Here is a 57,671-nt window from a genome sequence, read left to right on the forward strand (position 1 = left end):
CCGCGCAGGTCGGCCGCCACCACGGTGAAGTGCTCGGCCAATTGCTCGGCGACTTTGTGCCAGATGACGTGGGTTTGCGGGTGCCCGTGTAGCAGGAGCAGGCCGGGACCTGTACCGCCTTTGCGGTAGCTGATGTCCACGCCGTTGACGTGGCAGCTGTCTTTTTGGAATCCGGCGAACATGGAATGACTCCTTGTGATGATTGCCTGCATCCTGGAATCACGCGGCGTTCGGGGCAAGGGCGAAAACGTGGAGGGGTTGTTCATGAAGTGTGTAGGAGCCGGCGGGCCGGCTCCCGTCGATCAGCCTTGCTTGAACATGGCCTGGGCTCGTTCGCGGATCTGCGTTTCAGTCAGGTCTTCCTTGTGGGTGGCCAGGAACCACACATGGCCGAATGGATCCTTCAGCGTGCCGGAGCGATCGCCGTAGAACTGGTCCTTGGGTTCGGAGATCGGTGTGCCACCGGCTGCGATGGCTTGTTTGTATTGCGCGTCGACGTCATTGACATACACATGCAAACCGACGCTGGTGTGGCCATCACGGGGGCTGCCAAACGCACTTTCATCGCAGGGTGAGCCCAGCATGATCGGCGAGTCACCGATACGCAGCTCGGCGTGGCCGACTCTGCCGTCGGGCATGTCCAGGCGCATGGCCTCGATGGCGCCAAAGGCTTTCTTGTAGAACTCGATGGCTTCGGCCGCTTTTTCGACGCCCAGGTAGGGCGTGACACTGTGGAAGCCCTCGGGAATAGGCTTAACGCTCATTTCGTTCTCCTTGAGTGGTGGTTATGGAGGGACGGCCTTTTCACTATAGGCCACGTACGCCGGGGCCTGCGGGCAGCCGACGAGGTGTTTGCCAGGCAACAGTGAACCGGCAGTTTGCTGCGCCATAAGCGGGTAGGGGGCGCGTTTTTACGGCCAAACCACCGGTTTCCGGGCCCGGCACAGAAGCTGCAATACCTCTGGCAAACCATTCGCCCGAGAGCGTTGTATGTCTGTACTGCCTGTGTCTGCCGATTACCCGATCCACACGCCCCATGCCGCATTGATCCGCGATGCAGCCGAGGCGATTGCCGTCGCCCACCGCGTCGCCGCCGTTCTCCTGGAACAGGACGCCGAGCGCGACCGCAGCCGCCAGGTGCCCGCCGAGGTGGTGGACCTGTATTCCAACAGTGGCCTGTGGGGCATCAGTGTGCCGCGCGCGTTCGGCGGGGCGCAGGTGTCTTACGCGGTGCTGGCGCAGGTGATCGCGATTATTTCGGCGGCCGACCCGTCATTGGGGCAGATCCCGCAGAACCACTACTGCCTGCTGGAAGATATCCGCCTGCAGGGCACGCCCGAGCAACAGGCGCATTTCTTCTGCTTGGCCTTGCAGGGCCATCGCTTTGCCAATGCGCTGTCGGAAACCGGCGGCAAGCACGTGCAGGACATCCAGGCCACTATTCGCCGTGAAGGCGACGGATATGTGATCAACGGGCGCAAGGGCTATTGCACCGGTTCGCTGTACGCCCATTGGCTGGCAGTGCTGGCGCTGGATGAACAGCAAAATGCCCAGCTGGCCTTTGTGCCGCGTGGCACCGAAGGGCTGGTGGTGGTTGACGATTGGGACAGTATGGGCCAACGCACTACTTCCAGCGGGACGGTACTGGCTCAGGATTTGCGGGTGCCGGCGTTCAATCTGTTTCCTACGCACAAATCCTACGATTCCCCAACGTTGGCCGGACCTTTCGCACAACTGACCACTGCCGCCATCGACGCGGGCATTGCCCGTGCGGCGCTGCGCGACACCGTGCAGTTCGTCCAGCAATTCGCCCGGCCGTGGATCGATGCTGGGGTGGAGAAAGCCAGCGAGGATCCACTGACCATCATTCAGGTCGGTGCGCTGGATATTCGCCTGGAAGCCGCCGAAGCCTTGCTCGACCGCGCCGGCTTTGCCCTGGATGCCGCGCGCCCGGCCCCGGATGAAGACAACGTCGCCCACGCGTCCCTCGCCGTCGCGCGCGCCAAAGTGCTGACCACTGAAATCGCCATCGAAGCCAGCAACAAACTGTTCGAACTGGGGGGCACCCGGTCCACCTTGAAAAAGCACAACTTTGACCGCCACTGGCGCAACGCGCGGGTCCACACCCTGCACGACCCGGTGCGCTGGAAGTACCACGTGGTGGGCAATTGGCTGCTCAACGGCGCCAAGCCGCCGCGCCATGACTGGTCGTGATTCATGGCCGAACTGTTCAAGAACATCTATTGGGCCGACATCGGCCAGGCCTGCCTGGAAACCCTGAGCATGCTCGCCGCTGCGCTGGGTTTTACCGTGCTGCTGGGGCTGCCCCTGGGTGTGTTGCTGTTTCTCACCGGCAAGCGCCAGTTGCATGAGGCGCTGGTGGTGTATCGGTTGCTGTCGGTGGTGGTCAACGTGTTGCGTTCGCTGCCGTTCATCATCCTGCTGATCGTGTTGATCCCGCTGACCACCTTGCTGGTGGGCACCTCCCTCGGCGTACCGGGCACCATCCCGCCGCTGGTGGTGGGCTGTACGCCGTTCTTTGCACGGCTGGTGGAAACCGCGCTGCGTGAAGTGGATCGCGGCGTGGTCGAGGCCACCCAATCCATGGGCGCCAGCACCTGGCAGGTGATCCGTCACACCCTGTTGCCGGAGGCCCGAGGCGGGCTGCTGGCGGCAGTGACCGTGACCGCGATTGTGCTGGTGGACTACACCGCCATGGCCGGCGTGATCGGTGGCGGCGGCCTGGGTGACCTGGCGATTCGCTACGGCTACCAGCGTTTTCAGACCGACGTAATGGTGGTCACCGTGGTGCTGCTGTTGGTGCTGGTTCAGGCCCTGCAGATGACCGGTGACCGTTTGGTGGCGCGTTACAGCCGCCGTTGATTCCTATAACAACTGCTTTCGGAGCCTGTATGAAAAAGTCCCTGGCTATTTTGGCCGCTGTCCTGTCGTTGAATGCCTTTGCCAATGAAAAACTGGTGGTCGGTGCAACCCCTGTGCCCCATGCGGAAATTCTCGAGTTCGTCAAACCGGTGCTGGCCAAGGAGGGCGTGGACCTGCAGATCAAAGTCTTCACCGACTTTATCCAGCCCAACCAACAACTGTCGTTGAAGAACATCGACGCCAACTATTACCAGTACCGCCCGTTTCTCGACGACTACAACAAGACCCGTCACACCGACCTGGTACCGGTGGTGGGCGTGCATATCGAACCCTTTGGCGCTTACTCGACCAAGATCAAAAACATCTCGGAGCTCAAGGACGGCGCCACGGTGTCGATCCCCAACGACCCGGTCAACACTGGCCGCGCCCTGGTGCTGCTGGATGAGTCGGGCCTGATCAAACTCAAGGACCCGAGCAACACCCTGAGCACGCCGCGCGATATCGCGGAAAACCCCAAGCATTTGAAAATCCGCGAACTGGAAGGCGCCTTGTTGGCCCGCTCGGTGAGCCAGGTGGATTTGGCGTTTGTGTTTGCCAACTACGCGCTGGAAGCGGGGATCGATACCAACAGCGCGTTGATCGTGGAGAAGGGCAAGTCGCTGTACGTCGAGTACCTGGTGGCGCGGCCGGATAACATCAATGACCCACGTATCCAGAAACTGGCCAAGGCGTTGAATTCCGATGAAGTGCGTCAGTTCATCCTGACCCGTTACAAAGGTCAGATTGCCCCTGGTTTTTGATCCCGCGTTTATTCAGTGATGGCCGTCGGCTCAAGCAATTGAGCCCCCGGCCCACGCTCACCCAACTGGTCATCCTGATTCCGCAACGGGCACGCCTCCATCGACAGGCACCCGCAACCGATACAGCCATTGAGCTTATCTCGCAGCAACATCAGCTTATTGATGCGCTCATCCAGGTCTTCCCGCCACAGCGCCGACAGCCGCTCCCAATCCTGCGCCGTGGGCGTGCGCCCATCCGGCAAGGCCTGCAACGCCTCGCCAATCGTTGCCAGTGGTATGCCCAAACGCTGGGCGATCTTGATCACCACCACGCGCCGCAACACATCCCGTGGATAACGCCGCTGGTTGCCGGCATTGCGATTGCTCTTGATCAACCCCTTGGTTTCATAGAAATGCAGGGCTGTGACCGCCACACCGCTGCGGGCGGCCAGTTGGCCGACCGTGAGTTCCTTGTTGAGCATGAAAAAACTCCCAGGCAACGCTTGACCTTGACTTAACTAGAGGTTTTACCCTGCGTGGCATCGAATCGCAAGATTCTGCCTACAGAGGAAGGGGAGTGTTCATGCAGGTATCAGAGAAAAATCGCAGCTTCACTCAATTGATCGAATTTCAGATCGAGCCCCAGCAGCAAGTCGCCCTGGTGGCGGCCTTGACCACCCAAAGCGAACGCCTGGCCCAGGGCCACGGCGGCTTTATCAATGCCAGTGTGCAGGTCAGCGATGATGGACGGCGGGTGCTCAACTACCTGCAATGGCGCTCGCGTGAAGACGGCGAGGCGGCGTTCCAGTGCTTTGAGCATGGCGAGGAAGATTTCTGGACGCTGATTCGCGCCCATCAGGCCACGGCGGTGACCTTCGGCTCGTTCCAGGTGCTGCGCAGTTTCGAGCGCAGCCATGACAACGCGTTGCACTGCCGCCTAAATGGATAAATGCAGCATGCGCTCGCCTTGCACGTTTTCACCAGGGCGGCGCTTGTTCACCGCCAGCTCGCCGATCTTGATCAGGCGCGTGCGCGTGACGTTGCGGCTCAAGCCCAGCAGGTTGGCGGTGTGCACCTGGTTGTAATGGCTGAAACGATAGGCGGCGCGTAGCAGGGCATCTTCAACCTTTTCATGCAGGGCGCCGGCCTGTTCTTCGAAGAGCTTTTGGAAGGCGCGCGCGAGCAAGGCTTCGGCGCTGTTGTCGGTGCCGTGCGGGCTGTCGTCCTGGCGTTCGATGCGCATATTCGACAGGCGCAGGTCGTCTCGTTCGATCACGCCGTTACGGCAGATCAACAGGGTGTGGTGAATCACGTTCTCCAGCTCGCGGATATTGCCCGGCCAGCTGTAGCTCTTGAGCTTTTGCTCGGCCTCGCGGCTGATGGTGATCGGGCCGTAGCCCAGACGCTGGCTGTAGGCTTCGATGAAGTGTCGGGTCAGCGGCAGGATATCGCCTGGGCGCTCGCGCAACGGGCTGAGTTCCAGGCTGACCACGTCAAGACGGTAGTAGAGGTCTTCACGGAAATGCCCGGCGTTGATGGCTTTTTCCAGTTGCACGTTGGTCGCGGCCAATACGCGCACATCAATAGGAATGCTCTTACGCGAACCCAGGCGTACGACTTCACGTTCCTGTAGGACGCGCAACAGCTTCACTTGGATTGCCATCGGCAGATCGCCGATCTCATCGAGGAACAAGGTGCCGCCGTCTGCCTCTTCAAACCAGCCGGCCTTGGCACTGAGGGCGCCGGTAAAGGCGCCTTTTTCATGGCCGAACAGCTCGGCTTCCACCAGGGATTCGGAGAACGCCCCGCAATTCACCGCCACGAAAGGCCGGTTGCGCCGCGCGCTGAGGTTATGGATATGGCGCGCCACCAGCTCTTTACCGGTGCCGGTCTCGCCGATGATCAGCACGCTGGCTTCGCTGGGCGCCACTTGCTGGATATGGTCGAGCAGCGCCTGGGATTTCGGGTCTTCGAAGACCTGGGCCGTGGCGCGGATCGACGTCGCGAGGGCGGGCGAGGGCGGTAGGGTCAATAGCTGCATGGGCACCTCTCTTAGGAATAGAACGTAGGAATCGGCAGGGATTGGTTCAACGCCCAATCCCCCAGTTCGTGGAGTTTGTAGTCCACCGGATCGTGCAGGGTCTGTGTGCGCAGGTTGCGCCAGTGACGGTCCAGACGCAGCGAGGCGTGGGTGGAGCGCGCACCGGTCACTTCGAACAACCGGCTGCACAGGTCCAGGCCCTGGCGGGTGGCGGCGACTTTGGCGGTGGCGATGGCGATAGCCAATTGGCCGCGCTCGGATTCACTGAGGTTCGCACCCTTGGCCCAGGCTTGGTCGAGCAGCTCGGCGGCGCGTTCCACCAGCAGGCGAATACCTTCCAGGGCGACCCAGAACTCACCGTAGTGATGCAGCACGTAAGGGTCTTGGCGCACGTCTTCAGCCGAGGACTTATGCCAGGCGCGGGTTTCGGTCAGGGTGTAATTGCGGGCTTCTTCGAAGGCGCCTTCGGCAATCCCGAGAAACATATGCGTGAAGGTCAGCTGGGCAATCAGCGGACGCAGGCAGGCAAAAGGCGTGCTCAGTGGGCCGGGATCGAGCAGCAATTCGGACTCTTCGACGCGCACGCGTTCGAAGCTGGCGCTGCCGCTGTCGGTCTGACGCTGGCCGATATTGTTCCAGTCATTGTGCAAAGTGATGCCGCTGCGCCCGCTGGGGATTGCGGCGATCAGCAGCTTGCCGCCGGCCGTTTCATCGACTGCCGAGGCGATCAGCATTTCCGAGTCGCTGGCGCCGGAGCAGAAGCTCTTTTTGCCGGAGAACTCGCGCCAGCCGCCGAAATCCTTGACCACGGTGCGGGTGTCCAGCGGGTTGAGGGCATTGCCCCAAAACCAGTTTTTGCGTGCGGTCTGTTCGAACCAGGGTTGCCATTGGTCCGGGCGCGAAAACAGGCGCACGGTGGCGAGCATCAGGTGGTGGAAGCCGAAGACGTGGGCGATGGAACTGTCGACTTTGGCGAATTCGCGCACGATGCCCAGGGTTTCGCTCCAGCGTGCGCCGAGGCCGCCGTATTGGGTGGGGATGCTCAGGGCGAGCAGGCCACTGTGGCGCAGCGCGTCACGTTCGGCTTTGGGCGTGCCGCCGCGCTCGTCGCGCTCGACGGCGGTAAGGGCGAATTCGGCGGCCAGCAGTTTGGCGGTCTGCAAGGGGGAGGGCAGGACGCTGTGGGGTTTGGCTGTCACGGGGTTTCCTCTTTTATAGGCGGGAGCGGCCAGGGCCGTTCCCGCTGCTCAGCCCATCAGGCCTTGGCTGGCAGTACATCGTTGGCAATCATTTCGCCGAACGGGCCAGTGAGGTTGGTAACACCACGCCCGGCCAGGCTGGCGTAGGGTTCCGGCAGCAGCGGGAACACCAGCTCGGCAAAGCGATACGCCTCTTCCAGGTGCGGGTAGCCGGAGAAGATGAAACTCTCGATCCCCAAATCGGCGTATTCCTTGATGCGCTCGGCGACTTGCTGTGGGTTGCCCACCAGTGCTGTGCCGGCACCGCCGCGCACCAGGCCGACGCCGGCCCACAAGTTGGGGGCGATTTCCAGGTTGTCGCGGCGCCCGTCGTGCAGGGCGGCCATGCGGCGCTGGCCTTCGGAGTCGAAGCGCGAGAAGGATTTTTGCGCGGCGGCGATGGTTTCGTCGCTGATGTGTTCGATCAGTTTGTCGGCGGCTTTCCAGGCGTCCTCTTCGGTTTCACGCACGATCACATGCAGGCGAATGCCGAACTTCACGGTGCGCCCGTGACGTGCGGCGCGTTCACGCACATCCGCGAGTTTTTCCGCGACGGCGGCCGGCGGTTCGCCCCAGGTCAGGTACACATCGACCTGTTCGGCGGCGAGGTCGTGGGCGGCGTCGGAGGAACCACCAAAATACAGCGGTGGATAAGGCTTCTGCACCGGTGGGTACAGTGCCTTGGCGTTCTGCACTCGCAGGTGCTTGCCTTCAAAATCTACCGATTCGCCCTGCAATACACGGCGCCAGATCTGTAGGAATTCATCGGAGACTTCGTAACGTTCACTGTGGTCGAGGAAGCTGCCGTCGCCACGGTTTTCATCGGGGTCGCCGCCGGTCACCACGTTGATCAGCAAGCGGCCGTTGGACAGGCGATCCAAGGTCGCCGCCATGCGTGCCGAGACCGTGGGCGAAATGATCCCCGGACGAATCGCCACCAGATAACGCAGGCGTTCGGTCAGCGGCACCAGCGCCGAGGCGATGACCCAGGAGTCTTCGCACGAGCGCCCGGTAGGAATCAGTACGCCGTGGTAACCCAGGTTGTCAGCCGCTTGGGCGACTTGTTTCAGATAATTGAGGGTGACCGGCCGTGCGCCTTGGGTGGTGCCCAGGTAATGCCCGTCGCCATGTGTTGGCAGAAACCAGAAAACATCCATGACCAATCCTTAAGCGATTTTCAGCAGAGAGGAGGAGTGCGCTGCAAACAAAGGCGCAGCGCGTTCTGCCGCCAGTTGAATACGGGCTTTTAGTAGTTCACTGGTGATTTGGTAGTCGGTGAAGTCGGCTTCGGTGGCGTACACACCGATCGGCAAGGTCAATGCCTGGAAAAAGCTGAACAGGGGGCGCAGTTGGTGATCGAGCACCAGCGCATGACGTTCGCTGCCGCCAGTGGCGGCGAGCAGTACCGGCGTATTGATCAAGGCGTTGAGGCCGACCAGGTCGAACAGATGCTTGAGCAGGCCGGGGTAGGAGCCACGATAGACCGGTGCGGCGACGATCAGCAGGTCGGCCTGTTCGATGGCCAACAGTTGGGATTCGACATCTGCCGGCAGTTCGTCACGGGACAGTGCACCCCCCAGCGGCCGGGCAATCTCGCCCAGTTCGATCAGGGTGGTCTGGATCGGCAGCAACGTGGCCAGTTCGGCGAGCACTGCTTGGGTCAGCACGAGGGTGCGTGACGGGCGCCAGGTTCCGCCAGAGAGGGCAACGACATTCAGGGGACGGGTCATGAACAGTTCCTTTTTCAACAGTGGAGTGCAACCTGGTGAGCAAGAGCTATACCAACGGGCGCAGGCCTTGATTGGCGTGGGTTGCAAGCTCACTGCCGAAAAGTGTCGCTGTTGTCTGGCTGGTGATTTGTTGATTGGCTGTTGCGCTGGCAACAGTTGCGTGGGCAACAGTACTGACGCGATGTAGCGTCAGTTATAGAGGGTTGCATTTATTCCGTAAATGAACGTATTTCCATATTTATAGATCATAAAGAAATATACGAATACCGCTATCGCAGGTGCCTTGGCGGTTGATAGCGACTATCAAGGCAGGTGATTTTTCACCGTGCGGGGCCGGGAGTAGCCTGTGTTCATTGACTCGAAACCTCCTTTGCAGGGCCGCCGCCATGAACCGATTCCTCGTCATTTCCTTATTGATCGTCAGCTCAGTCCTTGCCGGATGTGCGACCCATCCTTCACCCGAATTGCGCCCCTACACGGCGGAAGAAACCAAACAGTTGGCCCTGGAAGCGTTGAGCCGTCGTGGTTTGTCGTTTGATGAATATCAACAGCAGCGCGCCGCACTGACCGGCCAGCCACAGAAGCCTTTCGGTTTTGATCGCCAGGGCGAAATGAACGCCGAACGCAGCGTGACCCTGCATGGTCGTCCCAGTTGATCCCGCGCCTGGCGGCAAAAAGCCCGAGGATTCCCCTAAGGAACCTCGGGCTTTTTGTTTTCCATGGTGCGACTTCAGCCTGTTAAGCTGAATTTCAGGAGCGTTCCTACGCACATTTACATAAAGTGGTCCTTCTTTAATGGCATGCGATCGGTTAAACCTGACAACCTCTGTCCCGGTCCGTGCCCCTGAGACGCTGCTCTCGGGAACCTGCTCTGCGAGTTTTTAACGTCATGAATAAACGTCCGCTGTATTTCGACTACGCCGCCACCACCCCGGTGGATGAGCGGGTCATCCAGGTGATGGTCGAGTGTCTGGGCTTCAATGCCAATTTCGGTAACCCCGCGTCCAGTTCCCATGCGTTCGGCCAGGCGGCCCGGCACACGGTCGAGCAGGCGCGTCGCCAGGTAGCCGAGTTGGTCGGTGCCAACCCTGAGCAAATCGTCTGGACCTCCGGCGCCACCGAATCCAACAACCTTGCAATCAAGGGCGTGGCCCAGGCGCGAGGCGTGACGGGTGGGCATATCATCACCAGCCAGATCGAACACAAGGCTACGTTGGATACCGCGCGGCAACTGCAGGAAGCCGGCGTGGCCGTCACCTACCTGGTGCCGGATGCCGATGGGTTGATCAGTGCCGATGCCGTCAGCGAAGCCTTGCGCGAAGACACGTTCCTGGTTTCGCTGATGCTGGTGAACAACGAACTGGGCACCCTCAACGACATCTCCGCCATCGGCGCGCGAGTGCGTGAACACGGCGCGTTGTTGCATGTGGATGCGGCGCAGGGCGCGGGCAAAGTGGCGATCGACCTGGCGCAGTGGCCAGTAGACTTGATGTCATTTTCGGCCCACAAGCTGTATGGCCCCAAAGGGATTGGCGCGTTGTATGTCGGCCCTCGGGCGCAGCAGAAGGTGTTGGCGCAGATCCACGGCGGTGGTCACGAAGGCGGCCTGCGCTCCGGCACCCTGGCGACCCATCAAATTGCCGGCATGGGCACCGCGTTTGCCTTGGCGGCGGCGTCTTTTGCTGAAGAAAAGGCGGTGATCGTCGCCTTGCGTCAGCGCTTGCTGGACCAGTTGGAATCGGTGGCCGGCGTGCGCCTCAATGGCAGCGCGACACAACGTATTCCACATACCCTGAGCCTCACGTTTGGCGAAGGCGAATTCAACGCCGCTGCGTTGAGTGCGGGGATCGCGTTTTCCGCGACCTCGGCCTGCAATTCGGCGAGTAACGCGCCGTCCCATGTGCTCCTGGCGTTGGGCCATGATGCACGCAGCGCCGGCCGTACCATTCGCTTGAGCCTGGGCCGGTTTACCACCGAGCAGGATATCGACCAGGCGGTGCAATTGATCAAGGCCGCCCTGGCCAGTGCACCGGCGTTCTGGGCGGTCTGATTCACATAATAATTATTCGTGGTTAGCAGGAGACACAATGAGTACGCAGCCTTTGACCCATGGAACGGTTCCCCAGCGCCTGGCGCACACCCGTGAACTGATGAGCCGCGAGGGCATTCACGCCCTGCTGGTGCCGTCGGCCGACCCGCACTTGTCCGAGTACCTGCCGGGTTACTGGCAGGGGCGGCAATGGTTGTCGGGGTTTCATGGTTCGGTGGGGACGCTGATTGTCACTGCGGATTTCGCCGGCGTGTGGGCCGATAGCCGTTACTGGGAACAGGCGACCAAGGAACTCAAGGGCAGCGGCATCGAATTGGTGAAACTGCAGCCAGGCCAACCCGGACCGCTGGAGTGGCTGGCCGAGCAAACGCCGGAAGGTGGCGTTGTCGCGGTGGACGGTGCGGTCATGGCCGTGGCCTCGGCGCGGACCCTGGGCGGCAAGTTGGCGGAGCGCGGTGCACAACTGCGTACTGATATCGACCTGTTGGATGAAGTCTGGCAAGACCGTCCGACACTGCCAAACCAGCCGATCTATCAGCACCTGCCGCCTCAGGCCACCGTCAGCCGGGGTGAGAAACTCGCCTCGCTGCGCGCTGTCCTGAAGGAGAAGGGCGCCGACTGGCACTTCATCGCCACCCTGGACGACATCGCCTGGCTGTTCAACCTGCGCGGCGGTGATGTTTCGTTCAACCCGGTGTTTGTGTCCTTTGCGCTGATCAATCAACAGCAGGCCACGTTGTTCGTGGCGCTGAGCAAAGTCGATGCCGCGTTGCGGGCGGTGCTGGAACAGGATGGCGTGACGCTGCGCGACTACAGCGAAGTGGCGGATGCCTTGCGTACGGTGCCGGCGGGCGCCAGTGTGCAGGTCGACCCGGCGCGCGTTACCGCGGGCTTGCTGGAAAACCTCGATGCCGGCGTCAAGCTGGTCGAAGGACTCAACCCGACCACCTTGGCCAAGTCGCGCAAGAGCCTGGCCGACGCGGAACACATCCGCCAGGCCATGGAGCAGGACGGCGCGGCGTTGTGCGAATTCTTCGCCTGGCTGGACAGTGCGCTGGGGCGCGAACGTATCACCGAACTGACCATCGACGAACACCTGACCGCTGCGCGCACCCGTCGCCCCGGTTATGTGTCGCTGAGTTTCAACACCATCGCGGCGTATAACGCCAATGGTGCGATGCCGCACTACCACGCCACTGAAGAAGAGCACGCAGTGATCGAAGGCGACGGGCTGCTGCTGATCGATTCGGGCGGGCAGTACCTCGGCGGCACAACGGATATCACGCGGATGGTGCCAATCGGTACGCCGAGCGAGGAACAGAAACGCGACTGCACCCGTGTACTCAAGGGCGTGATTGCCTTGTCCCGTGCGCATTTCCCGAAAGGCATCCTGTCCCCGCTGCTGGATGCCATTGCTCGCGCGCCGATCTGGGCTGAGGGCGTGGACTACGGCCACGGTACCGGGCACGGCGTAGGCTATTTCCTCAATGTGCATGAAGGCCCGCAAGTGATTGCCTATCAGGCGGCCACTGCGCCGCAAACGGCGATGCAGCCGGGGATGATCACCTCCATCGAACCGGGCACTTACCGTCCGGGACGCTGGGGCGTGCGTATCGAGAACCTGGTGCTGAACCGCGAAGCCGGCAAGACTGAGTTCGGCGAGTTCCTCAAATTCGAAACATTGACCCTGTGCCCGATCGACACGCGCTGTCTGGAACCGTCGCTGCTGACGGCAGACGAGCGTGAGTGGTTCAACGCTTACCATGCCGAGGTGCGTGAGCGTTTGAGTCCATTGCTCGGCGGTGCCGCACTTGAATGGTTGCAGGTGCGCACTGCGGCTATTTGATCGCCTGCAATTCGGGTGCCTGGGCCAGGGCGTCGGCCATATAGTCGACGAATGCCTTGACCCGGGCCGATTGGCGGCGGTTGGGTGCTGACACCGCATGGATCGGCAGTGGTTGCGGGGTGTAGTCCTGCAATAACGCAATCACGCGGCCGGCTTTCAAATCGTCATGGAACAACCACAGGGGCGACAGCGCAATGCCGAGCCCCGTCAACACCATCTCCCGCACCGCTTCGGAGTTGTTGCTCTGGGCGTTGCCGGTGATGCGCACGCTGTGTCGCGTGCCATCCTTTTCGTAAACCCACTGGTTCTGGCTGCTGAGCAGGTTGAACAGCAGGCAGTTGTGCTGGCTGAGATCCTGCGGGGTTTTCGGTGCGCGATGGTTGGCCAGGTAAGCCGGGCTGGCCAGGGTGACGCGGTGGGTGGTGCCGATCTGCCTGGCGATCAAGCCGCTGTCGCGCAGTTCACCGATTCGCAGGGTCACGTCCAGGCCTTCGCTGACCATGTCCTGCAGGTGATCGTTGAGTTGCAGGTCTATTTGTACGTCAGGGTATTTCTGCAGGAAATCGCTCAAACGTGAAGCAATCTGAAGGCGCCCGAAACTCACCGATGAGCCCACGCGCAGGGAGCCGGCGATCGCCTCTTTGCCGGTCTGGAAGCTGTGTTCGGCAGCATCCACAGCGGCGAGGATTTCGCGACAGTGGCTGTAGTACCGCTGACCTTCGTCGGTCAGGGACAGTTGGCGCGTACTGCGAGCAATCAGCTTGCCGCCCAGTTCGGTTTCCAGGGCGCGCAGGATTTTGCTGATGGTGGGTTGGGTGGTCTGCATTTCCCGGGCGACGGCGGAGAAGCTGCCGCGTTCGATCACGCGAACGAAAATCGCCATTGCGTTGAGTTTGTCCATGGGGCGTCCAATTCATTCTTCTTGCGCATAAGCACTATAGTCTTTTGGTGTCTTATCGGCATGAATTGGCTGGCGGATCATTGACTTCATTCTTCGATGACGCGAGACCGCCAACATGACTGATATGCATGCTTTGATTGTGGATGCCGTGGATGCACCGTTCCGGCTGACGACAATTCCTAAACCGGTAGCAGGCGCTGGCCAAGTGTTGGTCAGAATCAGCGCCAGTGGCCTTAATCCATTGGACGGGAAAATCCGCGCCGGCCAGGCTGCCCATGCCCGGCAGCCATTACCGGCGGTGCTCGGCATGGACCTGGCAGGCACCGTGGAAGCCGTCGGCCCAGAGGTCAGTGATTGGCACGTAGGCGATAAGGTCTATGGGTTGGCGACCGGCATCGGAGGCGCACAGGGCTCGTTGGCCGAATACGCAGCCGTCGATGCCCGTTTGCTGGCGAAGAAGCCCGAGGCCTTGAGCATGTGTGAAGCAGCGGTGTTGCCGCTGGTGCTGATCACCGCGTGGGAAGGCTTGGTGGACCGGGCGCATGTAGGCTCCGGGCACAAAGTACTGATCCAAGGCGGCGCGGGCGGTGTAGGGCATGTCGCAGTACAACTGGCGATTGCCCACGGAGCGCAGGTATACGCCACGGGATCCGCCAAGCATAGTGCGGTGATCGAGGCGCTGGGCGCGACGTTTATCGACTATAAGCTGCAGGCGGTCGAGGAGTACGTCGCGCAGTACACTGCGGGCGAAGGCTTCGACATTGTGTATGACACCGTCGGCGGCGAAACGCTGGATGCATCCTTTCGAGCCGCCAAGACCTATCAAGGTCATGTAGTGAGTTGCCTGGGTTGGGGGCAACACAGCCTGGCACCGCTGTCGTTTCGTGGGGCAACCTACTCGGGCGTGTTTACCTTATTGCCGTTGCTGACCGGCAAGGGGCGTGAGCACCACGGGCAGATTCTAGCCGAGGCGGCGCGGTTGATTGATGCAGGTAAACTCAAGCCGACCATGGATGGGCGTTCATTCGATTTGCACAGTGCGAACGCCGCCTACGATCTGCTCGCAAGCGGCGCGCAAGGGCGCTTGGCGATCGAGATCTAACTCAGGGCTTCGCGCACAAAATCCAGACGGTCCTGACCAAAGAACAGCTGGTTGCCTACAAACAGGCTGGGCGCACCGAACACGCCCCGTTGAACGGCTTGATCGGTGTTGTCCTTGAGGGCGGTCTTTACCGCTTCGTCGTTGGCCAGGGTCAGAACCTCTTCGGGACTAAAACCGTGTTCGGTCAGCACGGCAGCAACAACAGTGGTGTCTCCCAAATGACGGCCATCAACCCAGAGGGCGCGGAACAGGCAATCCACAAAGTCATCGAAGCGCTGGGGTTGGCGCAATTGAATGCCGGTGACGGCCCGCATCAACAGCAGGGTATTGATGGGAAAGTGCGGGTTGAACGTGAGCGGTACGTTGTAGCGACGTGCATAGCGCGCCAGGTCATCGAACATGTAGCGACCTTTGGCGGGCACGGTGATGGGAGAGGCGTTGCCCGTGGCCTTGAACACGCCGCCCAACAGCATGGGCTTATAAATCAGCTGCGTACCGGTTGAGGCGCACAGTGCGGGGAGCTGGGTGTAGGCCAGGTAGGTGGCGGGGCTGCCGAGGTCAAAGAAGAACTCCAGGGTTTTACTCATGGTCGATGCTCGCTGCTTATTATTGTGGGGCGTGCTTACCAGGGTTCATTCCAGGGGCGCAGGTCCAGTTCGAACGTCCAGGCGTCGCGTGGCTGGCTGTGCAGGTACCAATAGTTATCGGCGATATGCTCGGGGTTGAGGATGCCGTCATGGTCCTTGAGCGCGTATTTCTGCGGGAAATTGTCGCGAATGAAGTCGGTGTCGATGGCGCCGTCGACCACCACATGGGCAACGTGGATGTTTCTGGGCCCGAGTTCCCTGGCCATGCTTTGCGCGAGCGCCCGGATACCGTGTTTGGCGCCGGCGAAGGCGGCAAACCCTGCAGCGCCGCGCAATCCTGCGGTGGCACCCGTGAACAAAATGGTGCCTCGATTGCGCGTGACCATGCGTTTAGCGACTTCGCGGGCATTCAGGAAGCCGGAGAAGCAAGCCATCTCCCAGATCTTGAAATACTTGCGCGCGGTTTCTTCCAGGATGCTGCACGGCACGTTGGCGCCGATGTTGAACACGAAGGCTTCAATCGGACCCAGCTCGGTTTCGATCTGCTCGATCAGCGCAATGACGTCTTCTTCTTTACGTGCATCGCAGGCAAAGCCATGGGCTTCACCGCCTGCCGCGTGGATGCTGTCTACCAGCGGCTGCAATTTATCGGCGCTGCGGCGGGTGACACACGCCACGTAGCCTTCGCGGGCAAAGCGCTTGGCAATGGCGCCGCCCGTTGCATCACCGGCACCCACTACCAATACGATTTTCTTGTTGTGCGTCATGGGAACTCCCTTGGCTCAATGGTCGAGCAGGAGTCTAGTCGCAGCGCCGCAAAGGGCTGGTTTTATCGCTGGAATTTAATGAGAGCAGTCAGGGGATGACTGCTCGAGCGATTACTTGCAGATGACGATCATGCTTCGACTGGTGTAGCCGGCAGGGTTGAGGCCGAAGGGGTAGTCCCCAGGTTCCTCGGAATTGTCACCGGACTTTGCGATAACCCGATAGCCCTTGGCGCCGCAAGAGTTCGTTGCACTGGTGTAGCACTGGTCCCAGGAAGAAGACAGGCCGGAACAGTTGATATGCAGCCCTTTTTTGCCACGTTTCACTTCTGTTTTGGTGGTCGCGGCACAACCGGCAATCGCCATGACCATTAACAGTATCAAAATTCGCTTCATTCCTATCCTTAATAGCCGCCTCGCAATGCTAGAGGCTGGCTCTACTCGCTCTCGGGTGTAGCGTTCGCGCTGTCCTTGTCGAAATTCTCCATGAATGACATTCGTTTACGGCTTAAACATGGCCTAAATGAGCGCCAAATGCCAGAGCTACATTCAAACAGCCTTCAATCCGCTGGAACCAGCGGCTTTGACTCGCTGCGCATTGTCACGGTAGCGCCTACGGAGGCCAGGATGATGCACGTGATTGCCAGCCATTGCGCGAGTGACAGGTGTTCGTGCAGGAACAGCAGGCCGGAGAGGGCACCGAAAGCCGGTTCGATGCTCATCAGCGTGCCGAAGGTACGGGCGGGGAGGCGTGTCAGTGCGACCATTTCCAGGGTGTAGGGCAGGGCGGTGGACAGAATGGCGACACCGATGGCGACCGGGATCAGGGCGGGCGTCAGCAATGCGCTGCCCGCATGCACGATGCCGATAGGGGCAACAAACAAGGCGGCGATCATTACGCCGAGGGCGGCGGTCTGCACGCCGTTGTCATTACCGGCTTTCTGGCCATACAGAATGTAGAGCGCCCAGCAGACCCCGGCACCCAAGGCGTAGCCCGCACCCAGTAGATCGATACCGCTGCTCGCTTCTCCCATTGGGATAAGTAGGAGCAAGCCGATGATTGCCAGGGCAATCCACAGGAAATCGACCGCGCGCCGAGAGGCATAGATAGCCACGGCAAGCGGGCCGGTGAACTCCAGGGCCACCGCGATCCCCAGAGGTACGCTGCGCAAGGACATATAGAAGAGGAAGTTCATGCCGCCCAGGGCCATCCCATAAACGATGACGGTGCGCAGGGATTTGGCCGTCAACTTAGCACGCCATGGACGTAATAGAAGCAGCATGATCACGCTGGCAAAAATCAGGCGCAGTGCCGTGGTGCCTTGTGCGCCGACGATAGGAAACATGCTCTTGGCCAGCGAGGCGCCGGACTGGATGGAGGCCATGGCAATCAGCAGCAAGCCGACTGGGAACAATGTCGAGGCCAGGCTGCGGGGGGAGGTGGTCATTTGGGAGTGTTCGTCCGAAGTCATATTAAGAGATGCGTGGGCGCTATGATGCTTAACTGTTCGAGGTTGAGCAATATATTGCTCAATTATCCTTGGTAAGGGCTTATAACGGACGAATCTTGAGGTTTTCAGCTTCTTTGATAGAAAAACCAAATCAAGGGTTGACGGCAGATTTCATACGTCTATAATTCGCCCCACTTCCGGCGCAGTCGAAACGGAAAACTCCTTGGTAAACAATGAGTTATGTAGGTTTCGGCAGCAGGTTGCTTCAGTTCATCGAAGCCAAAAGGAAGTTGAAAAAGAGGTGTTGACAGCAGTGTGTAACGCTGTAGAATTCGCCTCCCGCTGACGAGAGATCGGAAGCGCAAGTGGTTGAAGTTGTTGAAGAAATCTTCGAAAGCTTCTGAAAATAATCACTTGACAGCAAATGAGGCTGCTGTAGAATGCGCGCCTCGGTTGAGACGAAAGATCTTAACCAGCCGCTCTTTAACAACTGAATCAAGCAATTCGTGTGGGTGCTTGTGGAGTCAGACTGATAGTCAACAAGATTATCAGCATCACAAGTTACTCCGCGAGAAATCAAAGATGTAACCAACGATTGCTGAGCCAAGTTTAGGGTTTCTTAAAAACCCAAAGATGTTTGAACTGAAGAGTTTGATCATGGCTCAGATTGAACGCTGGCGGCAGGCCTAACACATGCAAGTCGAGCGGTAGAGAGAAGCTTGCTTCTCTTGAGAGCGGCGGACGGGTGAGTAATGCCTAGGAATCTGCCTGGTGGTGGGGGATAACGTTCGGAAACGGACGCTAATACCGCATACGTCCTACGGGAGAAAGCAGGGGACCTTCGGGCCTTGCGCTATCAGATGAGCCTAGGTCGGATTAGCTAGTTGGTGAGGTAATGGCTCACCAAGGCGACGATCCGTAACTGGTCTGAGAGGATGATCAGTCACACTGGAACTGAGACACGGTCCAGACTCCTACGGGAGGCAGCAGTGGGGAATATTGGACAATGGGCGAAAGCCTGATCCAGCCATGCCGCGTGTGTGAAGAAGGTCTTCGGATTGTAAAGCACTTTAAGTTGGGAGGAAGGGTTGTAGATTAATACTCTGCAATTTTGACGTTACCGACAGAATAAGCACCGGCTAACTCTGTGCCAGCAGCCGCGGTAATACAGAGGGTGCAAGCGTTAATCGGAATTACTGGGCGTAAAGCGCGCGTAGGTGGTTTGTTAAGTTGGATGTGAAATCCCCGGGCTCAACCTGGGAACTGCATTCAAAACTGACTGACTAGAGTATGGTAGAGGGTGGTGGAATTTCCTGTGTAGCGGTGAAATGCGTAGATATAGGAAGGAACACCAGTGGCGAAGGCGACCACCTGGACTAATACTGACACTGAGGTGCGAAAGCGTGGGGAGCAAACAGGATTAGATACCCTGGTAGTCCACGCCGTAAACGATGTCAACTAGCCGTTGGAAGCCTTGAGCTTTTAGTGGCGCAGCTAACGCATTAAGTTGACCGCCTGGGGAGTACGGCCGCAAGGTTAAAACTCAAATGAATTGACGGGGGCCCGCACAAGCGGTGGAGCATGTGGTTTAATTCGAAGCAACGCGAAGAACCTTACCAGGCCTTGACATCCAATGAACTTTCTAGAGATAGATTGGTGCCTTCGGGAACATTGAGACAGGTGCTGCATGGCTGTCGTCAGCTCGTGTCGTGAGATGTTGGGTTAAGTCCCGTAACGAGCGCAACCCTTGTCCTTAGTTACCAGCACGTAATGGTGGGCACTCTAAGGAGACTGCCGGTGACAAACCGGAGGAAGGTGGGGATGACGTCAAGTCATCATGGCCCTTACGGCCTGGGCTACACACGTGCTACAATGGTCGGTACAGAGGGTTGCCAAGCCGCGAGGTGGAGCTAATCCCATAAAACCGATCGTAGTCCGGATCGCAGTCTGCAACTCGACTGCGTGAAGTCGGAATCGCTAGTAATCGCGAATCAGAATGTCGCGGTGAATACGTTCCCGGGCCTTGTACACACCGCCCGTCACACCATGGGAGTGGGTTGCACCAGAAGTAGCTAGTCTAACCTTCGGGAGGACGGTTACCACGGTGTGATTCATGACTGGGGTGAAGTCGTAACAAGGTAGCCGTAGGGGAACCTGCGGCTGGATCACCTCCTTAATCGACGACATCAGCTGCTCCATAAGTTCCCACACGAATTGCTTGATTCATTGAAGAAGACGATAAAGAAGCAGCCCGAAATTGGGTCTGTAGCTCAGTTGGTTAGAGCGCACCCCTGATAAGGGTGAGGTCGGCAGTTCGAATCTGCCCAGACCCACCAATTTTGTGTGGGAAACGCCTGTAGAAATACGGGGCCATAGCTCAGCTGGGAGAGCGCCTGCCTTGCACGCAGGAGGTCAACGGTTCGATCCCGTTTGGCTCCACCACTACTGCTTCTGAAGTTTGAAAGCTTAGAAATGAGCATTCCATCAAAATGATGGTGAATGTTGATTTCTAGTCTTTGATTAGATCGTTCTTTAAAAATTTGGGTATGTGATAGAAAGATAGACTGAACGTTACTTTCACTGGTAACGGATCAGGCTAAGGTAAAATTTGTGAGTTACTCAGTTTTGAGTATTATCGAATTTTCGGCGAATGTTGTCTTCACAGTATAACCAGATTGCTTGGGGTTATATGGTCAAGTGAAGAAGCGCATACGGTGGATGCCTTGGCAGTCAGAGGCGATGAAAGACGTGGTAGCCTGCGAAAAGCTTCGGGGAGTCGGCAAACAGACTTTGATCCGGAGATGTCTGAATGGGGGAACCCAGCCATCATAAGATGGTTATCTTACGCTGAATACATAGGCGTAAGAGGCGAACCAGGGGAACTGAAACATCTAAGTACCCTGAGGAAAAGAAATCAACCGAGATTCCCTTAGTAGTGGCGAGCGAACGGGGACTAGCCCTTAAGTGGCTTTGAGATTAGCGGAACGCTCTGGAAAGTGCGGCCATAGTGGGTGATAGCCCTGTACGCGAAAATCTCTTAGTCATGAAATCGAGTAGGACGGAGCACGAGAAACTTTGTCTGAATATGGGGGGACCATCCTCCAAGGCTAAATACTACTGACTGACCGATAGTGAACTAGTACCGTGAGGGAAAGGCGAAAAGAACCCCGGAGAGGGGAGTGAAATAGATCCTGAAACCGTATGCGTACAAGCAGTGGGAGCCCACTTTGTTGGGTGACTGCGTACCTTTTGTATAATGGGTCAGCGACTTATTTTCAGTGGCGAGCTTAACCGAATAGGGGAGGCGTAGCGAAAGCGAGTCTTAATAGGGCGTCTAGTCGCTGGGAATAGACCCGAAACCGGGCGATCTATCCATGGGCAGGTTGAAGGTTGGGTAACACTAACTGGAGGACCGAACCGACTACCGTTGAAAAGTTAGCGGATGACCTGTGGATCGGAGTGAAAGGCTAATCAAGCTCGGAGATAGCTGGTTCTCCTCGAAAGCTATTTAGGTAGCGCCTCATGTATCACTGTAGGGGGTAGAGCACTGTTTCGGCTAGGGGGTCATCCCGACTTACCAAACCGATGCAAACTCCGAATACCTACAAGTGCCGAGCATGGGAGACACACGGCGGGTGCTAACGTCCGTCGTGAAAAGGGAAACAACCCAGACCGTCAGCTAAGGTCCCAAAGTTATGGTTAAGTGGGAAACGATGTGGGAAGGCTTAGACAGCTAGGAGGTTGGCTTAGAAGCAGCCACCCTTTAAAGAAAGCGTAATAGCTCACTAGTCGAGTCGGCCTGCGCGGAAGATGTAACGGGGCTCAAACCATACACCGAAGCTACGGGTATCACGTAAGTGATGCGGTAGAGGAGCGTTCTGTAAGCCTGTGAAGGTGAGTTGAGAAGCTTGCTGGAGGTATCAGAAGTGCGAATGCTGACATGAGTAACGACAATGGGTGTGAAAAACACCCACGCCGAAAGACCAAGGTTTCCTGCGCAACGTTAATCGACGCAGGGTTAGTCGGTCCCTAAGGCGAGGCTGAAAAGCGTAGTCGATGGAAAACAGGTTAATATTCCTGTACTTCTGGTTATTGCGATGGAGGGACGGAGAAGGCTAGGCCAGCTTGGCGTTGGTTGTCCAAGTTTAAGGTGGTAGGCTGGAATCTTAGGTAAATCCGGGATTCTAAGGCCGAGAGCTGATGACGAGCTAACTTTTAGTTAGCGAAGTGGTTGATGCCATGCTTCCAAGAAAAGCTTCTAAGCTTCAGGTAACCAGGAACCGTACCCCAAACCGACACAGGTGGTTGGGTAGAGAATACCAAGGCGCTTGAGAGAACTCGGGTGAAGGAACTAGGCAAAATGGCACCGTAACTTCGGGAGAAGGTGCGCCGGTGAGGGTGAAGGACTTGCTCCGTAAGCTCATGCCGGTCGAAGATACCAGGCCGCTGCGACTGTTTATTAAAAACACAGCACTCTGCAAACACGAAAGTGGACGTATAGGGTGTGACGCCTGCCCGGTGCCGGAAGGTTAATTGATGGGGTTAGCTAACGCGAAGCTCTTGATCGAAGCCCCGGTAAACGGCGGCCGTAACTATAACGGTCCTAAGGTAGCGAAATTCCTTGTCGGGTAAGTTCCGACCTGCACGAATGGCGTAACGATGGCGGCGCTGTCTCCACCCGAGACTCAGTGAAATTGAAATCGCTGTGAAGATGCAGTGTATCCGCGGCTAGACGGAAAGACCCCGTGAACCTTTACTATAGCTTTGCACTGGACTTTGAATTTGCTTGTGTAGGATAGGTGGGAGGCTTTGAAGCGTGGACGCCAGTCTGCGTGGAGCCAACCTTGAAATACCACCCTGGCAACTTTGAGGTTCTAACTCAGGTCCGTTATCCGGATCGAGGACAGTGTATGGTGGGTAGTTTGACTGGGGCGGTCTCCTCCTAAAGAGTAACGGAGGAGTACGAAGGTGCGCTCAGACCGGTCGGAAATCGGTCGTAGAGTATAAAGGCAAAAGCGCGCTTGACTGCGAGACAGACACGTCGAGCAGGTACGAAAGTAGGTCTTAGTGATCCGGTGGTTCTGTATGGAAGGGCCATCGCTCAACGGATAAAAGGTACTCCGGGGATAACAGGCTGATACCGCCCAAGAGTTCATATCGACGGCGGTGTTTGGCACCTCGATGTCGGCTCATCACATCCTGGGGCTGAAGCCGGTCCCAAGGGTATGGCTGTTCGCCATTTAAAGTGGTACGCGAGCTGGGTTTAGAACGTCGTGAGACAGTTCGGTCCCTATCTGCCGTGGACGTTTGAGATTTGAGAGGGGCTGCTCCTAGTACGAGAGGACCGGAGTGGACGAACCTCTGGTGTTCCGGTTGTCACGCCAGTGGCATTGCCGGGTAGCTATGTTCGGAATAGATAACCGCTGAAAGCATCTAAGCGGGAAACTAGCCTCAAGATGAGATCTCACTGGAACCTTGAGTTCCCTGAAGGGCCGTCGAAGACTACGACGTTGATAGGTTGGGTGTGTAAGCGCTGTGAGGCGTTGAGCTAACCAATACTAATTGCCCGTGAGGCTTGACCATATAACACCCAAGCAATTTGACTACTCGAAAGAGCATCAGATTGCGGTGTGTGAAGACGATAGAACCGAAAGTTCGAATCTCACAAAACACCGAAAGCTGTCACATACCCAATTTGCTGAAGCGAGGCCTATGCCACGACTCAGTACCCGAATTTCTTGACGACCATAGAGCATTGGAACCACCTGATCCCATCCCGAACTCAGCAGTGAAACGATGCATCGCCGATGGTAGTGTGGGGTTTCCCCATGTGAGAGTAGGTCATCGTCAAGATTAAATTCCGAAACCCCATTTGCGAAAGCAGATGGGGTTTTGTTTTGGGCGGTCGAAAATCCAGCCACCATACATCAACCTCATAAACACCAAGCGTCCTCAGCGCAATTCCTCTCAAAAACGGCTCATTAGCATGCCGTTCGGGAATTCGATGCAAAGTGTTTCCGCATTTTTGGTATGGTGCAGCACATTTTCACAGGGATTGATCTTTTATCCGCAGGACGCGGCGTCGACCTTCTTCAACGAGATGCTGTAGAAATGCCTGAACCGATACCGATCAAAGATCACGAAAAAGAGAACCGCCTGGTCAACAAGCGCCTGCTCGCCTGTGCACTGTTGGTGATTGGCATCACCTGCGCGCTGGTAGGGCGCATGTACTTCCTGCAGGTCGTACAGTTTGACTACCACTCCACGATTTCCGAAAACAACCGTGTCCACGTGTTGCCGATCACCCCGACGCGTGGGTTGATCTACGACCGTAACGGCGTGGTACTGGCCGACAACCGCCCCAGCTACAACCTGACAATCACCCGTGAACGCACCACCGACCTCAAGGGCGAGCTGGACGCTATCGTCAGCCTGCTGCACCTGCCGGCCGAAGACCGCGCGGTCTTCGACAAAGCACTGAAGCAGGCACGCCATCCCTTCGTCCCTGTGACCTTGTTCTACGAACTGACCGAAGAGCAGATCGCGCTACTGGCCGTGAACGAGTTCCGCCTCCCTGGCGTAGACGTAGAACCGCAGTTCGTCCGCCATTACCCGTTGGGCGCTCACTTTGCGCACTCCATCGGTTACGTAGGCCGGATCAACGAGAAAGAATCCAAAGCTCTCGACTCCGTGGAGTACCGCGGCACGCAGTCCATCGGCAAGACCGGTATCGAGCGCTTTTACGAATCCGAGCTGCATGGCCACGTCGGCTATGAAGAAGTCGAGACCAATGCGCAGGGCCGCGTACTGCGCGTACTCAAGCACACCGACCCGATTCCCGGCAAAAACATCGTGCTGAGCCTTGACGTGCACCTCCAGGAAGCGGCGGAAGAAGCCTTGGGTGATCGCCGTGGCTCGGTGGTTGCACTGGACCCGCAAACCGGCGAAGTTCTCGCCATGGTCAGCAAGCCCAGTTTCGATCCGAACTTGTTTGTCACCGGTATCAGCTTCAAGGAATACGCTGCACTGCACGATTCTATCGACCGGCCGCTGTTCAACCGCGTGCTACGGGGTCTCTACGCGCCAGGCTCGACGATCAAACCGGAAGTCGCCATCGCCGGCCTGGACAGTGGCGTTGTCACTGCACAAACCCGCGTGTTCGATCCTGGCTACTACCAATTGCCGGACTTTGACCATAAATACCGCAACTGGAACCACAGCGGTGACGGCTGGGTAGACATGGACGCGGCCATCATGCGCTCCAATGACACCTACTTTTACGACCTGGCCCACAAGCTGGGCATCGATCGCCTGCACGACTATCTGGCTGAGTTCGGCCTGGGCCAGAAGGTCTCATTGGACATGTTCGAAGAGTCCGCCGGCCTGATGCCTTCCCAGGCCTGGAAGCGCGCCACGCGCCGGCAACCCTGGTTCCCGGGCGAAACCGTGATCCTCGGCATTGGTCAGGGCTACATGCAGGTCACGCCACTGCAACTGGCCCAGGCCACCGCACTGATTGCCAACAAAGGCGTGTGGAACCGACCGCACCTGGCCAAGACCATCAACGGCGTGCCGCCGGTGGATGAAAACCCGATGCCCAACGTGGTCCTCAAGGATCCACGTGATTGGGAACAGGTCAATCACGGCATGCAGTTGGTGATGCACGACCCACGCGGCATTGCACGTGCTGCCGCACAAGGCGCGCAATATCGCATTGCCGGCAAGAGTGGTACGGCGCAAGTGGTGGCGATCAAACAGGGCGAGCGTTACAACCGTGAGAAGACCCTCGAGCGCCATCGCGACAACGCCCTGTTCGTCGGCTTCGCGCCAGCGGAACACCCGAAGATCGTGATTTCGGTGATGATCGAAAACGGCGAGGCCGGCGGTCGCGTGGCGGGTCCGGTGGTTCGCCAGATCATGGACGCCTGGCTACTCGACCAGGAAGGCCACCTGAAACCGCAATATGCGACGCCGGCCAAAGCGCCCGGCGACCCCAAGGTTTGATTCAGGTCTTCCACTCATCCCACTGGTCTACGCCTTCGTAGGCCAGCCAAGGCACATCATGGGCCGTCCAGATGTGCGCGGTGGGCCTGACGCCCGGATCATCGTCCAGCGTCGCCACCCGTACAATGACGTGGGGCTGATGCCCACGCTCCGCCATCAGGTGTGAGCCGCAGCGCGAGCAGAAATGCCGAAGTTTGCCCGGCGACGATTCGAAGGACGCCAGCCACTCCTGGCCCTGTGTCCAGCGAAAGTGCTCACGCATCACGCCGGCTGTCGCCACAAATGCCGCCGCGTGCACCTTGCGGCAGCTGTCGCAATGGCAGTGGCTGATGGGCATATCCAGGCTGTCGAGTTGATAGTGCACGGCCTTGCAGAAGCAACTTCCATGGAGCTGTTGAGTCATCGTGATCACCTCAGGGGGAGGGGAACAATTTACCTTTCGCCGACACGCTGCGCATCACAGTCATACAAGCCATTGCCCTTATTCCTACATTGCTCTAAATTGCGAAGCGTTCTCATTCGTGCGCAATATCATTATGCCTTTGTCTGCTGGGCCTCATTTTTCCCACGAACCCATTGGCCAACTCTATGGTGACCACCACCGCTGGTTGGTCAGCTGGCTGCGTTCGCGCCTGGGTTGCTCCCATCAGGCGGCTGACCTGGCTCAAGACACCTTCATTCGTTTATTGCTGGCCGAACGCACGCAGCCGGTGGCCGCTGAGTTGAAGGAACCACGGCATTTCCTGGTGACAATTGCCAAGCGCGTCATGATCGACAGCTTTCGCCGCAAAGCCCTGGAGCAGGCTTATCTCCAAGCCATGGCCGAGCAGCCGCAGGCCTATGCCATCTCGCCGGAGGAGCGGCTGTTGGTCATCGAAACCCTGCAGCGTCTGGATGCCATGCTCAATGGTTTGGGGCGCAAGGCCAAACGTGCCTTCCTGCTTTCGCAGTTGCAGGGCATGCCTTACAAGGACATTGCTGAACAGCTACAGGTCTCGGTAAGTTCGGTGACCAAATACATCGCCAAAGCCACCGAGCATTGTCTGATCTTCGCCCTGGAGCATTGACGGTGACCCGTGACGCGCAGCGCCAAGCCCTCAGCGGGGCGGCCCACTGGGTCGCACGCCTGGCAGCCGACCCGGGCGACCCTGAGTTGCACGCGGCTTGGCTTGCCTGGCGAGATGAAAACCCGCTGAACCAATGGGCGTGGCAGCGCGTGGAACTCCTGCAAAGCCAACTCCAGAGTCTGCCCGGCACGATGGCCGTCAATGTGCTGGACGTCGCTGCCGACCAATCCCGGCGATTTGGCCGCCGCGCACTGCTCAAGAGTGTGGTGATCGGTGCCGGCGTGAGCGCCATCGGTTGGTCTGGCTATCGACAGGCGCCGCTGTGGATGGCTGATCAACGCACCACCACCGGCGAGCGCCACAGCCTGCGCCTGGACGATGGCACGCGGCTGTCCCTCAACACCGCCAGCGCCGTGGACATCCACTACACCGCCGAGCAACGCTTGCTGATTTTGCGTGCCGGCGAAATCCTCGTGGAAACCGCCCCCGACCCACGCCCTTTGCGAGTACGCAGCGCCCAAGGTGAAATGCGCGCGTTGGGCACGCGTTTTACCGTTCGCCAGTTCGATGACTTCACCGGCATGAGCGTATTGCAACACGCGGTGGCGGTCCGTCAGGTCATCGAACCGGCGGAAACCGTGATCACCGCCGGCCAGACTGTCACGTTCGATACCCGGCGCATGCTCTCCCTTCGGGCCAATGAACCTGGCGAAGGCGAATGGGCGCAGGGTCGGCTGATCGTCGACAACTGGCGCCTGGATCGCCTGCTGGCCGAATTGTCGCGCTACCGGTCGGGTTACCTGGGATGCGCGTCTGAAGTCGGCCATCTGACAGTCTCGGGGGCTTATTCACTGGACGATATCGACCTTGCCCTCAACGCCCTGACTCACGCGCTGCCGGTGCGTCTCAGTGCACGCACCCGTTATTGGACGACCGTCGTCCCGCGCGGCTGAAAATAATTATCAACAACTGTTGTCGATTGGCCGCACCTCGTTCGACTCCTCCTGCAAACCCCTTCATTCGCTTTAAACCATCAGGAGTCAACATGCGCGCAGGGCAAACCTCAGTCGCCACTCAGCCGCTTCGGTCATTTCGCAAAAAGCCTTTGCAGGTCGCGCTGTTTGGCGTGTCGTTGATGGTGCAAACCGGGCTGCTGGCCCCGCTGTTTGTGACAGGTTCCAGCGCAATGGCTGCCAGCCAACAGCAGGCTTTCGCCATTGCCCCTGGCCCGCTGGGCTCGGTATTGAGCCGATTTGCCAGTGATGCCGGCGTGGTGTTGTCCTTCGATTCGGGCCTGACCGCCGGCAAGCAAAGTGCCGGTCTGCAAGGTACTTACAGCATCGAACAAGGCTTTGCCCGACTGTTGGCGGGCAGCAACCTGGCGCTGTCCGTCAATAACGACGGCAGTTATGGCCTGGCGCCCCAAGCCAGCACGGGCACCCTGAGCCTTGGCGCCACCAGCATCAACGCTGAAGGGCTGGGGCTGACTACCGAAAACAGCGGTTCCTACACCACGGGTGCGGCCAGCACGGCGACGAAACTGCCGCTGTCCCTGCGTGAAACCCCGCAGTCGGTCAGTGTGGTCACCCGCCAACTGATGGACGATCAACACCTGTCGACCCTCAGCGAAGTGCTGAGCTTCACACCCGGCGTCAGCAGCAACCATCGAGACAGCGAGCGCTACTCCTTTTACTCCCGTGGGTTCGAGATCCAGAACTTCCAGTACGACGGTATTCCGTCCCAAGTCGCCAACGAATCCCAGCAGTACATCGGCCCGCTTTCCGACATGGTCATCTACGACCGCGTCGAGGTCGTGCGTGGTGCCACCGGCCTGATGAGCGGTGCAGGCACGCCGTCGGCCACCATCAACCTGGTGCGAAAGCGCCCGACCAAAGACTTCCAGGCGCACATCGCGGGAGAAGCAGGCGCCTGGGATCGCTATCGCTCCGAAGTCGACGTGTCCGGCCCATTGACCGAGACCGGTAATGTGCGCGGACGTTTTGTCGCGGCGTACCAGAAACAGAAATCCTTCGTGGACTGGTACAAGCAAGAGAAGCGTGTGATGTATGGCGCGCTGGATATCGACCTGAATGACTCCACGACCCTGCGCACCAGCCTGGATTACCAGAACAACGATGCCAATGGCACCAGCTACGGCCATATTCCGTTGTTCTACAACAATGGCCGCCAGACCGATTTCTCGCGCTCCTTCAACCCGGCGACACGTTCCAGCTACATGGACAACACCAGCTACACCTTCACCACCATGCTGGACCATAAACTGGAAAACGACTGGAGCCTGAAGACTGCCTACAGCCATCAGTATTCCTATCGCAAAGGGCAGGGCGCTTCCGCCAGTGGCAGCTACCCGGACCCGATCACCGGCCAGGGCGCCAAGGCGTTCATCTACCGTCTCGACAGCTACCAGACCCAGGACACCCTGGATGTATACGCCAATGGCCCCTTCCAGCTGGGTGGACGTGAGCATGAGTTGGTGGTCGGCGCGAGCACTTCGCACACTCACCTGAACTTCCCCAACTACAGCAGTACCCTGGCCGGGCCAGGACAATGACTACGGTGATGTGGACAACATCTTCACGTGGGACGGCCGGCAGTATGGACGCCGTTCCTACAATGAAGTTGGGGGGGCCGTTACCACCCTGCAACAGACCGGTGTGTATGGCGCGCTGCGTTTGAAACCGATGGACCCGCTGACCCTCATTCTCGGCACCCGCGTCAGTTGGTGGAAGCAGCTCGATGAGGTGACGGAATATGCTCCTTACTCGCAAAAGACCGACAAGACCAAGAAGACTGGCGTTGTGACGCCCTACGCGGGCATCATCTACGACCTGAACGACACCTATTCGGTCTACGCCAGCTACACCAGCATCTTCCTGCCGCAGACGTTCTACAAAACCGCCAGCGGCGGCTCGCTGGCGCCGTTGGAAGGTGACAACTACGAGATCGGGCTCAAGGGTGAATTCTTCGACGGTGCGTTGAATGCGAGCATCGCCCTGTTCGACATCGAGCAAAAAAACACCGCCGCCGACTCGGGTAACGACGCCAGTGGCAAAACGGTCTACAAGGCCATCGCCGGCACCACCACGCGCGGTGTCGAAACGGAGATTTCCGGTGAAGTGGCCGCCGGTTGGAACGTATTCGGCGGCTACACCTACCGCGAGTCGCACTCCAAGGACGGCGAGCGCGTGCAGGTCAACCAACCGCTCAACCTGTTCAAGCTGGGCACCACTTACCGCCTGCCGGGCGCCCTGAACCGTTTGACCGTGGGCGGCAATGTCACCTGGCAAAGCGAGATGTACGCCACCACCCAGATCAACTACACCGGGCCGTACTACAAGGCGGTCCAAGACCCCTTCGCCGTGGTGGGCCTGTTGGCCAACTACCAAGTGGACGAGCATTTGTCGGTGGGGCTGAACGTCAACAATCTATTCGACAAGAAGTATTACGACGGCATGGGCACGTTCAACTCGGGCTCCTACGGCGAGCCGCGTAACGCGATGGTCAATGCCAAGTGGACGTTCTGAAGTAAGTCGCAACACCAATGCGTGGCTGAAAGGTTGCGCATTGTTCGATGTCGCCTACTGTCAATGGAGGAGGTGACTTATGCACGTATTGGATCGAATCGAACGAAAAGTCCTGCTCAACGCTTCACGTAAACAGGTCTGGGAAGCCCTCACCGATGCCGAGCAATTCGGCCGTTGGTTCGGTATCGCACTCAAGGGTAAAACCTTCGTTGCCGGGCAAAGTATCGAGGCGCCGATCACTTATCCGGGCTACGAACATGTGATCTGGAAGGCCAGGATCGAACGTATCCTGCCGCAAACACTGTTTTCTTTCTGGTGGCATCCCTTCGCGGTAGAGGAGGGTGTCGACTACGACCAGGAAACCCCAACCTTGGTGGAGTTCACGATTGAGGATCGGGCGCCGGGCATTCTGCTGCGGGTGGTCGAATCCGGGTTCGATGCCGTGCCTGAGGCACGACGGCAGAAAGCCTTCAAAATGAATTCCCGTGGTTGGGACGAACAGATGGGCAACATCGAAAACTACCTGAGCCAGGCCCGCCAGGCTTGAGGGTAGCGGGCATCATCAGTGATGCCCGCCTTTCACCGGTCTCAGCCTTCGTGAGCGGTGGTGATCTCCAGGGTGTCGGTGTAAGTCACCACCACACTCTGCCCGACCTTGAGGTCTTTGAGGCCGGCGCGGATTTCCGGTTTCTCAACGTTCAACACCTTCGTCGCACCGGCTGGATTCTCCAGGGTGACCTGGTTTTTCTTCAGGTCGATATGGGTGATCTTCAGCTGCACCTGCACCTGACGGAAGGCCGCGCCGCCTGGGTTGGGGTTGTCGGCGGTGGCGCGGATCACGCCGGCTTTTTCGCTGGCGTCCGGAGCGCTCTTGTCCACGTCGGTGTCCAGCACGGCCGCGACCGAGTGGGTGGTCAACACCTTGACCTGGTCGCCGACCTTGAGGTTGCCCAGGTCCTTGGCGGCATCGGTGAGTTGCACATGCACCTCACGGCCCTCGGCACCCGCAAGCACGACTTGATGCTTGGCGGCATCTACCGCCAGCACTTTGGTGGTGACTTCATCGGCTTCAAGGGATTTGGACAGCGGGATATCGGCGGCATGGGCCACCAGGTTGCCGGCGGACAGTAGAGTGGCCAAGGCGATTGCCTGGCGAAGGGAACGAGATAACTTCATTGTCAGGACTTCCATGTGAGAGGAGCCCTGAGTCTAGTGGTGAGCCGGCGATGCGCAAATCTGCCGGCTCACGTTGTTGCCGTTCTGTTAGAAGTCCACGCTGGCCGACAGCTTGGCGACACGCGGATCGCCTTGGCTCAGGAAACCGCCCTGGGCCGATTCCCAGTACTTTTCGTTGGCGACGTTCTCCACGGTGGCGCCGAGGGTGACATCACGCTGGGCCACCTTGAAGTTGTAGCGCGCGCCGATATCGAAGCGGTTCCATGCGGGCAGGCTCAGGTTGTTCGCGGCGTCGGCGTACTGCCCACCGGTGCGCAACATGCGACCGTTGAGGGTTACACCTTGCAGGCCGGGCACATCCCAATCCACGCCGGCATTGAGCTGGAACGAAGGCACGCCGATGGCGCGGTTACCATCGTTGGCGCCGTTTTGCGTGTCCTTGAGTTCGGTCTTCATCACCGTCACACCGCCCAGCAGACGCAGGCCGCTGACCGGTTCGCCGAAGACGTTCAGTTCCACGCCTTTGTTGATTTGCAGGCCTTCGCGGACATAACGCGCTGTCGTTGCATCGATGACCTGAACGTAACCGGCCCCCGGTTGTTCGATACGGTAAACACCCAGTGTTGCCCCATAGGTGCCCATATCAACCTTGACGCCTGCTTCGATTTGCTTGGAGCGGGCCGGTGCAAAGGGTTGGCCGCCGCCAATCACCGTCCTGCCCCCGGAATTGACCGGCGACGTCGGGCCTTGGGCCAAACCTTCGATGCGGTTGGCATAGAAGGAGACATGCTCCCACGGCTTGAAGACCAGGCCGTAGACCGGCGTGGTGATCGACTCGTCATAGTTCGCCGTGCGGGTGCCGCTCATGTAGTTGTAGCCCTGCACCACGATCTGCTGGCGGCGTGCACCGACCGTCACTAGCAGGCGGTCATCGAAGAACCCCAGCGTGTCGGACACAGCCGTACTGCGCACGAAGGTCTTGGCGGTGATGGTCGGGTCGCTGAAGTCGGTGCCCGGTGTATTGCGTGGGTTGTTCAGGGCCGGTGGCGCACCGGTCACAGGGTTGTAGATATTGGTGAGGGTGCGTGGGCTGGCGAACACATAAGCGTTGCGCGCCTGGGTCCAGATGCCGGCCAAGCCGAAGTTGAGTCGATGGCTCACAGGGCCGGTCTGGAACTTGCCGTTCAGGCCGCCCATGACGCTGCTGTTGTCTTCTTCATGGGCGATGGTCGAACCGCTGGCGGTGGCATTGCCCAGGTTATCGGTCAGGGTCACCGACGAGTAGCGCCCCATTTCGCGGGTGTGCTTGGCGCCTGCCGCCGCATAGGCCGTCCAGTTGTCGTTCAAGTCATACTCTGCGCGCAGCATCCCCAGGGTGTCCTCAAGGTTGGTGCTGCTCCAGCTCGGCGCGTAGTTGGTGTCGGCCGACGGTGCATCCGGGACATGGGTGGCGGTGCCCAGGAAGACCGAGTTACGCCCGCCGTTGATGCGCTGCTTTTGGTACACAAAGTCACTCGACAAGCGCAACGCATCGCCACGGTAGTCCAGGCCGACGGCAAACAGCTTCGAGCGCTGGCTTTCATCATCGATACCGGTATCGCCTTCGCGCTGGGACAGGTTCACCCGTGCGCCAAAACGGTTGTCTTCACCGAAGCGCTGGCCAATATCCAAGTGTTCGCCCACCCGGCCATCACTGCTGATATCGGTGCTGAACCGACGCAACGGCACATCATCGGCACGCTTGGGTTGCAGGTTCACACCACCGCCGATCCCCGAGCCGCCGGGCGTCACGCCGTTGATGAAGGCATTGGGGCCCTTGAACACTTCCACGCGCTCCAGGGCGTCGGTGGAGATGATCTGGCGCGGCAGGATGCCGTACAAGCCGTTGAAGGAAATGTCGTCGCCATTCAGTGGCAGGCCTCGGATCATGAAGGTCTGCGCCTGGTTGGCAAACCCCGACGCCTGGCGCACGGACGAATCATTGAGCAGCACATCGCCGACGGTTTCGGCCTGCTGGTCGCGAATCAGTTTCTCGGTGTAGGAGGCCATGCTGAACGGCACGTCCATGATGTCCTGGTTGCCCAGCACACCCAATTGACCGCCGCGTGCCACTTGGCCACCCGCATATACAGGGGGCAGGGCGCTTGGCGCGGGGGCATCGGCGTTGATGTTGGTGGCGCCCAGTTCCAGCGTGTTGCCTTCCTGGCCGGTGTTCGCATCCTGCGGGGTGGCTGGGGTTGCAGCGTGAGCGCTGAGGCTCAGTGAGCAGCACAGGGCGAGCAGGGTTGGGCGCAATGGCACGGCGAATGGGGCGGGCATGGGCGATCCTGACGGCTAACCGTCATGTGTGAGGAAAAGGGCAACGGCGTTGCGCGTCCTCACTGCGCGGATACGACTCCGGTGCGAATGATAGTAATTATTATTAACGTCACGCAACAAATTTTTACTGACACGGTCTGCGCGCGTGGATGCCGAGTAGAATCACGCCCTGAAAGCGATTCCTGAGGTGCGGTACGGTGGATTTACAGCAGGGTTTTGTCCTGACCCGGCATTGGCGCGATACCCCGGCGGGCACGGAGGTCAGCTTCTGGCTGGCCACCGAACAGGGCCCGAGGTTTGTCCGCCTACCCGTGCAGACCTCGGTGATGTTCATCCCTGAGGCTCATCGCAAGCCGCTGGATTGGCTGCTCAAGGGCGAGCGCGATATCGACTTGCGCCCGTTGCAGCTGTGCGATTTCCATCACCGCCCCGTCCTCGGCCTGTACACCCGCCAGCACCGCCAGGCGATGGACGTGGAAAAACGCCTGCGTGCGGCGGGCGTCGACGTCTACGAAGGCGACGTGCGCCCGCCCGAACGCTACATGATGGAGCGTTTCATCACCGCCCCGGTGTGGTTCGGCGGCACGCCCGACGCCAACGGCGTACTGTGCGACGCACAGATGAAACCCGCGCCCGACTACCGTCCGCCGCTGAAACTGGTGTCCCTCGACATCGAGACCACCGCCCAGGGCGATCTCTATTCCATCGCCCTCGAAGGCTGCGGCGAGCGCCAGGTGTACATGCTTGGCCCGCCGAACAAAACCGACGCCGTGGACTTCAAGCTCGACTATTGCGACACCCGTGCCCAACTGCTCGAACGCCTCAACCAGTGGCTGGCGCTGCACGACCCCGATGCGATCATCGGCTGGAACGTGGTGCAGTTCGACCTGCGCGTGCTGCACGAACATGCCCAGCGCCTCAATGTGCCGCTCATGCTCGGCCGGGGCGAAGAACCGATGGCCTGGCGCGAACACGGCAGCCGCAATCATTACTTTGCCGCCGCAGCGGGGCGCTTGATCATTGATGGCATCGAAGCCCTGCGTTCGGCCACCTGGAGCTTCGAATCCTTCAGCCTGGAGAACGTCGCGCAAACCCTGCTGGGCGAAGGCAAGGACATTTCCACGCCGTACCAGCGCATGGACGAGATCAACCGCATGTTCGCCGAGGACAAGCCCGCCCTGGCGCGCTACAACCTCAAGGACTGCGAGCTGGTCACGCGGATTTTCGAGAAGACCGAACTGCTCAAGTTCCTGCTGGAGCGCGCTAGCGTCACCGGCTTGCCGGCCGACCGCAACGGCGGCTCCGTCGCCGCGTTCACCCATTTGTACATGCCGTTGATGCATCGCCAGGGCTTCGTCGCGCCGAACCTGGGCGACAAACCGCCCCAGGCCAGCCCCGGCGGATTTGTCATGGACTCACGCCCTGGGCTTTACGAATCGGTGTTGGTGCTCGACTACAAAAGCCTCTACCCGTCGATCATCCGCAGTTTCCTGATCGACCCGGTGGGTCTCATCGAAGGCCTCAAGTACCCCGACGACAGTGACTCGGTAGAAGGCTTTCGCGGCGCACGGTTTTCCCGCACCCGGCATTGTCTGCCGTCCATTGTCGAGCGGGTTTCCGAAGGCCGCGAGGAGGCCAAGCGCGAACACAACGCGCCGCTGTCCCAGGCCCTGAAAATCATCATGAACGCCTTCTACGGCGTACTCGGCTCCAGCGGCTGCCGCTTCTTCGATACACGCTTGGCCTCGTCGATCACGATGCGTGGCCACCAGATCATGCGCCAGACCCGCGAACTGGTCGAAGCCCAAGGTTATGAGGTGATCTACGGCGACACCGACTCCACCTTCGTGTGGCTCGGCAGCGCGCATTCCCAGGAGGACGCCAGCCGTATCGGCAGGGCCTTGGTGCAGCACGTCAACGATTGGTGGCGCGAGCACCTGCTCACCGCGTTCGGCCTGCAAAGCGCCCTGGAGTTGCAGTACGAAACCCACTTCACGCGGTTCCTCATGCCGACCATCCGTGGCGCGGAGGAGGGCAGCAAGAAACGCTATGCCGGTCTGGTGGTGCGCAGCGATGGCAGCGAAGACATGGTCTACAAAGGCCTGGAAACCGTGCGCAGCGACTGGTCGCCCCTGGCCCGTCGATTCCAGCAGGAACTCTACCAGCGCATCTTCCATCGCCAGCCCCACCAGGACTACATCCGCGACTACGTACGCCGTACCCTCAGTGGCGAATTCGATGAATTGCTGATCTACCGCAAGCGCCTGCGCCGCCGGCTGGACGACTACGAGCGCAACGTGCCACCCCATGTGCGCGCCGCGCGTCTGGCCGATGAGTACAACGACCGCCTGAACCGCCCGCGCCAGTACCAGCGCGGTGGCTGGATCAGCTACGTGATCAGCGTCAACGGCCCGGAACCGCTGGAAGTGCGGCAAGCGCCCATCGATTACGACCACTACGTCACCCGGCAATTACAGCCGGTGGCGGATGCGATCCTGCCGTTCGTGAATGACGATTTCAGCACCCTGGTGGGCGGTCAGATGGGCCTGTTTTAAAACGCTTGATTCGTCAGGGTGGCAGCCTGCACTCTCTGTCTCTGATGACCACCCAGACGGCGCTGCCACCATGACCCTGATCACTCTGACCGGCACCACGGTCGAACTCCTGCCCCTGCAAAGGGAACACAAGGCTGCCTTGCTCGACGCCGCCGCCGATGGCGAATTGTGGAACCTGAAGGTCACCAACGTACCCGGCCCGGGCACGGTTGATCAGTACATCGACACTGCCCTGGCGGGGCGTGATGCCGGTAGCGTGATCCCGTTCACCTTGGTGCGTCGTGAAGACGGCCAAGTGGTCGGCAGTACGCGGTTCTGGAAGGTCGACCGGGTCAATCGCAAGTTGGAAATCGGCCATACCTGGCTGGCGCTGTCCACGCAGAAAAGCGCGATAAACACCGAAGCCAAGCTGCTGTTGCTGACCTACGCGTTCGAAGTGCTCGACTGCGTGCGCGTGCAATTCACCACCGATGAACTCAACGAAAAGTCCCGCGCCGCGATCCTGCGCCTCGGCGCCGTGCAGGAAGGCATCGTGCGCCACGAACGCATCATGCCCGACGGACGCAAGCGCAACTCGGTGCGCTTCAGCATCATCGATTCGGAATGGCCGCAGGTGAAGGCGAACTTGCAGGCCAAACTGCACCGTTAGGAGGAAAAGCCCATGTACACGCTGTATGGCATCGACGAATCCGGCTCCTGCATGATCGAAATCGCCCTGCAACGCTGTGCAGTGCCGTGGCGACGGGTGGACGCGGCCTCCTGGGCGGAGGGTGAGGGCAGTGATGAACTGGCCCGGATCAACCCGCTCAAGCAGGTGCCCACCCTGGTCACCGCCGATGGCCAGGTGCTGACGGAAAGTGCCGCGATCCTGATCCACCTCGGCCTGGAATACCCCGCTTCGGACCTGCTGGCCGGCAACCGCGCGCAGATCATTCGCGGCCTGGTGTACATCGCGGCCAATTGCTATTCGGCCATCGGCATCATCGACTACCCGCAACGCTGGCTCGGCAACGTCAACGAAACCGTGCAGGCGCAACTGGTGACGGGCACCCGACGTTACCTGCACCAGGCCTGGGTGGTGTTCGCTGATCAATTCGACGAGCAATTGTTTGCGCCCAACGGCGTGCCGAACGCATTGGGCCTCATGGCGGCAGCGGTGTCGCGCTGGGATGAAGCGCGAGAGGCATTGAACGGTCTGGCGCCGAGCTTTGCCCAGAGCCTGGCGCAGGTGGATGCCGACCCCATCGTCGCCCCCGTATTTGCGCGGCATTGGCCCGAATGGAAGGTCTCATGATGTTTCCGAAATCAGTGGAAACAATGACACTTGAGCCTACCAAACCCTTGCGTAGCGGGCGTCCTGTCCTACGCTTTCTTAAAGTGGTGTAGGAATCATCCTTGAATTTGACTGTCGCAGACATGAAACTCAAGAACCCTGCATGGAATACAAAGGAGGTGCGCATGCTCATCCGGTCGCTGACCCTGGCTACCTTGATGGCTTTTACGGGGCCGCTGTTGGCTGCTGATGATATCAACCCGCTCAAGCAAGACTTGGGCAAGGCCCGGCCGCTGGTGGTGGTGGAGCTTGATTCCGGCAACAACACCTTGGCGACCCTCAAGAAACAGTTGGACGAGCCTGCAACCAAGCAGTCCTTTGAAGAACGCAACATGGTGTTCTACACCGTGAAGTTCGGCAGTATCGGCGCCGAAGGCGAGAAGTTCGCCAAGGACCCCAAGGACAATAAAAAGCTCACGCCTCCGGAAACGAATGCACTGATCCGTGCCCTCAAGCTGGGTGCCGGCAGTGGCACCAAAGTGATCCTGGTGGGCAAGGACGGCGAGAAGAAAGTCGAGAAAACCGTACCGCCGGATACCCTCGACCTGAAGGAATTCTTCAGCGCCATCGACCAGATGCCGATGGCCGAGAAAGAAACCGCCGCTCCCGCCGAGCCTGAACCGGCAGCCACTGCTCCGGCGGCGAAACCCGGCGCCAAGGCCGGCAAACCCGCCAAGCACGCAGCCCCGCAACCGCTGGACGATTGACCCCCGCCAGGAGCCGGCCAGCCGGCTCCTGCAGCAGAAACTTGCAGCATCGACGCAACGAAGAATATGATAACCGTTATCATTTACGCCTCATTCTTCGCGCGCGCCTTCCATGTCTTCGACTCCTGCGGTAAGCCCCACTGATCTGGCCACCCTGTACCGCCAACAACATCGCTGGTTGCAGCAATGGCTGTGGCGTCGCTTGAACTGCCCCCAGAGTGCCGCCGATCTGGCTCAGGACACCTTTCTGCGGCTGCTTGCAAAAAACCAGCCGGTTGAAATTCTGGCGCCGCGCAGTTTCCTGGCGAAGGTGGCGCAGAGTGTGCTGTCCAATCATTTCCGTCGGCAAAAGCTGGAAAAAGCCTACCTGCAAGCCCTGGCCCTGTTGCCGGAAGAGTCTGTGCCCAGCGCCGAAACCCATTGGATTCTGCTGGAAACCCTGATGGCCCTCGATGAAGTGCTCAGCCGCCTGGCCTTGCCGGTGCGCCAAGCATTCCTGTGGTCGCAGCTTGATGGTCTCAGTCACGGCGAGATTGCCGAGCGCCTCGGCGCCAGCGTTACCACGGTCAAGCGCTACATCGTCAAGGCGGGTGCGCAGTGCATCCTGCTGGACAGCCAACGTTGATGAATCCATCGCCGTTATCCCTCGAAGCCGCCGAGCAGGCGATGCACTGGCAACTGGAATTACAGGCGCCGGACGTCACTGAACAGACCCGCGCCGATTGGCAGCGCTGGCGCGAGCAGGACCCGGCCCATGAACTGGCCTGGCAGCATTCACAGCGGTTTCTCCAACGCATGCAAGACGTGCGCGCGCCGGCTTATCAGGCCTTGGCTCGCGCAACGTTGCTGCCGGCAATGTCCCGTCGTCGAGTGATCAAGCACCTTGCCGTGCTGCTGGCGGCGGGCACTACTGCCTGGAGCGTCAAGGACACGGCGTTGGTGCAGCACTGGACCAGCGACTACAGCACCACCGTCGGCGAGCAGTGGCGCATCGGCCTGGCGGATAACACCCAGGTGCAGCTCAACACCGACACCGCCATCGATGTGAAATACACCGCGCACGCACGGAAAATCCAGGTGCTGCGCGGTGAAATCCTGGTGGACCCCAACCTCACCGACGCCCGTCCGCTGTGGGTGCAGACCGCCGAGGGCCTGACCCGTGCCGTCAGCGGTCGCTTCAGCGTGCGCCAGCGTGATGGCTTTACGCAGTTGGGGGCCGACCAGGGCGCACTGTCGGTGCAGATCCCGTCACGCAGCCTGGTGCTGCAAGCGAATGAGCTGGTCAGCTTTGATGCCCACACCTTGCTCGCCCGTCGTCCGCAACGGAATGGCGAGCTGGCCTGGAGCCGGGGCATGATCGTCGCCGAAGGCATGCGGTTGGAGGACTTCCTCGACGAGTTGAGCCGCTACCGGCGCGGGCGCCTGACCTGTGACCCGGCCGTGCGAGGCTTGCGTGTGTCCGGCACTTATCCGCTGTCCGACACCGACCGCATCCTTGCAGCGTTGGGGCAGACCTTGAAGCTGGACGTGCAGCATTTCACACGCTTCTGGGTCACCCTCAACCCCCGCCTGAACCGGGTTTGAATTTAGTTCGCGCCAGGGTGGTCCGTTTGCGTTTCTCACGAGACTTATATCCCCAGACACTACCTTCACTGGGGAATTGGGCATGCAGCCACGTACACCACATCGCAGAACGTTGAAAACCTCTCTGGCCCTGGCCGTCATGCAAGGCATCGCCAGCGTGACGGTCGCCACGCCATTGTTGCTGGCGTCGACCTGGGTTCAAGCGGCACCGGACCTGGATTTCGATATTGCGGCCGGCTCGTTGGCCGGGGCGCTCAATCAGTTCGGTCAGGCCAGCCAGATCCTGTTGTCGTACCCGGCGGCGCTCACGGTAGGCAAGACCAGCCCCGGCCTGCAAGGCCGGCATGACCTGGACACTGGCCTGGCGATCCTGCTCAGCACCAGCGATCTGCAAGCGGTGCATGGCAGCGCAAACCACTATTCACTGGAGCCACGCCCGGCGGGTGGCGCGCTGCAACTGGGCACCGTATCGATCTCGGGCAAGGCACCGGGCTCGACCACCGAAGGCACCGGTTCCTATACCACGCAGTCTTCCAGCAGCTCGACGCGCCTGAATCTGACGCCTCGGGAAACCCCGCAGTCGCTCACCGTAATGACCCGCCAGCGCCTTGATGATCAGCGCCTCACCAACCTCAGTGACACCCTCGATGCCACTCCCGGCATCATTGTGTTGCGCGATGGCCTGGGCTCGGAGAGTGACGGTTATTTCTCGCGTGGCTTCCAGATCCAGAACTTCGAAATCGATGGTGTGCCCACCGCCACGCGCATGGACAATTACACCCAAAGCATGGCCATGTACGACCGCGTCGAGATCGTGCGCGGCGCCACTGGCCTGATCAGCGGCATGGGCAATCCGGCGGCCACCATCAACCTGATCCGCAAACGCCCGACGGCCGAGGCTCGCGCCAGCGTCACGGCTGAAGGGGGTACCTGGGACCGTTATGGCACGGGCCTGGACGTCTCCGGCCCGCTGACCGAAACCGGCAATGTGCGCGGCCGGCTGGTCGCGGACTACAAGACCGAACACGCCTGGATCGACCGCTACAAGCAGGAAACCCAACTGCTCTATGGCATCACCGAATTCGACCTGAGCGAAGCCACGCTGCTGACCCTGGGCTTCAGCTACCTGCGCACCGACGTCGATTCGCCAGCACGTTCCGGTTTGCCCACACGGTTTACCGACGGTTCGCGCACTAACCTTAAACGTTCGCTGAACACCGCTCCGGCCTGGTCCTACAACGATCATGAGCAGACCAGCTTCTTCACGTCTATCGAACATAAGTTCGACAGCGGCTGGAGCGCCAAGGCCGAATTCACCCACACCGAAAACCAGTTCGACGAAGTCTTCAACTACGTCAACGGGTCCCTCAACCCGGATGGCAGCGGCACCACCCAATTACCGGTGCGTTTCTCCGGTACACCGCGCCAGGACAACCTCGACCTTTACGCCACCGGCCCCTTCGACCTGCTCGGCCGTGAGCACGAGCTGATCGCGGGTGTCACCTTGTCAAAATACAAGGAAAGCGTGCCGAGTTACGGCGGATGGCATTACGACTATTCCAGCTCGCCTGCCGGTGCCATCGACAACCTGCTCAACTGGGACGGCCAGTCAGCCAAGCCCGTGTTTAATGTCACCGGTAAATCCTCGGTGGATGAGAGCCAATACGCCGCCTACCTGAGCACACGGCTGCGGGTCACCGATGACCTGAGCGTGATCCTCGGCAGCCGCGTGATCGACTGGAAGCGCGAAACCGAAGACCGCCCTTACGGCGGCTCGGCGACACGCTCCGACGAATCGGAAACCGGCGTCTATATTCCTTACGCTGGCGTGGTGTATGACCTCACCGACAATTGGTCGGCCTATGCCAGCTACACCAAAATCTTCAACCCTCAGGCCAGTTGGGTACGCGACATCAATAACAAGGCGCTGCCGCCGATGGAGGGCAAAGGGTATGAAGTCGGCCTCAAAGGCAGCTTCTTCGACGAGAAGCTGAACACCAGCCTGGCATTGTTCAAGCTGGAGCAGGACAACCTGGCCATCTGGATCGACACCCCGGGCGGCAACACCTATCGCAACGAGCAGGGCACCACCACCGAAGGCGTGGAGCTGGAACTCAACGGCGAACTCGCTGACGGCTGGCAGGCCTCCGCCGGCTATGCCTATGCGGTCAGCACCGATGCCGACGACAAACGCATCGTCACCACCTTGCCGCGCCAGAGCCTGAAAACCTTTACCTCCTTCCGTTTGCCTGGCGCGTTCAACAAACTGACCGTGGGCGGCGGGGTGAACTGGCAGAGCAAGGTCGGGGAAGACCTGCACACCTTCAGCCAGGGCAGCTACGCCATCACTCACCTGCTGGTGCGCTACGACGTGACACCCAAACTGAGCGCCTCGCTGAACCTCAACAACCTGTTCGACCGTGAATACCTGAGCTACGCCGGCAACCACGGCATGTACGGGCCGCCGCGTAACCTGATGACCAGCGTCAAATACGACTTCTGACGTAGCGATTGAACGGCGCCCTCAAGGCGCCGTTTTTGCGACAGGCGTCTTGCGCACCGGAAACGGAAAGTAGAAAAAACGCAAAAACGCCACCCGCTTGATCACTTCCCCGATCAACAAAGGCACCACCACGGCCACCCCAAAACCCACGCAGGCCGCGACAAGCGCGTGCAGCCCCAGGCGCTCCAGCAGGTCAACGGTCTTATGCTGGATCTCGCCGTGGAAGATCAGCAGGATCAAGGTGTTCTGGCCAATGTAGGTCATCGCCCGTGTGATGACGGTCGATACCATCAGTACCCGCGCCAGCGACCAGCACGCATACACGCCGAGCACCGCGAGCAGGCTGGTCCACAGCCAGTGGTCGTAGCGGCGCTGCGCCAGGTCCATGGTGGCGTGGCTGTAGAGGAACACGGCGGCGAACAACGCCACCGACATCAGCAGCCCCAGCCACGATCCCTCATGTCGACGCAGCCAGTCGCGCAGCAGGTAGCCGCAGATGAAGTAGGTGCTGCTGATCAGGGTGATTTCCAGGCCGAAGGGCAGGCCGGGCAACGTCCAGGTCTGCCCGCCGACGCTCACCGGGATTTGCCAGAACCACGGCAGTACCCAGATGCCGATCAACAGCTGTACCGCCATCAGCAGGCAGCTCAGCGGCAGTGACAGCTTCAGGCGCTGGATCAGCCGCAGCATCACCCAGCTGAACAGGATCGCCACCCAGAAGTGCGGCAGAAACCACAGCGCCTGCCACGGGATGGTATCCACCGAGGCATACAGCACGCCGCCGATGTCCGGCAGCAGCGGTTGGCCGCGCAGCACGTCGCGGACGATTACATACACCAGCATGGTGAAGAAAAACGGCTTGAGCAGGCCATCGGCCTTGCGCACGGCCATCTCCACAAACGGCTGCTCGGGCTTGAAAAAAACGCCGGAGAGGAAAAAGAACAACGGCAAGATGAACGAGGCGATGATCGGGTACTGCAGCTCCAGCGAGTTCGCCACGAACCAACTGTGACCGTACACGATCATCAGGATGCCGATGCCCTTGGCAATGTCCATTTGAATCCAACGATGTTTCATCCGCCTATCCCCGATCGATCATTCATGCCTTGCGCCACGGCTTGAGCCACAGCCCCATCCCCAGCAACACCACGGCGCCGGCCAGGGTGCTCAGCCCCAGTTGCAGCCACACGCCTTCAATCCGAAACAGCGCCAACGCCGCGACGCCCATCAGCACGGCACTGAGCAGCCAGCTCCGCGCCCAGGGCAGGGCGCCGAGCAAGGCCTGGCGTTGCATCAGCAGCAGCGCGGTGCAGATCACCCCGGCCAATGCCGCCAAAGGAATCCCCGCCAGGCCGAACACAAACGGCAGCACGCCGAGCAGCAATACGTTGACCAGGCTGCCGAGCAATTCGCAGCGCAGTGGCTGGCGCGTGTCCCCGGCCGCGTAGGCATACCGCGCGAGCAAAGCGTTCCAGGCGCCGAATACCAACGGCACGGCAAACCAGGCCAGCAGCAGCGGCAACGGCGAGTCCAGCGATTGCTTGGGCAGCAGCAACGCCACCAGGCTCGGGGCGGCCGCCACCAGGCCGACGCCGGCGGGCAGGGTCAGTACGCTGGCGGTTTCCAGGCCGCGCTTGAGCAGGGCCAGGCGTTCATCGCCCTGACGGCGGCTCATCATGCCCAGCAGCACTTGGTTGAGGCTCATCAGCGCAATCAGCGGCAGGTTCATCAGCTTGCGCGCCAGGTTGACCCAGGTCACTGCGCCTTCACCCAGCAGCGACGCCACCAGCCGTTCGATCAGGGCCAGGCCCTGGCTGGCGCCGTTGCTCAACAACAATGGACCGATGCGCTGGCCCAACTCCCGCAGTGGCGCCCACGAAAACTGCCAGCGCCACGGCCGCCAGCCCTGGTGCCACATCGATGGCAGCAGCGCCAACGGCATCAACAGGCTGCCGGGCCAGGCAGGCCAGGGCCAGCGAGTGCGGTTGGGTCGCGGTGCCAGCGAGGGCCAGGTAAGTTACCGGCGGCAGGTTGAACAACAACGAACCCAGGCCGGCCAGCACAAACCGTTCGCTGGCCTGCAACGGGATGCTGAACAGCGCGTGCAGCATCAGCCCCGGCATGCACCAGGCCACGATCTGCAAGTTGCTGCTGGCGAGCGACGTAGCACTCGCCGCCAAGCCCGGGCCGAGCAGTTGCACCAGCCACGGCGCCAACAGCGTCAGCAACAGGCTGGTGACCAGCGCGATCAGCAACAGCGCCGGGAACAACACGGCCAGCCAGCCCAGTCGCTCGTGGTCCTTGCGCGCCAGGTACAGCGGCAGCGCGGCCGCACTCAGCACGCCGCCGGCGAGTGACATGCGCAGCGCTTCCGGCAAAAACAGCGCAATCAGGAACGCATCACTGCGCTCGCCCGCGCCCCAGGCCGCCACCAGCAACCATTCGCGGGCAAAGCCCAGGCACAGGCCCAGCAGTGTCGCCAGCGTCAGCCAGACGGCGGAGCCCAGCATCAGGGCTTCGCGCCATCAAGCACGGGTTTGCGAAAGACCACCGGTTTCACCTGCGGCAGGCGTGCCGGAAATAGCCGGCGTGCCTCCAGTACGTTGATGCCGACCATCAGCCAGAACAGCGCGACCATCACCACGGCGAAGCTGAAGTAGTGGTCGAACAGGCCGCTGACCAGCGCCGAGAGAATCCCGGCCGTGGTGCCCAGCCACAGCGCATTGTCCTTGGTCAGACGGATCGGGCCGTTTTCCGGGCGCGCTTCACGCCACCAGCGCACGGTCACTGCGATAAAGAACAGCATGCCGATGATGCCGGTTTTGTAGATGTAGTTCAGCCACAGGTTGGAGATGCCCAGCAAGTGGGTGTCAGGCACCGGTGGGTCGACCTTGAAGCCGATGCCGAACGGGTACGACGCCACCGCCTGCGGGAACATGCGGTATTCGTCGAAACGTACTTCGGTACTGGCGTTGCTCGAAGAGAAGATCGTCGCCAAGCGTTCCTGCAACGGTGGGTAGGCCATCACCAGCACGACGGTCAACACCGCGCCGATCATCAGCAGACGCCCGGTGTAGGGCACCCGGCGCGTGGCCATCCATAGCAGCACCAACGCCAGGCTGACCATCGCCCCCCGGCTACTCGCCAGCAGCAAGGCCGCCGCGCCCAGGCACGCCACGCCCAGGCCCAATGCACGTTTCCAGCCTTGTTCGGTCATGCCGAAACAGAAGGCCAGGGGCAGCAACAGCGCCATGATCCCGCCGATGGCATTCGGGTGCATCCACGGCGAGCCCATGCGCGAAGCCATAGCCTCCAGGCCGAATTTCAGCATGTCGAAGTTGCCGTAGTTGAACAGCGCCAGCACCGGCGCGATGCCGGCCCCGGAGCGCGTGCGCACGAACACCGCGATCGACAGCACCAGCATCGCCAGGCTGCCCAGCAGCAGGGCGATCACCAGGGACTCGCGGTGCTTGTGGTCCACCAGCAACTTGGCGCAGAGGAACACCCCCGACAAGTTCAGCAACCAACGCAACCAGTTGGCCACGCCGCTGCTGTCGGCGTGGATGGTGACCTGGCCGACAATAAAGGGAAACACACTGAACAGCATCAGCCACAACAGCATCTGGTCGGTCGGGCGCCGGGTGAGGCTCGGCGTATCCGGCAGGCGCACCAGGAAGCTGTTCCACAGTACGGCGCCCCAGGTCATCGCCAAAATGGCTTCGCTGACGGTACTGCGAATGCCCAGGTTGATCGTGGAATACGGCATGAACGTCGCCACCAGGGCAAAGAGCAGGAGGCCCCAGAATGGAAAGCGCAGGATGGTCACCGCCCCGGCCAGGCCGATCACGGCGAGGAACGCCTTGGCCGGCGACAACAACAGGGCAACGGCGCCAAACAACAGGCCGAAGAGGATGGCGACGAGGCTGGGCAGGGTCATTCTCACTTCAGTTCCTCGATCAATTCGGCCAGGCGTCGGCGATAGGCGTGATGGTTGAAGCGTTGCGCCCATTGCCGGTGTTGCTCGGGGGATGCTTCTTCAGTGCGTTCGCCGAGGCTGAGCATCAGTTGCGTCAACGCCGGGCCGTCGGTGGGCGAAAAACGCGGCGCCGAGGGCGGCGTGATTTCATCCAGCGAGGTGCCGCTGGCCACCGCCACCGGGGTGCCGACGCTCAAGGCTTCGATCACCGGCAGGCCAAAACCTTCGGCATAGGAAGGCTGCCACAGGCGCGAGGCGTGGCGGTACAGCGCGTGCAATTCGGCGTCCGACACGCCACTGAGTGCGCGTATCCCCGGCAGGGTACGCTGGGCCTCGGGCAAATGCTCAAGACTGCCCACCAGCACCAACTCCGGCACGGCGGGGGATTGCTGTCGTGCCCGCTGCCAGGCGTCGACCAGGAACGGCACGTTCTTGCGCAGCTCACGCGTGCCCACCAGCAACCAAAAGCGCTCGGGCAATTGGCGAGCGCTGAGGTCCGCCGCCAGGTCGGTAAAGCCATCGACCTGGTTGGGCAGTACGCGAATCTTGCCGGCCGCCTTGGGAAACAACCGCGCGGTTTCATCGGCGCTGTATTGCGACGGCGTCCACACCCGGTCGGCGCTGTGCACCGCGTAGGCAATCGACAGGCGATCGCTGGTCTTGTAGATCAGCGCCTTCAGGCGGTTGGCGTGGTAGTTGTTCAGCGTGATCTGAAACAGGTCATGCAACAGCACCACCGTGCGCAGCCCCTTCGGCTTGGGCGGCAAAGGCAGGCCCATGTTGAAGGTGCTGATGTACAGGTCGATCTGCTGTTCACGCAACGCACGCGGCAGAAAACCGGCCTCGAACCGCAGGCGATTCTGCGGCTGGTGCATCGCGGTCTTGGCGCAGCCCCAGGCCGGGCAATGGGCCTGCAAACGGGTTTCATCGCCCAGAGGCGCCACGGTAAACCGCTCAAGCTCGATGCCTGGCAGACCGTGCAGGGCGCTTTCCAGCGCGTACACCTGGCGGCTGATGCCCGATTGCGGCGAGGTGCCGACGGTGCGGTAATCCAGGCCTACACGCATGCGGGCTCCTTGTGAGTCAGGGGCGACAGGCTGGCGTACACCTTTTCCAACTGGCTGGCGGCGACGCCCCAGTCATGGGCGCGGCGCACATAGGCCCGGCCGGCTTCGCCCATGGGCGCGGCGGCGTCGGGAAATTGCAGCAGGCGCACCACGGCGTCGGCCAGGCTTGCGGCGGTCTGCCCGCCGAGGTAATCCAGGCCTTCGACCAGGTCCAACCCCGACACGCCTTGCTCGGTACTCGCCAACGGCAAGCCAGCGGCCAGGGCTTCCAGCACCTTGAGCTTGGAACCGCCGCCGTGACGCAACGGCGCCAGAAACACCGAACAGCTCGACTGCAATTTCAGCAGGTTGGGCACAAAACCCTGCCATTCAATGCGCGGATCCGGCCAGCGTTCACGCCAGCTTTCGGGCATGCCGAAGCCACACACACTCATGCGCGCGTCCGGGCAACGCGCCCAGACCTTGGGCAGGATTTCATCCAGGGCCCACTCGATGGCATCCACGTTGGGCGCGTATTCGTAGTTGCCAAGGAACAGCACGCGGCGAGTCGACGGGTCGGGACGCGCGGCTGCGAAGTGATCGCAATCCACGCCATTGACCACCACCGACACCGGTTTGCCGGCGATTTTTTCCAGGGTCTGGGCGTCGCTGTCGGTCACCGCCACCACCTGCGTGGCCTGGCGCATCACCCTGCGTTCCCAGCGGGTATAGCGCCATTGATCGTAGCGAATGAACGGCAGCGCCCAGCCTGGCAGGCGGTCATAGGTGGCCGCGCCGAGCGCGGACTCGACATTGTGTTCGGTCAGCACGAACGGCTGGGATTTACGCGCCAGCGCATCTTCATACGGTTGAAAGGTGTACGTGTGCTCGATCTGCACCACATCCCAGTGTTCGTTGAGCAGTTGGTTGAAGCGGTCCTGCAACGCGCCCGATAAGCCATTCACGCTGGCCAGCAGCGGGTAGGGCGCGAACAGCCCGGCGATCAGGGTCTTCACGCTGCGCAACGGGCGGCGCGGCAGGATGATCAGTTGCTCGAGAAAGGCCTCCAGCACCTGGCGGTCGGTGAGCGACACCGGGTGTTTGTCATGCAGCAGCAAGGTGATCCGATGCCCACGTGCGGCCAGGCTGCGCAGCAGGTGGAACTGGCGCGTCTTGCCACCGCTGGTGGCGGGCCAGGGCGAGTAGGGCAGGATCCATAAAATGCGCATGGCAGGCCTCACTCCCATAACAGAATTTGCAGGTTCGACTTGACCGGAACGGTCAGGCCATTGGTGCCGCTCACCGGGGTTTGTGTGCCGCGCAGCGGGTCGTACAGGGTGGCGCTGGCCAAGCCCGGCAGGTGCGCGTTGCCGCCCTGGGCCGCCCAGAAGAACCACAGCTTGCGCCCGTCGGTGCGGGTCCAGCCGATGCTGAACAGGCCGTCGGGCAATGCGTCGGCAGCCGGCGGATCGCCCGGCGTGAGCTTCGGCCCGCTGATATCGAGGAAGTTCTTCAGCGCGGTGTAGACCGGCTTGGGGTTGGTGTCGATGTCCAGCAAGCCATAGGAGCGGTCACGCACACTGGCGCGCTGGTCGAGGTCGCTCAAGGTGAACAGGAAAATCTTGTCGTAATCCATCGCGCTCATCAGCGCCAGGCGGCGCACCACGTAGTCGGCCTGTGCCTGTGGCGTGATGATGTCCTGAGCGTCTTTTGGGCCCTTGTAGGTCGACCAGCCCCACTCGGTGCTCCACAAGGTTTGCACACCGCCGTTGCGCAGGGCCTGGTTCAGCTGGGTGGTCTTGGCGATGAAGTCCAGGTTGGCCGGGTCGTTGCCTTCGGGCAATTGGGTGTAGGGGTGGTAGGAGATGATCGTGTTCAGACTGACCACGCCCAGCGCGCCCAAGGCATCGAACATGGTTTGGCCGTTGGGCATTTCACTGAAGAACGCCATGCCGGCGGCGACCACCGGTTTGGTCGGGTTCACCGCGCGCAAGGCGTGGGTGGTGACGGTCAACAGGTTCGCGTAGCCGGCAGGATCCGCCACCGGGCGCCAGAAGCCGATCAGGTTCGGCTCGTTCCAGACTTGCCAGGCCTCGACGCTGGGGTAGCGCTGGGAAAGCAACGCCATGCGGTTGGCGAACACATTGGGGTCTTTTGGCGGGTACTGGTCCGGGTACAGCGACAGCGGTGGCGCACTGGTGATAAAGCGTGCCGAACCCACCAGGTAAAACACCGACTTGATCTGGTTCTGTTGCAGCTTGCCCACCAGTTCATCGAGGGTGGCGAGCTTGTATTGGTTCTGCGCGGTTTCCAGTTGATCCCAGTGCAAATCCAGGCGCACCCATTCCAGGCCCAGGGCCTTGAGGCGGTCGATCTGCTTCTGGTAACGCTCGGGGCTGAACCACAGGAACTGCGCATTCACCCCCAGGAAATCCTTCCACACCACCTCCTTGCTGCCCTTGAGCACATGGCTTTCGGCGTCCGCTTGGCGTCCCCATAAAAATGCGGTCAGGCCCAGGGCGGCAACCAGCGCAAAGGTGGCGAGGTAGGTGCGTTTACGCGCCATAAGGGGCTCCGCTGATGGCCTGCTCGAAGAGTTGTTTGAATTTCTGCGCGGTCAACGGCCACAGGCGTTCGCGACCGATTTCCCCGGCACGCTCGGCCCAATCCCTTGCCAGCAGTGGCGTGCGCGCCAGGCGCAGCAGTTGTTCGCCCAGTGCGGGCACATCGCCTTCGGGGTAGATCGCGCCGTTGCCGCTGGCGACTTCTTCGGCAAACGCGCGCGCGTCGGAGGTGATCGCGCCACGCCCGCAGGCGGTGGCCCAGGACAACGCGCCACTGGTGCCGCGCTGGCGCCCGAGCAGGCCGAGTTTTTTCGATTCACGGTAGGGCAGCACCATCACATGGTGGGCCTGGATGGTCTGGGCGATCTCATCGGCCGGCAGGTTCAGGCGCCAGTCGATGGCGTCGGTCAGGCCCAGTGCCGCGATCTGTGCGTTCAACTGTTCCAGGTAATTGCCGCCCGCGCCAAACGCCATTTCGGCGGCCGTGCCGCCGGCCAGGGTCAGGCGCACGCGGTCGCGCAATTCGGGGGCTTGCTTGAACACATCCGCCAAGGCTTGCACCAGATCTTCGATGCCTTTGCCACGGTAGATAAAGCCGAAATACAGCAGCCGCAGGGTGTCCAGTGTCGGTAGAGGCGCCGGTGCAATTGCCAGGTTGGCGTGGTTGATCACCGCGACTTTGCCGGCCGGCAGTTGCATGCGCTCGGTCAAGCAGTCGGCGCCCAGGCGGGTGAGGGTCACCAGCCGGGTCAGCCCCTTGGCGACTTGGCGTTCTTCGCGCAGGGTCAGCGGGTCGGCCAGCACCACTGCCGCCTGGGGCAACGGGCTCGGCAAACGTTCCATCAGGTTCAAGGGGAAGGGCAGGTGTTCACGCCGCCACACGATGCGCTCCGGGTCATGCACGGTGGCGGTCAACGGCAGCTGCGGGTAAGCCTTGCGCAGTTCACGCAAGGCCAGGAATTCCCCCAGCCGCCCACCGCCCAACTCGGCGTGCACCAGGTCGACGGACTGCCAGTCGAACGCCGCGATGGCGTGCCGGATCGCCTCGGAATTGCCCGCCACCCCGGCCAACGGTGTCAGCACCGTCACGCCGAGTTGTTCCAGTGCCGTGCGGAAATGGTTCGCGTAGTCGGCGATCCCGTTCTTTTCCGGCGGCAAGGGCGCGAGCAGGGCGATACGCATCAGAACGCTCCCCGGTATTTGCCGATGGTGTGCAGCACTTTGCCCGGCACTTCGAACTTGCGACGGTTGATGATGATGCCGTCCACCTTGCCAAACGCGGTGTTGAGGATCGACAGCGCATGTTCCACCACTGGCACGGTACTTTTGCGCGCTTCCACCACCAGGCCGATCAGGTCGGCGCGGCGCAGGTTGACGAACGCCTCGCGGTTGTCCAGCAGGGCCGAGGCGTCGAGCAGCACCACTTCACCCGGCGCTGCGGCTTCCAGCCCGCCGACCCGCACATTGACACCGTTTTCATGCAGCAACTGGCGCAGTTGCTCCACCACAAAGGTCACCCCTTCGCCGTGGCGCGCCGAGGTCAGGCCCAGGGTCAGGCCTTGTTCGGCAATGCGGTCGGGCTGCAGCAGGCTGTACAAGCGGTAGATGCTCGCATTGAACGCGTTGGTACTTTGCGCGGTGGAGGTGTCCAGCTCCGGCAGGGTGGTCCACAGGGGCAGGCCGAATTTGCGTTCCACCAGGCCACCGTCGTGAATGCGCTGGTCGAGCAGGTAGCACAGGTAGATCACCAGCAGGCCGACCACGATGGCAAACGGGATCGCCAACACCAGCATCACCAGGGTTTTCGGGAAGATGCGGCCCGGGTTCAGGGTGGCTTCTTCGATCACCGCGATGTTGCTGATCTGGCTGTTGTCCAGCTCGCGGTCGATGCGCGATTTTTCCAGGTTATCCACGTACAGCGCGTAGTTGCGCTCGGTGGTGTTCAGCTCGCGGGAGAGGCGGGCCAGCTCCGGTTCAATCTCCAGGGCCTCTTTGCGTTGCGCTTCCAGGTTCACCAGTTGTTTCTGCTGTTGAACCAGTTGGGTGCGCAGCGCCAGGTTGTTGCTGGTTTCATCCAGCAACACGCGCTGCAAGTGGATTTCCAGGGTGTTCGGCGCACGGTTCTCCGAGGCTTGCACGGTGCTGGCCTCGCTGTTGACCTGCACCTGCATCGCCCGAATCGACGCGTCCAGGGCTTTGACCGGCGGCGCGTTGTCGGTGTAGGTGCGCATCATGTCGGCCTTTTCCAGCAGCTTCTGGTTGAGCAGGCGACGCAAATCCTGCTGCTGCGGGTTCAGTGCGATCTGGCGGACCGTGGTGACTTCCTTGGGCTGGCCCTTGAGCTGGGTGCGCGTGCTCGCAATGGCGCTGTCGGAGGACGCGATCAGCCGCGTGGTATTGAAGGTCTCGCCACGCAGCACGTTGATGCGCTCGGACAAGTCTTCCAGGCGGTCGGTGATGCTCGCCGCGCCGATCTCGTTCAAGTGGGTGAGGATCTGTTCCTTGTAGCTCTTGATCTCGGTCGCGCTGTTGGCCACCTGGCCTTCATAAAAGGCATACAGGCTCTTGCGGCCCAAGGCCTCGGTGCGCTCGTTGATGTAGGTCTCGACCCAATCCTTGACCACCGCCTGGGCGATTTCCGGGTCGCTCCACTTGAACGTGATGTCCATCACCGTGGAACCGGCGGCGTGGCTCACTTCGAAGTTCTTCTCCAGGCCGGCGGCCAGGCGTTCGACCGGGGTGGTTTTCTCAACGATACCCACGGTTTCCATGACCACGCGCACGCCGTCGAACACTGCCCCCACGCCGCTCTTGACGTAGTACTTGGTGCGCTTCCAGAAGCCCTCCGGCGGCGGCGCGTTTTCGATCACTTCCAGGTAATGCTCGGCCACCGCACGAACGATGGGCCGGCCGGTGAGCAGGCGCTCCTCGTCGACAATCGGGTCACGCTGGGTGCTGGGCATCACCAGCGCCTGGCGGTTGCTGATCTCGATGGGCAAGGTCGAATCACGCCCCGGTTTCACCAACAGCCGCGCGGTGGATTCGTACTTGGCCGGCAGCAGGAACGCCCCCAGCAGGATGATCACCAGCGCGGCAATCGCCGCGAGTTTGAACTCGTGCCGGAAGATGAAGAACAAGCGCAGAAGATCACGAAAAGAACGGATCTCGATCATGGGATGTCGCTCCTTTAGTTATTGCCGCCGCTGGTTCGGGTGTAGTTGTAGCCCACCCCAATGGACTTGGTGAACGGGATCAGTTGGTTCATGTAGGTATCCACCCCTTGGATGCGCTCGCCCACGTTGGATTTGGGCACGAACACCACATCGCCGCGTTGCAGGCGCACGGGTTTGCGGCCGTTGGGGCCGGTCTTGAGCAGTTGGCTGAAGTCCAGGAAGTACGCGCGATACGCGCCCTGGGCGTCTTCGCGCAGCAGGGCGACCATGCTCGCGTTGCCCGCCGCGCTGACCCCGCCGGCACCGAGGATGGCCTGCTCCAGGGTGTTGGCCGTGCCGAGCTGCACCGCCGTCGGGTTATTCACCGCGCCGCCGACGATGATCGAGCTGCCCGGCGCCTGGTTGATGTTCACCGTCACGCGCGGTTCGCGGTAGATGGGTGCGAGTTTGCCGGTCAACTCCGTGGCCAGTTCCGAAGGCTGGCGACCGGCGACCTGCACCGGCCCCAGGAACGGGTAGTTGATCTTGCCGTCGGTCTGCACCGTGTACAGCGTCAGCTCATAAATGGTGCTGACGTTGAACGCCGACAGCGTCGGCATTTCGCCGGCATCGCGCACGATGCGCAACTGGTCGCCGATGCGGATGCGTTCCACCGCCGGCGGCAGCTGGGCAAGCTGCTCGAGGGCGCGTTTGCCTTCCTCGACGGTCTTGCCGTCGGGCGGGACGATGCGTGCCGGCGTATTGCAGGCGGCCAGGGCCATCATGGCCACGACGAGCAGGGTTCGTTTCATCAAGGGGGACTTCCTGTAGGTCATGATGCTCACCTCCAATAACCGGGAAACATGCTGATGCGCCGCTTGAGGGCGAGGGGGAGGCGACGCTCCAGATGGCCCAGCCGGTAGCCGAGCAGTTTGAATGCACTGCGCACCAGCACTTCGGGGACGCGGTGCAAGGCCCCGGCTTTGCGCAAGGCCGCGAGTTCGGCCAGCACATAGCGCTTGCCTTCGCCCCCCGCGTCGCCAAAGGCCTGTTTGATCCACGGTTCGCGGCCGTAGAACACGCCGATATCGAAGTAGCGGTGAAACTCATCCATGAGTTTGTAATCGTGGGAGTGATGCACCCGCGCCGTGGCGGCGTAGCGCACCTTGTAGCCTTCAAGCAGCATGCGCGCAGCGACAAAGGCGTCTTCGCTACCGATCACATCTGCTGGAAAACCGCCCACTGCTTCCAGCACGCTGCGCCGGTACACGGAAAACGAGTCGGAACTGAAGCAGGTCTTGATGCCCAACTCCGGCGCATCGGCCAGGCTCTTGCTGCGGCTCTGTTCCGGATAGTTAAAGTGCCGCGATTGCGCACCCAGCACACCGGCATCGGGGTGGGGCAACTGGCGACCGTAGGCTACGCCGTTGAGCGGGTCCTCCTGCAATTCGGCGAGCAGGTTGGCGAAGGTCTCGGGGGTGGCGGGAATCGCGTCCTGGGTCATGACGATCAGTGCATCGCCGCCCACCTGTTGGCTAGCCCAGCGCCGGGTGCCGCCATGGTTGAAATCACGCGCGTCGATCACCTCGACCCGTGCGCCGAACTCGCGAAAGCGCGCCACGGTGTCATCGCTGGAGGCGCTGTCCACCACCAGCATTTCGTCAGGTTGCAGGGTTTGCATGCGCAGCGCCGGCAGCAGGCGTGCCAGGTGGCTGGAGGCGTTACGGGTCGGGATGATCAGAGACGTACGCATATCATTTTTTCACTTCAGCCGGGGCGCGCCCGTAGATGTCGTCGAAGCGCACGATGTCGTCCTCGCCCAGGTATTCGCCGCTCTGCACCTCGATCATCACCAGGTCGATGATGCCGGGGTTGGTCAGGCGGTGTTTGTGCCCGGCGGGGATGTAGGTGGACTCGTTGGCGTTGATCAGGAATTCGCGCTCGCCGTTGGTGATCTGCGCCGCACCGCTGACCACCACCCAGTGCTCGCTGCGGTGGTGGTGCATCTGCAACGACAGCGACGCCTGGGGCTTAACCACGATGCGCTTGATCTTGAAGCGGCTGCTTTCTTCCAGCACGGTGTAGGTGCCCCACGGTCGGGTGACCGTGCGGTGCAGGCTGTACGCCGGATGGTTCTGGCGCTTGAGCTCGGCGACGATGTAGCGCACATCCTGGCTGCGATGGGCGTCGGCGATCAGCAGGGCGTCCGGGGTGTCGACGATGATCAGGTCGCGCACGCCCACCGCGCCCAGTACGCGCTTGGGCGAGTCGATGTAGCAGTTGTGCACGTCATGCAGAATCGCTTCGCCATTGACCTGGTTGCCATGGGCGTCGCTGGGGGTGAGCTGGCGCAGGGCTTCCCAGGAACCGATGTCGCTCCAGCCGATGTCGCAGGGCACCACGGCGACTTGCTTGGACTTCTCCATCAGCGCCACGTCGATGGAAATATCCGGCGCGCTGCCAAAGGCCTCCGAGTCCAGTTCGCGCTGGCGCGAGGTCTTGTTCTGCAGACTCTGGCTGTGGTCGAGGGCGGCGCGCGCAGCTTCCAGCACGTCGGGCGCATGGGCCGCGAGCTCGTCCACCAGCGTGCTGGCCTTGAAGCAGAACATGCCGGCGTTCCACAGGTGTTTGCCGCCGTCGAGGTAGGCCTGGGCAGTGGCCAGGTCGGGTTTTTCGACAAAGCGTTTAACCCGGTTGCCCGTGCTCAACGGCTCGCCTTGCTCGATGTAGCCAAAGCCGGTTTCCGGATGATCCGGCTGGATGCCGAAGGTCACCAGGTAGCCAGCCTCGGCCAGGTCGCGGGCCTGGGTCACGGCTGCGGCGAACGCCACCTCATTGAGGATCAAATGGTCGGCGGGCATCACCAGCAACTGTGCGTCGCCGCCGAAGTGTTCCTGCACGTGCAACGCCGCCACGGCAATTGCCGCCGCCGTGTTGCGGCCGAACGGCTCCAGCAACAGGTCCAGGGGCAGGTGGGCCTTATTGACCAGGCGATAGTCATCCAGGGTGCGGAACAGCAGGTCGCGGTTGGTCACCGTCAACACGCTTTCCACGCCGGGCAATTTGGCGGCGCGCTGGAAGGTTTTTTGCAGCAGGCTCTGGCCGTCGCGCATGCGCATGAACGGCTTGGGCATGTTCTGCCGGGACACCGGCCACAGCCGCGTGCCCGAACCACCGGAAATGATGCAGGGAATTAATCCGTTGAGGGTATTCATCAATAGACTTCCTTGGTGGAAAGGACGGCCGGGACCGTCATGAAGACGATGTACAAGTCAAACCACACCGACCACTTGGAGATGTACTCCAGGTCGTACTCGACACGTTTCTGGATCTTGAACAGGGTGTCGGTCTCGCCCCGGTAACCATTGATCTGCGCCCAGCCGGTGATACCCGGCTTGACCCGGTGCCGTGAGCTGTACTCGCTGACCGCCACTTCAAAGGGAATGCCGGCCGCCTTGGTCGCCGTGGCATGCGGGCGAGGGCCGACCATGGACATGTTGCCCAGCAGCACATTGAACAGTTGCGGCAGCTCGTCGATGCTGGTCTTGCGGATGATGCGGCCCACGCGGGTGATGCGCGGATCTTCGCGGGTGGTCTGGCGTTCGGCGGTGAAGTCGCTCTGGTCGGTGTACATCGAGCGGAACTTGAACACGCGGATTTCATTGTCGTTGTAGCCGTAGCGATTCTGGCGAAACAGCACCGGGCCCTTGGAGTCGAGCTTGATCGCAATCGCCGTTGCCAGCATCACCGGCGACAGCGCGACCAAGGCCAGGCTGGCGAGCAGCAAATCCTCACAGCGTTTGATCACCGGCGACCAGCCGCGCAGCGGCAGTTGCGAAGTGTTGAACATCAGGATGCCGCCCACGTCGGTAATCTTGCTGTGGCCGTAGCGCAGGGCGGCCATGTCCGGCACCAGCATCACGTTGACAGACAACTGCCGCAGGCGGTTGACCAAACCGTGGATGCGCTGCTCGGCGGCCCAGGGCAGGCAGATCATCACTTGATTGACCTGCTCTGCGCGAATCAGTTTTTCCAGGTCGCGGGTGTTGCCCAGCAATGGCAGGTTGCTCAGTTCCTTGGGAATGCGCTCGGTGCGGTCGTCGATGAAACCGATCAGGCCGGAACGGATATCCCCGTTGCGCTGCAAGTGATCAGCGACGTGCACGGCCGTGTCGGTAAAGCCCAGGATCACCGTGCGTTGCAGGTATTTGCCGGACCGCATCAGCCGACGGTACAGGCGCAACATCACCAGGCGTTCAAGGCAGAACAGCGCCAGGCTGGCGACGTACCAGGTCACTAGGTTGCGCGGGGTCAACTGTGGGAAGAACTGCAGGATCTGGTACATGAACAGCAGGATGCAAAAGGCCGCCGTCCAGGCCTTGATCTTGGTTTTCAAGCGCAGCCGGTTGCTGAACAATTCTTCGGAATAGATGCCCAGGGCCTGAAACAGAATAATGGTCAGGACCGCGAAAAACACCAGCAGCCCCAGGAAATGGGCGCGCAGCTCAGGGTCCATCGGGTCCAGGAAGAGCACCAGGACCAGTGGGGGCAAAATGGCCGTCAGGCCATGGATCAACTTGACGAAAACAACAAAGAACTCAACAAAACCGGCGCGTGTTAAAAACAAACTGTCGACGGACGACTTCTCTCGCATAAAAACATCCCTCATTGCACTCCAGACTTCGCTGTTTGAGGGTGTGTTCAATAAAGCAGCAGGCTGCTTTAGAGCTCAGATCAAACCGGCTACTCTGGGTAATACGCAACTTTC

At 60.6% G+C, this 57,671-nt stretch carries 47 protein-coding genes, 2 tRNA genes, 3 rRNA genes and 1 pseudogene (1 of these 53 running past the window's edge); 26 read left to right on the top strand and 27 right to left on the bottom strand.

The window, feature by feature from the left end; all coding sequences use genetic code 11:
• A protein-coding gene (locus tag AYR47_RS16825) for an alpha/beta fold hydrolase (protein ID WP_061435979.1) crosses the window boundary here: on the bottom strand, positions 1-182 show its 5' end (the start). It extends 694 nt beyond the left edge of the window; only the first 182 of its 876 coding nucleotides appear in the window; it begins with the start codon at positions 180-182; its stop codon lies off the left edge, out of view.
• 120 nt (positions 183-302) lie between these two features.
• The gene (locus AYR47_RS16830) at positions 303-764 is read right to left on the bottom strand and encodes a VOC family protein (RefSeq protein WP_033900297.1); all 462 of its coding nucleotides are present in this window, start codon (positions 762-764) and stop codon (positions 303-305) included.
• A gap of 226 nt (positions 765-990) precedes the next feature.
• Between AYR47_RS16830 and AYR47_RS16835 the strand changes: the two genes are divergently transcribed.
• Genes AYR47_RS16835 through AYR47_RS16845 form a run of 3 tightly spaced genes read left to right on the top strand, consistent with a single transcriptional unit; the run spans position 991 to position 3,683 of the window.
• Positions 991-2,214: an SfnB family sulfur acquisition oxidoreductase gene (locus AYR47_RS16835; protein WP_061435980.1), complete on the top strand. Its 1,224-nt coding sequence runs from the start codon at positions 991-993 to the stop codon at positions 2,212-2,214.
• A 3-nt stretch (positions 2,215-2,217) separates the two neighbouring features.
• A complete protein-coding gene (locus AYR47_RS16840; RefSeq protein ID WP_016980232.1) occupies positions 2,218-2,883 on the top strand; it encodes a methionine ABC transporter permease in 666 nt (221 codons plus the stop codon).
• Positions 2,884-2,912: 29 nt separating this feature from the next.
• Positions 2,913-3,683 (top strand): MetQ/NlpA family ABC transporter substrate-binding protein, encoded by a 771-nt coding sequence (locus AYR47_RS16845; RefSeq protein WP_061435982.1) that lies wholly within the window; start codon positions 2,913-2,915, stop codon positions 3,681-3,683.
• Between the two features lie 8 nt (positions 3,684-3,691).
• Here the strand turns inward: AYR47_RS16845 and soxR are convergent, their stop codons facing one another.
• Complete coding sequence (soxR, locus tag AYR47_RS16850; RefSeq protein WP_033900293.1) at positions 3,692-4,144, bottom strand: redox-sensitive transcriptional activator SoxR; 453 nt, start codon at positions 4,142-4,144, stop codon at positions 3,692-3,694.
• Positions 4,145-4,245: 101 nt separating this feature from the next.
• On the opposite strand from soxR, the gene AYR47_RS16855 reads away from it, so the two are divergent.
• Positions 4,246-4,611 (top strand): antibiotic biosynthesis monooxygenase, encoded by a 366-nt coding sequence (locus tag AYR47_RS16855; protein ID WP_026000062.1) that lies wholly within the window; start codon positions 4,246-4,248, stop codon positions 4,609-4,611.
• On the opposite strand, the gene AYR47_RS16860 is transcribed toward AYR47_RS16855, so the two are convergent.
• Genes AYR47_RS16860 through msuE form a run of 4 tightly spaced genes read right to left on the bottom strand, consistent with a single transcriptional unit; the run spans position 4,600 to position 8,671 of the window.
• On the bottom strand, positions 4,600-5,703 hold the full coding sequence (locus tag AYR47_RS16860) for a sigma-54 interaction domain-containing protein (RefSeq protein WP_033900291.1): 1,104 nt from the start codon (positions 5,701-5,703) through the stop codon (positions 4,600-4,602). The genes AYR47_RS16855 and AYR47_RS16860 overlap by 12 nt on opposite strands.
• Positions 5,704-5,714: 11 nt before the next feature.
• A complete protein-coding gene (locus tag AYR47_RS16865; protein WP_016980225.1) occupies positions 5,715-6,902 on the bottom strand; it encodes an acyl-CoA dehydrogenase family protein in 1,188 nt (395 codons plus the stop codon).
• A 56-nt stretch (positions 6,903-6,958) separates the two neighbouring features.
• Positions 6,959-8,098: an FMNH2-dependent alkanesulfonate monooxygenase gene (ssuD, locus tag AYR47_RS16870; RefSeq protein WP_033900285.1), complete on the bottom strand. Its 1,140-nt coding sequence runs from the start codon at positions 8,096-8,098 to the stop codon at positions 6,959-6,961.
• Between the two features lie 9 nt (positions 8,099-8,107).
• The gene (gene msuE, locus AYR47_RS16875) at positions 8,108-8,671 is read right to left on the bottom strand and encodes an FMN reductase (RefSeq protein ID WP_061435984.1); all 564 of its coding nucleotides are present in this window, start codon (positions 8,669-8,671) and stop codon (positions 8,108-8,110) included.
• A 386-nt stretch (positions 8,672-9,057) separates the two neighbouring features.
• On the opposite strand from msuE, the gene AYR47_RS16885 reads away from it, so the two are divergent.
• From AYR47_RS16885 to AYR47_RS16895, 3 genes are all read left to right on the top strand, one after another.
• Entirely contained in the window at positions 9,058-9,327 is a 270-nt protein-coding gene (locus AYR47_RS16885; protein ID WP_033900279.1) for a hypothetical protein, read from the top strand.
• Between the two features lie 233 nt (positions 9,328-9,560).
• Complete coding sequence (locus AYR47_RS16890; RefSeq protein WP_033900277.1) at positions 9,561-10,721, top strand: cysteine desulfurase family protein; 1,161 nt, start codon at positions 9,561-9,563, stop codon at positions 10,719-10,721.
• A gap of 37 nt (positions 10,722-10,758) precedes the next feature.
• A complete protein-coding gene (locus AYR47_RS16895; protein ID WP_061435985.1) occupies positions 10,759-12,567 on the top strand; it encodes an aminopeptidase P family protein in 1,809 nt (602 codons plus the stop codon).
• Here the strand turns inward: AYR47_RS16895 and AYR47_RS16900 are convergent.
• On the bottom strand, positions 12,560-13,468 hold the full coding sequence (locus AYR47_RS16900; RefSeq protein WP_061435987.1) for a LysR family transcriptional regulator: 909 nt from the start codon (positions 13,466-13,468) through the stop codon (positions 12,560-12,562). The two genes, AYR47_RS16895 and AYR47_RS16900, sit on opposite strands and share 8 nt — an antisense overlap.
• Before the next feature lie 115 nt (positions 13,469-13,583).
• Between AYR47_RS16900 and AYR47_RS16905 the strand changes: the two genes are divergently transcribed.
• Complete coding sequence (locus tag AYR47_RS16905) at positions 13,584-14,570, top strand: zinc-dependent alcohol dehydrogenase family protein (protein WP_061435989.1); 987 nt, start codon at positions 13,584-13,586, stop codon at positions 14,568-14,570.
• Here AYR47_RS16905 and AYR47_RS16910 read toward each other — a convergent pair.
• From AYR47_RS16910 to rhtA, 4 genes are all read right to left on the bottom strand, one after another.
• Positions 14,567-15,157: a 2-hydroxychromene-2-carboxylate isomerase gene (locus tag AYR47_RS16910; protein WP_061435994.1), complete on the bottom strand. Its 591-nt coding sequence runs from the start codon at positions 15,155-15,157 to the stop codon at positions 14,567-14,569. The two genes, AYR47_RS16905 and AYR47_RS16910, sit on opposite strands and share 4 nt — an antisense overlap.
• Before the next feature lie 35 nt (positions 15,158-15,192).
• A complete protein-coding gene (locus tag AYR47_RS16915; RefSeq protein WP_061435996.1) occupies positions 15,193-15,924 on the bottom strand; it encodes an SDR family oxidoreductase in 732 nt (243 codons plus the stop codon).
• A gap of 111 nt (positions 15,925-16,035) precedes the next feature.
• A complete protein-coding gene (locus AYR47_RS16920; RefSeq protein ID WP_016980214.1) occupies positions 16,036-16,317 on the bottom strand; it encodes a hypothetical protein in 282 nt (93 codons plus the stop codon).
• 164 nt (positions 16,318-16,481) lie between these two features.
• Positions 16,482-17,369, bottom strand: coding sequence for a threonine/homoserine exporter RhtA (rhtA, locus tag AYR47_RS16925; protein WP_033900260.1), 888 nt, complete (start codon positions 17,367-17,369; stop codon positions 16,482-16,484).
• A gap of 642 nt (positions 17,370-18,011) precedes the next feature.
• Here rhtA and AYR47_RS16930 point away from each other — a divergent pair.
• The 6 genes from AYR47_RS16930 to mrdA all read left to right on the top strand — a co-directional run bounded on the left by AYR47_RS16930 (position 18,012) and on the right by mrdA (position 25,376).
• A 16S ribosomal RNA gene (locus AYR47_RS16930) occupies positions 18,012-19,548 on the top strand.
• Positions 19,549-19,631: 83 nt separating this feature from the next.
• Positions 19,632-19,708: transfer RNA gene (locus AYR47_RS16935), tRNA-Ile, on the top strand.
• A gap of 30 nt (positions 19,709-19,738) precedes the next feature.
• A tRNA-Ala gene (locus AYR47_RS16940) sits at positions 19,739-19,814 on the top strand.
• A gap of 249 nt (positions 19,815-20,063) precedes the next feature.
• Positions 20,064-22,955: ribosomal RNA gene (locus AYR47_RS16945) — 23S ribosomal RNA — on the top strand.
• 154 nt (positions 22,956-23,109) lie between these two features.
• A 5S ribosomal RNA gene (gene rrf / locus AYR47_RS16950) occupies positions 23,110-23,225 on the top strand.
• The 16S, 23S and 5S rRNA genes sit together here with 2 tRNA genes alongside, the layout of an rRNA operon.
• A gap of 258 nt (positions 23,226-23,483) precedes the next feature.
• A complete protein-coding gene (mrdA, locus tag AYR47_RS16960; RefSeq protein ID WP_016974809.1) occupies positions 23,484-25,376 on the top strand; it encodes a penicillin-binding protein 2 in 1,893 nt (630 codons plus the stop codon).
• Between the two features lies 1 nt (position 25,377).
• On the opposite strand, the gene AYR47_RS16965 is transcribed toward mrdA, so the two are convergent.
• Positions 25,378-25,779, bottom strand: coding sequence for a GFA family protein (locus tag AYR47_RS16965; RefSeq protein WP_033899646.1), 402 nt, complete (start codon positions 25,777-25,779; stop codon positions 25,378-25,380).
• Positions 25,780-25,912: 133 nt separating this feature from the next.
• Between AYR47_RS16965 and AYR47_RS16970 the strand changes: the two genes are divergently transcribed.
• The 5 genes from AYR47_RS16970 (at position 25,913) to AYR47_RS16985 (ending at position 30,535) form a co-directional block, all read left to right on the top strand.
• On the top strand, positions 25,913-26,443 hold the full coding sequence (locus AYR47_RS16970) for a sigma-70 family RNA polymerase sigma factor (protein WP_061435999.1): 531 nt from the start codon (positions 25,913-25,915) through the stop codon (positions 26,441-26,443).
• 2 nt (positions 26,444-26,445) lie between these two features.
• The gene (locus AYR47_RS16975; RefSeq protein ID WP_033899650.1) at positions 26,446-27,396 is read left to right on the top strand and encodes a FecR domain-containing protein; all 951 of its coding nucleotides are present in this window, start codon (positions 26,446-26,448) and stop codon (positions 27,394-27,396) included.
• Positions 27,397-27,488: 92 nt separating this feature from the next.
• The gene (locus AYR47_RS32980) at positions 27,489-29,015 is read left to right on the top strand and encodes a TonB-dependent siderophore receptor (protein WP_237142473.1); all 1,527 of its coding nucleotides are present in this window, start codon (positions 27,489-27,491) and stop codon (positions 29,013-29,015) included.
• Between the two features lie 10 nt (positions 29,016-29,025).
• On the top strand, positions 29,026-29,988 hold the full coding sequence (locus AYR47_RS32985) for a TonB-dependent siderophore receptor (RefSeq protein WP_237142474.1): 963 nt from the start codon (positions 29,026-29,028) through the stop codon (positions 29,986-29,988).
• Between the two features lie 79 nt (positions 29,989-30,067).
• On the top strand, positions 30,068-30,535 hold the full coding sequence (locus AYR47_RS16985) for an SRPBCC family protein (protein ID WP_061436001.1): 468 nt from the start codon (positions 30,068-30,070) through the stop codon (positions 30,533-30,535).
• Between the two features lie 41 nt (positions 30,536-30,576).
• Here AYR47_RS16985 and AYR47_RS16990 read toward each other — a convergent pair whose 3' ends face one another.
• Positions 30,577-31,164, bottom strand: a complete 588-nt coding sequence (locus AYR47_RS16990; protein WP_061436002.1) for a hypothetical protein — start codon at positions 31,162-31,164, stop codon at positions 30,577-30,579.
• Between the two features lie 87 nt (positions 31,165-31,251).
• Positions 31,252-33,483, bottom strand: a complete 2,232-nt coding sequence (locus AYR47_RS16995; protein WP_061436004.1) for a TonB-dependent receptor — start codon at positions 33,481-33,483, stop codon at positions 31,252-31,254.
• A 197-nt stretch (positions 33,484-33,680) separates the two neighbouring features.
• On the opposite strand from AYR47_RS16995, the gene AYR47_RS17000 reads away from it, so the two are divergent.
• The 7 genes from AYR47_RS17000 to AYR47_RS17030 all read left to right on the top strand — a co-directional run bounded on the left by AYR47_RS17000 (position 33,681) and on the right by AYR47_RS17030 (position 42,165).
• Positions 33,681-36,038: a DNA polymerase II gene (locus AYR47_RS17000; RefSeq protein ID WP_061436006.1), complete on the top strand. Its 2,358-nt coding sequence runs from the start codon at positions 33,681-33,683 to the stop codon at positions 36,036-36,038.
• Positions 36,039-36,108: 70 nt separating this feature from the next.
• Positions 36,109-36,687, top strand: a complete 579-nt coding sequence (locus AYR47_RS17005; RefSeq protein ID WP_061436008.1) for a GNAT family N-acetyltransferase — start codon at positions 36,109-36,111, stop codon at positions 36,685-36,687.
• Positions 36,688-36,699: 12 nt separating this feature from the next.
• Positions 36,700-37,332, top strand: coding sequence for a glutathione S-transferase (locus AYR47_RS17010; protein WP_061436009.1), 633 nt, complete (start codon positions 36,700-36,702; stop codon positions 37,330-37,332).
• Positions 37,333-37,496: 164 nt separating this feature from the next.
• Complete coding sequence (locus AYR47_RS17015; RefSeq protein ID WP_061436011.1) at positions 37,497-38,078, top strand: DUF4174 domain-containing protein; 582 nt, start codon at positions 37,497-37,499, stop codon at positions 38,076-38,078.
• Positions 38,079-38,190: 112 nt separating this feature from the next.
• Positions 38,191-38,703 (top strand): sigma-70 family RNA polymerase sigma factor, encoded by a 513-nt coding sequence (locus AYR47_RS17020; protein ID WP_061436013.1) that lies wholly within the window; start codon positions 38,191-38,193, stop codon positions 38,701-38,703.
• Complete coding sequence (locus AYR47_RS17025) at positions 38,703-39,662, top strand: FecR domain-containing protein (RefSeq protein WP_061436015.1); 960 nt, start codon at positions 38,703-38,705, stop codon at positions 39,660-39,662. Before AYR47_RS17020 ends, AYR47_RS17025 begins: the two co-directional genes overlap by 1 nt.
• Before the next feature lie 139 nt (positions 39,663-39,801).
• On the top strand, positions 39,802-42,165 hold the full coding sequence (locus AYR47_RS17030; RefSeq protein WP_061436017.1) for a TonB-dependent siderophore receptor: 2,364 nt from the start codon (positions 39,802-39,804) through the stop codon (positions 42,163-42,165).
• Positions 42,166-42,186: 21 nt separating this feature from the next.
• Here AYR47_RS17030 and AYR47_RS17035 read toward each other — a convergent pair whose 3' ends face one another.
• The 12 genes and pseudogenes from AYR47_RS17035 to AYR47_RS17090 all read right to left on the bottom strand — a co-directional run bounded on the left by AYR47_RS17035 (position 42,187) and on the right by AYR47_RS17090 (position 57,557).
• Positions 42,187-43,242: an acyltransferase family protein gene (locus AYR47_RS17035; protein WP_061436018.1), complete on the bottom strand. Its 1,056-nt coding sequence runs from the start codon at positions 43,240-43,242 to the stop codon at positions 42,187-42,189.
• A 22-nt stretch (positions 43,243-43,264) separates the two neighbouring features.
• Positions 43,265-44,675, bottom strand: a pseudogene (gene murJ / locus AYR47_RS17040) (murein biosynthesis integral membrane protein MurJ).
• On the bottom strand, positions 44,675-46,102 hold the full coding sequence (locus AYR47_RS17045) for an O-antigen ligase family protein (RefSeq protein ID WP_061436020.1): 1,428 nt from the start codon (positions 46,100-46,102) through the stop codon (positions 44,675-44,677). The pseudogene murJ and the gene AYR47_RS17045 overlap by 1 nt, the downstream one beginning before the upstream one ends.
• Positions 46,103-46,104: 2 nt before the next feature.
• Complete coding sequence (locus AYR47_RS17050; protein WP_033899672.1) at positions 46,105-47,208, bottom strand: glycosyltransferase family 4 protein; 1,104 nt, start codon at positions 47,206-47,208, stop codon at positions 46,105-46,107.
• On the bottom strand, positions 47,199-48,416 hold the full coding sequence (locus AYR47_RS17055) for a glycosyltransferase family 4 protein (RefSeq protein WP_033899674.1): 1,218 nt from the start codon (positions 48,414-48,416) through the stop codon (positions 47,199-47,201). Before AYR47_RS17055 ends, AYR47_RS17050 begins: the two co-directional genes overlap by 10 nt.
• An 8-nt stretch (positions 48,417-48,424) precedes the next feature.
• Positions 48,425-49,753 (bottom strand): GH39 family glycosyl hydrolase, encoded by a 1,329-nt coding sequence (locus AYR47_RS17060; RefSeq protein WP_033899675.1) that lies wholly within the window; start codon positions 49,751-49,753, stop codon positions 48,425-48,427.
• The gene (locus AYR47_RS17065) at positions 49,743-50,933 is read right to left on the bottom strand and encodes a glycosyltransferase (RefSeq protein WP_061436022.1); all 1,191 of its coding nucleotides are present in this window, start codon (positions 50,931-50,933) and stop codon (positions 49,743-49,745) included. Before AYR47_RS17065 ends, AYR47_RS17060 begins: the two co-directional genes overlap by 11 nt.
• On the bottom strand, positions 50,933-52,924 hold the full coding sequence (locus tag AYR47_RS17070; RefSeq protein ID WP_033899679.1) for a GumC family protein: 1,992 nt from the start codon (positions 52,922-52,924) through the stop codon (positions 50,933-50,935). The genes AYR47_RS17065 and AYR47_RS17070 overlap by 1 nt, the downstream gene beginning before the upstream one ends.
• A gap of 14 nt (positions 52,925-52,938) precedes the next feature.
• The gene (locus AYR47_RS17075) at positions 52,939-53,715 is read right to left on the bottom strand and encodes a polysaccharide biosynthesis/export family protein (protein ID WP_033899680.1); all 777 of its coding nucleotides are present in this window, start codon (positions 53,713-53,715) and stop codon (positions 52,939-52,941) included.
• 29 nt (positions 53,716-53,744) lie between these two features.
• Positions 53,745-54,656: a glycosyltransferase family 2 protein gene (locus AYR47_RS17080; RefSeq protein WP_061436024.1), complete on the bottom strand. Its 912-nt coding sequence runs from the start codon at positions 54,654-54,656 to the stop codon at positions 53,745-53,747.
• A gap of 1 nt (position 54,657) precedes the next feature.
• On the bottom strand, positions 54,658-56,118 hold the full coding sequence (locus AYR47_RS17085) for a mannose-1-phosphate guanylyltransferase/mannose-6-phosphate isomerase (RefSeq protein WP_061436025.1): 1,461 nt from the start codon (positions 56,116-56,118) through the stop codon (positions 54,658-54,660).
• Positions 56,118-57,557 (bottom strand): undecaprenyl-phosphate glucose phosphotransferase, encoded by a 1,440-nt coding sequence (locus AYR47_RS17090; RefSeq protein ID WP_033899683.1) that lies wholly within the window; start codon positions 57,555-57,557, stop codon positions 56,118-56,120. The genes AYR47_RS17085 and AYR47_RS17090 overlap by 1 nt, the downstream gene beginning before the upstream one ends.
• Positions 57,558-57,671 lie beyond the last annotated feature (114 nt).

This window comes from Pseudomonas azotoformans (genome assembly GCF_001579805.1).
In the GTDB taxonomy this organism is placed as follows: domain Bacteria; phylum Pseudomonadota; class Gammaproteobacteria; order Pseudomonadales; family Pseudomonadaceae; genus Aquipseudomonas; species Aquipseudomonas azotoformans_A.

What these genes read in the sequence shown, in the direction of transcription:
- AYR47_RS16840 (WP_016980232.1), top strand. Translation starts at nt 2,218, where the DNA reads ATGGCCGAACTGTTCAAGAACATCTATTGGGCCGACATCGGCCAGGCC.
- AYR47_RS17015 (WP_061436011.1), top strand. Translation starts at nt 37,497, where the DNA reads ATGCTCATCCGGTCGCTGACCCTGGCTACCTTGATGGCTTTTACGGGG.
- AYR47_RS17070 (WP_033899679.1), bottom strand. Translation starts at nt 52,924, where the DNA reads ATGATCGAGATCCGTTCTTTTCGTGATCTTCTGCGCTTGTTCTTCATC.
- AYR47_RS16970 (WP_061435999.1), top strand. Translation starts at nt 25,913, where the DNA reads ATGCCTTTGTCTGCTGGGCCTCATTTTTCCCACGAACCCATTGGCCAA.
- AYR47_RS17065 (WP_061436022.1), bottom strand. Translation starts at nt 50,933, where the DNA reads ATGCGTATCGCCCTGCTCGCGCCCTTGCCGCCGGAAAAGAACGGGATC.
- AYR47_RS17030 (WP_061436017.1), top strand. Translation starts at nt 39,802, where the DNA reads ATGCAAGGCATCGCCAGCGTGACGGTCGCCACGCCATTGTTGCTGGCG.
- AYR47_RS16915 (WP_061435996.1), bottom strand. Translation starts at nt 15,924, where the DNA reads ATGACGCACAACAAGAAAATCGTATTGGTAGTGGGTGCCGGTGATGCA.
- AYR47_RS16895 (WP_061435985.1), top strand. Translation starts at nt 10,759, where the DNA reads ATGAGTACGCAGCCTTTGACCCATGGAACGGTTCCCCAGCGCCTGGCG.
- AYR47_RS16905 (WP_061435989.1), top strand. Translation starts at nt 13,584, where the DNA reads ATGACTGATATGCATGCTTTGATTGTGGATGCCGTGGATGCACCGTTC.
- AYR47_RS16990 (WP_061436002.1), bottom strand. Translation starts at nt 31,164, where the DNA reads ATGAAGTTATCTCGTTCCCTTCGCCAGGCAATCGCCTTGGCCACTCTA.
- AYR47_RS17010 (WP_061436009.1), top strand. Translation starts at nt 36,700, where the DNA reads ATGTACACGCTGTATGGCATCGACGAATCCGGCTCCTGCATGATCGAA.
- AYR47_RS17075 (WP_033899680.1), bottom strand. Translation starts at nt 53,715, where the DNA reads ATGAAACGAACCCTGCTCGTCGTGGCCATGATGGCCCTGGCCGCCTGC.
- AYR47_RS16845 (WP_061435982.1), top strand. Translation starts at nt 2,913, where the DNA reads ATGAAAAAGTCCCTGGCTATTTTGGCCGCTGTCCTGTCGTTGAATGCC.
- AYR47_RS16830 (WP_033900297.1), bottom strand. Translation starts at nt 764, where the DNA reads ATGAGCGTTAAGCCTATTCCCGAGGGCTTCCACAGTGTCACGCCCTAC.
- AYR47_RS16985 (WP_061436001.1), top strand. Translation starts at nt 30,068, where the DNA reads ATGCACGTATTGGATCGAATCGAACGAAAAGTCCTGCTCAACGCTTCA.
- AYR47_RS17060 (WP_033899675.1), bottom strand. Translation starts at nt 49,753, where the DNA reads ATGGCGCGTAAACGCACCTACCTCGCCACCTTTGCGCTGGTTGCCGCC.
- AYR47_RS17050 (WP_033899672.1), bottom strand. Translation starts at nt 47,208, where the DNA reads ATGCGTGTAGGCCTGGATTACCGCACCGTCGGCACCTCGCCGCAATCG.
- AYR47_RS16890 (WP_033900277.1), top strand. Translation starts at nt 9,561, where the DNA reads ATGAATAAACGTCCGCTGTATTTCGACTACGCCGCCACCACCCCGGTG.
- AYR47_RS16860 (WP_033900291.1), bottom strand. Translation starts at nt 5,703, where the DNA reads ATGCAGCTATTGACCCTACCGCCCTCGCCCGCCCTCGCGACGTCGATC.
- msuE (WP_061435984.1), bottom strand. Translation starts at nt 8,671, where the DNA reads ATGACCCGTCCCCTGAATGTCGTTGCCCTCTCTGGCGGAACCTGGCGC.
- AYR47_RS16965 (WP_033899646.1), bottom strand. Translation starts at nt 25,779, where the DNA reads ATGACTCAACAGCTCCATGGAAGTTGCTTCTGCAAGGCCGTGCACTAT.
- AYR47_RS16855 (WP_026000062.1), top strand. Translation starts at nt 4,246, where the DNA reads ATGCAGGTATCAGAGAAAAATCGCAGCTTCACTCAATTGATCGAATTT.
- AYR47_RS17045 (WP_061436020.1), bottom strand. Translation starts at nt 46,102, where the DNA reads ATGACCCTGCCCAGCCTCGTCGCCATCCTCTTCGGCCTGTTGTTTGGC.
- AYR47_RS16900 (WP_061435987.1), bottom strand. Translation starts at nt 13,468, where the DNA reads ATGGACAAACTCAACGCAATGGCGATTTTCGTTCGCGTGATCGAACGC.
- rhtA (WP_033900260.1), bottom strand. Translation starts at nt 17,369, where the DNA reads ATGACCACCTCCCCCCGCAGCCTGGCCTCGACATTGTTCCCAGTCGGC.
- AYR47_RS16885 (WP_033900279.1), top strand. Translation starts at nt 9,058, where the DNA reads ATGAACCGATTCCTCGTCATTTCCTTATTGATCGTCAGCTCAGTCCTT.
- AYR47_RS17090 (WP_033899683.1), bottom strand. Translation starts at nt 57,557, where the DNA reads ATGCGAGAGAAGTCGTCCGTCGACAGTTTGTTTTTAACACGCGCCGGT.
- AYR47_RS32980 (WP_237142473.1), top strand. Translation starts at nt 27,489, where the DNA reads ATGCGCGCAGGGCAAACCTCAGTCGCCACTCAGCCGCTTCGGTCATTT.
- AYR47_RS16995 (WP_061436004.1), bottom strand. Translation starts at nt 33,483, where the DNA reads ATGCCCGCCCCATTCGCCGTGCCATTGCGCCCAACCCTGCTCGCCCTG.
- mrdA (WP_016974809.1), top strand. Translation starts at nt 23,484, where the DNA reads ATGCCTGAACCGATACCGATCAAAGATCACGAAAAAGAGAACCGCCTG.
- AYR47_RS16835 (WP_061435980.1), top strand. Translation starts at nt 991, where the DNA reads ATGTCTGTACTGCCTGTGTCTGCCGATTACCCGATCCACACGCCCCAT.
- soxR (WP_033900293.1), bottom strand. Translation starts at nt 4,144, where the DNA reads ATGCTCAACAAGGAACTCACGGTCGGCCAACTGGCCGCCCGCAGCGGT.
- AYR47_RS17035 (WP_061436018.1), bottom strand. Translation starts at nt 43,242, where the DNA reads ATGAAACATCGTTGGATTCAAATGGACATTGCCAAGGGCATCGGCATC.
- AYR47_RS17020 (WP_061436013.1), top strand. Translation starts at nt 38,191, where the DNA reads ATGTCTTCGACTCCTGCGGTAAGCCCCACTGATCTGGCCACCCTGTAC.
- AYR47_RS17055 (WP_033899674.1), bottom strand. Translation starts at nt 48,416, where the DNA reads ATGCGCATTTTATGGATCCTGCCCTACTCGCCCTGGCCCGCCACCAGC.
- ssuD (WP_033900285.1), bottom strand. Translation starts at nt 8,098, where the DNA reads ATGGATGTTTTCTGGTTTCTGCCAACACATGGCGACGGGCATTACCTG.
- AYR47_RS17080 (WP_061436024.1), bottom strand. Translation starts at nt 54,656, where the DNA reads ATGCGTACGTCTCTGATCATCCCGACCCGTAACGCCTCCAGCCACCTG.
- AYR47_RS16920 (WP_016980214.1), bottom strand. Translation starts at nt 16,317, where the DNA reads ATGAAGCGAATTTTGATACTGTTAATGGTCATGGCGATTGCCGGTTGT.
- AYR47_RS16910 (WP_061435994.1), bottom strand. Translation starts at nt 15,157, where the DNA reads ATGAGTAAAACCCTGGAGTTCTTCTTTGACCTCGGCAGCCCCGCCACC.
- AYR47_RS17085 (WP_061436025.1), bottom strand. Translation starts at nt 56,118, where the DNA reads ATGAATACCCTCAACGGATTAATTCCCTGCATCATTTCCGGTGGTTCG.
- AYR47_RS17005 (WP_061436008.1), top strand. Translation starts at nt 36,109, where the DNA reads ATGACCCTGATCACTCTGACCGGCACCACGGTCGAACTCCTGCCCCTG.
- AYR47_RS17025 (WP_061436015.1), top strand. Translation starts at nt 38,703, where the DNA reads ATGAATCCATCGCCGTTATCCCTCGAAGCCGCCGAGCAGGCGATGCAC.